General features: G+C 73.4%; 56 protein-coding genes and 1 pseudogene (1 of these 57 cut by a window edge). 30 read left to right on the top strand and 27 right to left on the bottom strand.

All coding sequences use genetic code 11. The annotated features are described in order from the left end of the window. Positions 1 to 266: the 5' portion of a CoA transferase subunit A gene (locus tag ACFWNV_RS16195; protein WP_383946602.1), read on the bottom strand. It extends 532 nt beyond the left edge of the window; 266 of the gene's 798 nt are visible here — the first part of the coding sequence; it begins with the start codon at positions 264 to 266; its stop codon lies beyond the left edge, outside the window. 278 nt (positions 267 to 544) lie between these two features. On the opposite strand from ACFWNV_RS16195, the gene ACFWNV_RS16190 reads away from it, so the two are divergent. Continuing rightward, positions 545 to 1,240: a hypothetical protein gene (locus tag ACFWNV_RS16190; protein WP_383946599.1), complete on the top strand. Its 696-nt coding sequence runs from the start codon at positions 545 to 547 to the stop codon at positions 1,238 to 1,240. Positions 1,241 to 1,291: 51 nt separating this feature from the next. Here the strand turns inward: ACFWNV_RS16190 and ACFWNV_RS16185 are convergent, their stop codons facing one another. The 3 genes from ACFWNV_RS16185 to ACFWNV_RS16175 are packed head-to-tail and all read right to left on the bottom strand — an operon-like array spanning position 1,292 to position 3,211. Then, positions 1,292 to 1,714, bottom strand: a complete 423-nt coding sequence (locus tag ACFWNV_RS16185) for an arsenate reductase ArsC (protein ID WP_383946596.1) — start codon at positions 1,712 to 1,714, stop codon at positions 1,292 to 1,294. Beyond that, entirely contained in the window at positions 1,707 to 2,825 is a 1,119-nt protein-coding gene (gene arsB, locus ACFWNV_RS16180; RefSeq protein ID WP_383946593.1) for an ACR3 family arsenite efflux transporter, read from the bottom strand. Before arsB ends, ACFWNV_RS16185 begins: the two co-directional genes overlap by 8 nt. After that, positions 2,822 to 3,211 carry an ArsR/SmtB family transcription factor gene (locus ACFWNV_RS16175; RefSeq protein ID WP_383946590.1) on the bottom strand — a complete coding sequence of 130 codons (390 nt, stop codon included), beginning with the start codon at positions 3,209 to 3,211 and terminating at the stop codon, positions 2,822 to 2,824. The genes arsB and ACFWNV_RS16175 overlap by 4 nt, the downstream gene beginning before the upstream one ends. 106 nt (positions 3,212 to 3,317) lie before the next feature. On the opposite strand from ACFWNV_RS16175, the gene arsM reads away from it, so the two are divergent. Further along, the gene (arsM, locus tag ACFWNV_RS16170) at positions 3,318 to 4,106 is read left to right on the top strand and encodes an arsenite methyltransferase (protein WP_383946587.1); all 789 of its coding nucleotides are present in this window, start codon (positions 3,318 to 3,320) and stop codon (positions 4,104 to 4,106) included. Here the strand turns inward: arsM and ACFWNV_RS16165 are convergent. Together ACFWNV_RS16165 and ACFWNV_RS16160 are read right to left on the bottom strand one after the other, a co-directional pair. Beyond that, entirely contained in the window at positions 4,103 to 4,978 is an 876-nt protein-coding gene (locus ACFWNV_RS16165) for a glycosyltransferase family 2 protein (RefSeq protein ID WP_383946585.1), read from the bottom strand. The genes arsM and ACFWNV_RS16165 overlap by 4 nt on opposite strands. 495 nt (positions 4,979 to 5,473) lie before the next feature. Next, positions 5,474 to 6,574: a LysR family transcriptional regulator gene (locus ACFWNV_RS16160; RefSeq protein ID WP_383946583.1), complete on the bottom strand. Its 1,101-nt coding sequence runs from the start codon at positions 6,572 to 6,574 to the stop codon at positions 5,474 to 5,476. 71 nt (positions 6,575 to 6,645) lie between these two features. Between ACFWNV_RS16160 and ACFWNV_RS16155 the strand changes: the two genes are divergently transcribed. Continuing rightward, the gene (locus tag ACFWNV_RS16155; RefSeq protein ID WP_383946580.1) at positions 6,646 to 7,581 is read left to right on the top strand and encodes a reductase; all 936 of its coding nucleotides are present in this window, start codon (positions 6,646 to 6,648) and stop codon (positions 7,579 to 7,581) included. On the opposite strand, the gene ACFWNV_RS16150 is transcribed toward ACFWNV_RS16155, so the two are convergent. Continuing rightward, entirely contained in the window at positions 7,523 to 8,269 is a 747-nt protein-coding gene (locus tag ACFWNV_RS16150) for a GntR family transcriptional regulator (RefSeq protein ID WP_383946577.1), read from the bottom strand. The genes ACFWNV_RS16155 and ACFWNV_RS16150 overlap by 59 nt on opposite strands. Before the next feature lie 265 nt (positions 8,270 to 8,534). Between ACFWNV_RS16150 and ACFWNV_RS16145 the strand changes: the two genes are divergently transcribed. From ACFWNV_RS16145 to ACFWNV_RS16125, 5 genes are all read left to right on the top strand, one after another. After that, complete coding sequence (locus ACFWNV_RS16145) at positions 8,535 to 9,701, top strand: ABC transporter substrate-binding protein (protein ID WP_383946573.1); 1,167 nt, start codon at positions 8,535 to 8,537, stop codon at positions 9,699 to 9,701. Then, positions 9,701 to 10,609 carry an ABC transporter permease subunit gene (locus ACFWNV_RS16140; RefSeq protein WP_250743273.1) on the top strand — a complete coding sequence of 303 codons (909 nt, stop codon included), beginning with the start codon at positions 9,701 to 9,703 and terminating at the stop codon, positions 10,607 to 10,609. The genes ACFWNV_RS16145 and ACFWNV_RS16140 overlap by 1 nt, the downstream gene beginning before the upstream one ends. Before the next feature lie 92 nt (positions 10,610 to 10,701). Continuing rightward, positions 10,702 to 11,673: an ABC transporter permease gene (locus ACFWNV_RS16135; RefSeq protein ID WP_383946629.1), complete on the top strand. Its 972-nt coding sequence runs from the start codon at positions 10,702 to 10,704 to the stop codon at positions 11,671 to 11,673. Positions 11,674 to 11,678: 5 nt separating this feature from the next. Further along, the gene (locus tag ACFWNV_RS16130) at positions 11,679 to 12,818 is read left to right on the top strand and encodes an ABC transporter ATP-binding protein (protein ID WP_383946570.1); all 1,140 of its coding nucleotides are present in this window, start codon (positions 11,679 to 11,681) and stop codon (positions 12,816 to 12,818) included. After that, positions 12,815 to 13,480: an HAD family hydrolase gene (locus ACFWNV_RS16125; RefSeq protein WP_383946567.1), complete on the top strand. Its 666-nt coding sequence runs from the start codon at positions 12,815 to 12,817 to the stop codon at positions 13,478 to 13,480. The genes ACFWNV_RS16130 and ACFWNV_RS16125 overlap by 4 nt, the downstream gene beginning before the upstream one ends. Positions 13,481 to 13,537: 57 nt before the next feature. On the opposite strand, the gene ACFWNV_RS16120 is transcribed toward ACFWNV_RS16125, so the two are convergent. Then, a complete protein-coding gene (locus ACFWNV_RS16120) occupies positions 13,538 to 14,029 on the bottom strand; it encodes a hypothetical protein (RefSeq protein ID WP_383946564.1) in 492 nt (163 codons plus the stop codon). A gap of 75 nt (positions 14,030 to 14,104) precedes the next feature. Continuing rightward, positions 14,105 to 14,491, bottom strand: coding sequence for a cupin domain-containing protein (locus ACFWNV_RS16115; RefSeq protein ID WP_383946561.1), 387 nt, complete (start codon positions 14,489 to 14,491; stop codon positions 14,105 to 14,107). Between the two features lie 172 nt (positions 14,492 to 14,663). Between ACFWNV_RS16115 and ACFWNV_RS16110 the strand changes: the two genes are divergently transcribed. Beyond that, a complete protein-coding gene (locus tag ACFWNV_RS16110; protein WP_383946558.1) occupies positions 14,664 to 15,434 on the top strand; it encodes a GntR family transcriptional regulator in 771 nt (256 codons plus the stop codon). Here the strand turns inward: ACFWNV_RS16110 and ACFWNV_RS16105 are convergent, their stop codons facing one another. After that, positions 15,435 to 16,025, bottom strand: a complete 591-nt coding sequence (locus ACFWNV_RS16105) for a phosphonate degradation HD-domain oxygenase (RefSeq protein WP_383946555.1) — start codon at positions 16,023 to 16,025, stop codon at positions 15,435 to 15,437. Beyond that, positions 16,022 to 17,131, bottom strand: coding sequence for a TauD/TfdA family dioxygenase (locus ACFWNV_RS16100; protein WP_383946552.1), 1,110 nt, complete (start codon positions 17,129 to 17,131; stop codon positions 16,022 to 16,024). Before ACFWNV_RS16100 ends, ACFWNV_RS16105 begins: the two co-directional genes overlap by 4 nt. Before the next feature lie 274 nt (positions 17,132 to 17,405). Between ACFWNV_RS16100 and ACFWNV_RS16095 the strand changes: the two genes are divergently transcribed. After that, entirely contained in the window at positions 17,406 to 18,488 is a 1,083-nt protein-coding gene (locus ACFWNV_RS16095) for a DUF2330 domain-containing protein (RefSeq protein ID WP_383946548.1), read from the top strand. Positions 18,489 to 18,530: 42 nt separating this feature from the next. Here the strand turns inward: ACFWNV_RS16095 and ACFWNV_RS16090 are convergent, their stop codons facing one another. After that, positions 18,531 to 19,259 (bottom strand): phosphatase PAP2 family protein, encoded by a 729-nt coding sequence (locus ACFWNV_RS16090; RefSeq protein WP_383946545.1) that lies wholly within the window; start codon positions 19,257 to 19,259, stop codon positions 18,531 to 18,533. A gap of 299 nt (positions 19,260 to 19,558) precedes the next feature. After that, positions 19,559 to 20,611 carry a zinc-dependent alcohol dehydrogenase family protein gene (locus ACFWNV_RS16085; protein WP_383946542.1) on the bottom strand — a complete coding sequence of 351 codons (1,053 nt, stop codon included), beginning with the start codon at positions 20,609 to 20,611 and terminating at the stop codon, positions 19,559 to 19,561. Between the two features lie 104 nt (positions 20,612 to 20,715). Between ACFWNV_RS16085 and ACFWNV_RS16080 the strand changes: the two genes are divergently transcribed. Beyond that, positions 20,716 to 20,853, top strand: coding sequence for a hypothetical protein (locus tag ACFWNV_RS16080; protein ID WP_274546649.1), 138 nt, complete (start codon positions 20,716 to 20,718; stop codon positions 20,851 to 20,853). Between the two features lie 62 nt (positions 20,854 to 20,915). Then, positions 20,916 to 21,299, top strand: a complete 384-nt coding sequence (locus tag ACFWNV_RS16075) for a VOC family protein (protein WP_383946539.1) — start codon at positions 20,916 to 20,918, stop codon at positions 21,297 to 21,299. 55 nt (positions 21,300 to 21,354) lie between these two features. Here ACFWNV_RS16075 and ACFWNV_RS16070 read toward each other — a convergent pair whose 3' ends face one another. The 3 genes from ACFWNV_RS16070 to ACFWNV_RS16060 form a co-directional block, all read right to left on the bottom strand. Then, entirely contained in the window at positions 21,355 to 22,029 is a 675-nt protein-coding gene (locus ACFWNV_RS16070; protein ID WP_383946536.1) for a DUF4232 domain-containing protein, read from the bottom strand. Positions 22,030 to 22,382: 353 nt separating this feature from the next. Next, complete coding sequence (locus tag ACFWNV_RS16065; RefSeq protein WP_383946533.1) at positions 22,383 to 23,171, bottom strand: RimK family alpha-L-glutamate ligase; 789 nt, start codon at positions 23,169 to 23,171, stop codon at positions 22,383 to 22,385. Then, entirely contained in the window at positions 23,168 to 24,157 is a 990-nt protein-coding gene (locus ACFWNV_RS16060) for a RimK family alpha-L-glutamate ligase (protein WP_383946530.1), read from the bottom strand. The genes ACFWNV_RS16065 and ACFWNV_RS16060 overlap by 4 nt, the downstream gene beginning before the upstream one ends. A gap of 478 nt (positions 24,158 to 24,635) precedes the next feature. On the opposite strand from ACFWNV_RS16060, the gene ACFWNV_RS16055 reads away from it, so the two are divergent. From ACFWNV_RS16055 to ACFWNV_RS16015, 9 genes and pseudogenes are all read left to right on the top strand, one after another. Then, complete coding sequence (locus ACFWNV_RS16055; protein WP_383946527.1) at positions 24,636 to 25,463, top strand: hypothetical protein; 828 nt, start codon at positions 24,636 to 24,638, stop codon at positions 25,461 to 25,463. 210 nt (positions 25,464 to 25,673) lie between these two features. Further along, on the top strand, positions 25,674 to 27,398 hold the full coding sequence (locus tag ACFWNV_RS16050) for a sensor histidine kinase (protein ID WP_383946524.1): 1,725 nt from the start codon (positions 25,674 to 25,676) through the stop codon (positions 27,396 to 27,398). Beyond that, the gene (locus ACFWNV_RS16045) at positions 27,395 to 27,796 is read left to right on the top strand and encodes a roadblock/LC7 domain-containing protein (protein WP_327250714.1); all 402 of its coding nucleotides are present in this window, start codon (positions 27,395 to 27,397) and stop codon (positions 27,794 to 27,796) included. The genes ACFWNV_RS16050 and ACFWNV_RS16045 overlap by 4 nt, the downstream gene beginning before the upstream one ends. After that, entirely contained in the window at positions 27,793 to 28,155 is a 363-nt protein-coding gene (locus ACFWNV_RS16040; RefSeq protein WP_383946521.1) for a DUF742 domain-containing protein, read from the top strand. The genes ACFWNV_RS16045 and ACFWNV_RS16040 overlap by 4 nt, the downstream gene beginning before the upstream one ends. Continuing rightward, on the top strand, positions 28,136 to 28,843 hold the full coding sequence (locus ACFWNV_RS16035; RefSeq protein WP_383946518.1) for an ATP/GTP-binding protein: 708 nt from the start codon (positions 28,136 to 28,138) through the stop codon (positions 28,841 to 28,843). The genes ACFWNV_RS16040 and ACFWNV_RS16035 overlap by 20 nt, the downstream gene beginning before the upstream one ends. Next, a complete protein-coding gene (locus tag ACFWNV_RS16030; protein ID WP_383946515.1) occupies positions 28,840 to 30,078 on the top strand; it encodes a cytochrome P450 in 1,239 nt (412 codons plus the stop codon). The genes ACFWNV_RS16035 and ACFWNV_RS16030 overlap by 4 nt, the downstream gene beginning before the upstream one ends. Next, positions 30,075 to 31,310, top strand: coding sequence for a cytochrome P450 (locus ACFWNV_RS16025; RefSeq protein ID WP_383946512.1), 1,236 nt, complete (start codon positions 30,075 to 30,077; stop codon positions 31,308 to 31,310). The genes ACFWNV_RS16030 and ACFWNV_RS16025 overlap by 4 nt, the downstream gene beginning before the upstream one ends. Positions 31,311 to 31,402: 92 nt before the next feature. Further along, positions 31,403 to 32,134, top strand: coding sequence for a hypothetical protein (locus tag ACFWNV_RS16020; protein ID WP_383946509.1), 732 nt, complete (start codon positions 31,403 to 31,405; stop codon positions 32,132 to 32,134). A gap of 24 nt (positions 32,135 to 32,158) precedes the next feature. After that, positions 32,159 to 32,249 (top strand): annotated as a pseudogene (locus ACFWNV_RS16015). 290 nt (positions 32,250 to 32,539) lie between these two features. On the opposite strand, the gene ACFWNV_RS16010 reads toward ACFWNV_RS16015, so the two are convergent. The 3 genes from ACFWNV_RS16010 to ACFWNV_RS16000 all read right to left on the bottom strand — a co-directional run bounded on the left by ACFWNV_RS16010 (position 32,540) and on the right by ACFWNV_RS16000 (position 34,966). Then, positions 32,540 to 33,262 (bottom strand): zf-HC2 domain-containing protein, encoded by a 723-nt coding sequence (locus ACFWNV_RS16010; protein WP_383946506.1) that lies wholly within the window; start codon positions 33,260 to 33,262, stop codon positions 32,540 to 32,542. Beyond that, positions 33,259 to 33,840, bottom strand: coding sequence for a sigma-70 family RNA polymerase sigma factor (locus ACFWNV_RS16005; protein WP_383946503.1), 582 nt, complete (start codon positions 33,838 to 33,840; stop codon positions 33,259 to 33,261). Before ACFWNV_RS16005 ends, ACFWNV_RS16010 begins: the two co-directional genes overlap by 4 nt. Before the next feature lie 109 nt (positions 33,841 to 33,949). Further along, complete coding sequence (locus tag ACFWNV_RS16000; RefSeq protein ID WP_383946500.1) at positions 33,950 to 34,966, bottom strand: DUF1996 domain-containing protein; 1,017 nt, start codon at positions 34,964 to 34,966, stop codon at positions 33,950 to 33,952. 206 nt (positions 34,967 to 35,172) lie between these two features. Here ACFWNV_RS16000 and ACFWNV_RS15995 point away from each other — a divergent pair, with 206 nt between their 5' ends. Then, complete coding sequence (locus ACFWNV_RS15995) at positions 35,173 to 36,540, top strand: tetratricopeptide repeat protein (protein WP_383946497.1); 1,368 nt, start codon at positions 35,173 to 35,175, stop codon at positions 36,538 to 36,540. A gap of 48 nt (positions 36,541 to 36,588) precedes the next feature. Here the strand turns inward: ACFWNV_RS15995 and ACFWNV_RS15990 are convergent, their stop codons facing one another. Next, positions 36,589 to 36,891, bottom strand: coding sequence for a putative quinol monooxygenase (locus tag ACFWNV_RS15990; protein WP_383946494.1), 303 nt, complete (start codon positions 36,889 to 36,891; stop codon positions 36,589 to 36,591). Positions 36,892 to 37,006: 115 nt separating this feature from the next. Between ACFWNV_RS15990 and ACFWNV_RS15985 the strand changes: the two genes are divergently transcribed. Continuing rightward, positions 37,007 to 37,759, top strand: a complete 753-nt coding sequence (locus tag ACFWNV_RS15985; RefSeq protein WP_383946491.1) for a DUF1838 family protein — start codon at positions 37,007 to 37,009, stop codon at positions 37,757 to 37,759. Positions 37,760 to 37,814: 55 nt separating this feature from the next. Here ACFWNV_RS15985 and pip read toward each other — a convergent pair whose 3' ends face one another. Continuing rightward, positions 37,815 to 38,771, bottom strand: a complete 957-nt coding sequence (pip, locus tag ACFWNV_RS15980) for a prolyl aminopeptidase (RefSeq protein ID WP_383946488.1) — start codon at positions 38,769 to 38,771, stop codon at positions 37,815 to 37,817. A 438-nt stretch (positions 38,772 to 39,209) separates the two neighbouring features. On the opposite strand from pip, the gene ACFWNV_RS15975 reads away from it, so the two are divergent. Next, a complete protein-coding gene (locus ACFWNV_RS15975; RefSeq protein WP_383946626.1) occupies positions 39,210 to 40,997 on the top strand; it encodes a S8 family serine peptidase in 1,788 nt (595 codons plus the stop codon). 235 nt (positions 40,998 to 41,232) lie between these two features. Continuing rightward, positions 41,233 to 44,025 carry an AAA family ATPase gene (locus ACFWNV_RS15970; protein WP_383946485.1) on the top strand — a complete coding sequence of 931 codons (2,793 nt, stop codon included), beginning with the start codon at positions 41,233 to 41,235 and terminating at the stop codon, positions 44,023 to 44,025. 22 nt (positions 44,026 to 44,047) lie between these two features. On the opposite strand, the gene ACFWNV_RS15965 is transcribed toward ACFWNV_RS15970, so the two are convergent. The 4 genes from ACFWNV_RS15965 to ACFWNV_RS15950 form a co-directional block, all read right to left on the bottom strand. Then, a complete protein-coding gene (locus tag ACFWNV_RS15965; protein ID WP_383946623.1) occupies positions 44,048 to 44,968 on the bottom strand; it encodes a glycoside hydrolase family 19 protein in 921 nt (306 codons plus the stop codon). Between the two features lie 180 nt (positions 44,969 to 45,148). Continuing rightward, positions 45,149 to 45,559 (bottom strand): rodlin, encoded by a 411-nt coding sequence (locus ACFWNV_RS15960; protein WP_383946482.1) that lies wholly within the window; start codon positions 45,557 to 45,559, stop codon positions 45,149 to 45,151. 375 nt (positions 45,560 to 45,934) lie between these two features. Next, positions 45,935 to 46,126, bottom strand: coding sequence for a DUF5302 domain-containing protein (locus ACFWNV_RS15955; RefSeq protein ID WP_243333056.1), 192 nt, complete (start codon positions 46,124 to 46,126; stop codon positions 45,935 to 45,937). A 92-nt stretch (positions 46,127 to 46,218) separates the two neighbouring features. Continuing rightward, the gene (locus ACFWNV_RS15950; RefSeq protein WP_266875140.1) at positions 46,219 to 46,662 is read right to left on the bottom strand and encodes a MarR family winged helix-turn-helix transcriptional regulator; all 444 of its coding nucleotides are present in this window, start codon (positions 46,660 to 46,662) and stop codon (positions 46,219 to 46,221) included. Positions 46,663 to 46,805: 143 nt separating this feature from the next. Between ACFWNV_RS15950 and ACFWNV_RS15945 the strand changes: the two genes are divergently transcribed. The 3 genes from ACFWNV_RS15945 to ACFWNV_RS15935 all read left to right on the top strand — a co-directional run bounded on the left by ACFWNV_RS15945 (position 46,806) and on the right by ACFWNV_RS15935 (position 50,997). Continuing rightward, positions 46,806 to 48,377 carry an MFS transporter gene (locus ACFWNV_RS15945; protein WP_383946478.1) on the top strand — a complete coding sequence of 524 codons (1,572 nt, stop codon included), beginning with the start codon at positions 46,806 to 46,808 and terminating at the stop codon, positions 48,375 to 48,377. A gap of 179 nt (positions 48,378 to 48,556) precedes the next feature. Next, on the top strand, positions 48,557 to 50,296 hold the full coding sequence (locus tag ACFWNV_RS15940; protein WP_383946475.1) for a glycosyl hydrolase family 18 protein: 1,740 nt from the start codon (positions 48,557 to 48,559) through the stop codon (positions 50,294 to 50,296). Between the two features lie 74 nt (positions 50,297 to 50,370). Beyond that, positions 50,371 to 50,997, top strand: coding sequence for a HutD family protein (locus ACFWNV_RS15935; RefSeq protein WP_383946472.1), 627 nt, complete (start codon positions 50,371 to 50,373; stop codon positions 50,995 to 50,997). Here the strand turns inward: ACFWNV_RS15935 and ACFWNV_RS15930 are convergent. Both ACFWNV_RS15930 and ACFWNV_RS15925 read right to left on the bottom strand, forming a co-directional pair. After that, positions 50,985 to 52,118 (bottom strand): FAD-dependent oxidoreductase, encoded by a 1,134-nt coding sequence (locus tag ACFWNV_RS15930; RefSeq protein ID WP_383946470.1) that lies wholly within the window; start codon positions 52,116 to 52,118, stop codon positions 50,985 to 50,987. The genes ACFWNV_RS15935 and ACFWNV_RS15930 overlap by 13 nt on opposite strands. A gap of 47 nt (positions 52,119 to 52,165) precedes the next feature. Then, positions 52,166 to 53,611, bottom strand: coding sequence for an MFS transporter (locus ACFWNV_RS15925; protein WP_383946467.1), 1,446 nt, complete (start codon positions 53,609 to 53,611; stop codon positions 52,166 to 52,168). A gap of 131 nt (positions 53,612 to 53,742) precedes the next feature. Between ACFWNV_RS15925 and ACFWNV_RS15920 the strand changes: the two genes are divergently transcribed. Beyond that, positions 53,743 to 54,348, top strand: a complete 606-nt coding sequence (locus ACFWNV_RS15920) for a TetR/AcrR family transcriptional regulator (protein WP_383946463.1) — start codon at positions 53,743 to 53,745, stop codon at positions 54,346 to 54,348. Positions 54,349 to 54,574: 226 nt separating this feature from the next. After that, the coding region (locus ACFWNV_RS15915; RefSeq protein WP_383946460.1) for a hypothetical protein at positions 54,575 to 54,763 on the top strand (189 nt) is incomplete at its 3' end.

Genomic DNA, 54,763 nt, shown 5'->3' with positions numbered 1-54,763 from the left:
CGGGCGAACTCCTTGTTCTCACCCACGTACGAGCTGGTCATCCGGGCGATCCTGCCCTCGCGCAGCAGCAGCCCCAGACCCCAGTCGTCCACCCCGCAGTTGTTCGACACCACCTCCAGGCCGTGCACCTCGGGGCGCTCCAGCAGCGCACCGATCAGCACGCCCGGTACCCCGCACAACCCGAAGCCGCCCACCGCGAGCGAGGCTCCGGCGGGAATGTCCGCCACCGCCCCGGCCGCGCTCGCGACCACCTTGTCCAGTCCCATCGCACGCCTCCTCCGCCCGGTCCCGGGCCGCCGCCGCCCGAACGGGCCTGCGCGCGGCCGGGCCGGCCCGACCGACCCTAGGAACCACGGGGCCGCCCCGGCCATGTCGGCCGCCCACACACCGGACGGCCCTGCCGTGTGGCCCGGGAACCGGGGAACCGGTGGAGCCGGGCGCACGTCACAGCCCTGCCGATCGGGCAACGGAGCACGAGGGGGAGCTGATGGGGCGTCGAACCAACCGGAGACACCTGCGCGTGGTGAACGCGAAGACTGCGGGGATGGAGAAGGTGAAGGGCGGCGCGGCGGCCGCCGTGGCCCTGGGGGTGGCCGCCGTGCTGCTCACCGGCTGCGGGAAGGTGCCGGCCGGGTCGGCCGGGTCCGCAGGTTCGGCCGGTTCTGCCGTGGCCGAGCCGGCCGCTCCGTCCGCGGTGGCCTCGCCACCCCGTTCGGACGGGTCCTGCCCCGTGGCCGACCCCACCGCGTCGCAGTCGCCGCCGGTGACGATCGACGGCACCCCGGCCAACACCCCCGAGGCCGAGCGGCTGTCGCAGGCCATCGGGGCTCAGGGCTACGGAGCCTTCGCCGACGTCTACTCGACCCAGATCGTCGACCACCCGGCGGGCCGGGTCGCCCTGTGCGTCACCGACCTCGCCCGCGGCCGGCTCCTGGTGGAGGCCGCACACGCGGCCGATCCCGAGGCGGACCCGGCCCGGGCCGACCTGTACCTGAGCAAGTACGCGCACCGCACCCTCCGGGCCGCGGGGAAGAAGCTCATCGACCTGAAGGCGGGGTTCCCCATCTACACCGTCTCCGGCGGTCACGGAGCGGCGGTGGAGGTCACCAGCACCGCGGAGGGCGCCGCCTCGGCGGAGTTCAAGGCGCGGCTGGAGAAGGCGACCGGGGGCATCCCCGTCACGGTCACGAAGGGGGAGCAGCCCACACCCCTGGTGGGGGCGTTGACCGCCGCTCCCTGACCGGCGGCCCCTGCTCGGCGGCTCGGGACAGCCGCTGCCGGGCAGGAGCGATCAGACGGGTTCCGGCAGCAGTTCGGCGATCAGCCCGCGGATGCGCCGCTCGATCTCGTCCCGGATCGGCCGGACCGCCTCGACGCCCTGTCCGGCGGGGTCGTCGAGCTTCCAGTCGAGGTAGCGCTTGCCGGGGAAGACGGGGCAGGTGTCGCCGCAGCCCATGGTGATCACCACGTCCGAGGCCCGCACGGCCTCGGTGGTCAGGATCTTCGGGGTCCGGGCGGACATGTCGATGCCCGTCTCCGCCATCGCGGCGACCGCGGCCGGGTTCACGGAGCCGGCCGGTGCGGACCCGGCGGAGCGGACCTCGATCCGGTCGCCTGCGAGGTGGGTGAGGAAGGCGGCGGCCATCTGCGAGCGGCCGGCGTTGTGGACGCACACGAACAGCACGGACGGCTTCGCGGCGGGAGTGTCAGACACGGGCGGAGCCTTCCGGGGCGGTGGCCGGGGCGGCCGTCGTCGTGGGCCGGGGGAAGTAGCGGCGGGCGGCGAGGGCGACGTAGACGAGGCCGATGAGGACGGGGACCTCGATCAACGGGCCGACGACTCCGGCGAGGGCCTGGCCGGAGGTGGCGCCGAAGGTGGCGATGGCGACCGCGATGGCGAGTTCGAAGTTGTTGCCCGCAGCCGTGAACGCCAGGGTCGTCGCCTTCGGATGGTCCAGTCCGACCGCCCGGCCGGTGGCCATCGACCCGGTCCACATCAGCGCGAAGTACACCAGCAGCGGCAGCGCGATCCGGGCGACGTCCAGGGGCTTGGAGGTGATGGCGTCGCCTTGGAGGGCGAACAGCACGACGATGGTGAACAGCAGTCCGTACAGGGCGAACGGCCCGATCCGGGGGATGAGCCGCGTCTCGTACCAGGTGCGGCCCTTGGCCTTCTCGCCGAGCCTGCGGGTGAGGAACCCGGCCAGCAGGGGGATGCCGAGGAAGATCAGTACGGAGCGGGCGATCTCCCCCATGGACACGTCGAGGGCGGTCTGCTCCAGGCCGAGCCAACCCGGCAGCACGTTCAGGTAGAACCAGCCGAGTCCGGCGAAGGCGACGACCTGGAACACGGAGTTCAGGGCGACGAGGACGGCGGCGGCCTCGCGGTCGCCGCAGGCCAGGTCGTTCCAGATGATCACCATGGCGATGCAGCGGGCCAGGCCCACGATGATCAGGCCGGTGCGGTACTCGGGCAGGTCCGGCAGGAAGATCCAGGCGAGCGCGAACATGAGCGCCGGGCCGACGATCCAGTTCAGGACCAGGGACGGGATCAGCAGGCGGCGGTCGCGGGTGACGGTGTCGAGCCGGTCGTAGCGGACCTTGGCCAGGACCGGGTACATCATCACGAGCAGGCCGAGCGCGATGGGGAGGGACATCCCGGTGACGGTGACCTGCGCGAGGGCGTCCCCCAGGCCGGGGACGAGGCGGCCCAGCCCCAGGCCGGCGGCCATCGCGGCGAGGATCCACACGGCGAGGAAGCGGTCCAGGAACGACAGCCGCCCGGCCACCGGCCCCGCCGCCGCGGCGGTGTCCGTGTGGCTCACGAGGCGGTTCCGGCCGGTTCGGCGCTGACGCCGGGGCGGGTGAGGACGGCGGCGAGCTGGTCCGTGGTCTCCGGCAGCAGCCGGTAGTACACCCACGTCCCTCGCCGTTCGGAGTCGATCAGCCCGGCCTGCTTCAGCAGTTTCAGGTGGTGGGAGATCGTCGGCTGCGACAGCTCGAAGGCCGGGGTGAGGTCGCAGACGCAGATCTCCCCGCCGTCCCGCGAGGCGATCATCGACAGCAGCCGCAGCCGCACCGGGTCGCCCAGGGCCTTGAACACCTTCGCCAGGCCCGTGGCGGTCTCTTCGTCCAGGGGGGCGGTCAGCAGGGTCGGGCAGCAGCCGTCGGCGGTGTCCTGGCCGAGCACCACGAGCTCTTGTTTCGACATGCTTCTATGTTGACGTTTTTCGATCCAAGACGCAAGGTTGTATCGAAGAGCGTGAATACAGCAATGTCCGGGCCCCGCCAGGCCCCACCCCTGAGGAGTGAAGGTCATGACCGAGCAGCCCACCGATCTGCGCGAGACCGTCCGCCGGCGCTACGCCGCGGCGGCGGTCCAGGTCACCGAGGGCGGCCCCGCCGCCTGCTGCGGACCGGCCGCGATCGAGATCGACGACAACTTCGGCTCCGCCCTCTACACCGGCGACGAGCGCGACGCGCTGCCCGCCGAGGCCCTCGCCGCCTCCCTCGGCTGCGGCAACCCCACCGCCGTCGCCGACCTGAACGAAGGAGACCGGGTCCTCGACCTCGGCTCCGGCGGCGGCATCGACGTCCTGCTCTCCGCCCGTCGCGTCGGCCCGACCGGCAAGGCGTACGGGCTGGACATGACCGAGGAGATGCTCGCCCTCGCGCTGGCCAACCAGAAGAAGGCGGGCGCCGCCAACGTCGAGTTCCTCAAGGGCGCCATCGAGGCCATCCCCCTCCCCGCCGCGACGATCGACGTGGTGATCTCCAACTGCGTCGTCAACCTCTCCACCGACAAGCAGGCCGTCTTCGCCGAGACCTACCGGGTCCTGGTCCCCGGCGGCCGCATCGGCATCTCCGACGTCGTCGCCGACGACACCCTCACCCCCGACCAGCGGGCCGAACGCGGCGACTACGTCGGCTGCATCGCGGGCGCCCTGTCCTTCACCGAATACCGCGCCGGGCTCGAAGCGGCCGGATTCACCGACATCGAGATCACCCCGACGCACGGCGTCGCGGACGGCATGCACTCCGCCATCGTCCGGGCCACCAAGCCCACCGGTCCGCAGCCGGTCCGGCGGGAGCCCAGTGCGGTCTAGATGACCGGGGGCCGGCCCAGCCGGGTGAGTCGCCAGACCGTGTGCCAGCGCATCGGGCGCCGGGGGCCGCCGGATGTCCGGACGCCCTCGGCGAACCCGCCGAACCAGGCCCGTAGTCCCGCCGCGGAGCGGTTGCGGGCCACGGTCAGCGCCACCCACACGCCGAGGTAGACCGGCACCAGCGGGGCGGGCAGGTGCCGCTTGGCCAGCCAGACCCGGTTCCGGGCCGTCATCCGGTAGTAGACCGCGTGCCGGGCCGGGGACGTCTTCGGATGCCGGAGCACCAGCTGCGGCTCGTACAGGATGTCCCAGCCGTGGTCGACCGCCCGCCAGGCCAGATCCGTTTCCTCGTGCGTGAAGAAGAAGGCCTCCGGCCAGGCCCCGGTCTCCTCCAGCATGGGCATCGACAGGGCGTGGCCGCCTCCCAGGAACGTCGTCACCAGGCCCCGCCGCATCGGATCACCCGCCCGCAAGCGGGGCACGTGCCGCCGCTGGGTATCTCCGGTCTCGTCCGCGATCCGGAACGAGACGATGCCCAGCCGGCGGTCCGCCTCGTACAGGTCGGCGATCCGCCGGACGACGTCCGACGCGATCAGCAGGCCGTCGTCGTCCAGATCCACCAGCACATCGACGTCCCCGAAGTCCCGCAGGCGGTGCCAGGCGACGTTCCGGCCGCCGGACACTCCCAGGTTCTCCTTCAGCTCCACCGCGGTCACGTCCTCGGGCAGGCCCGGCAGGGTGGTCCCGTTCCCGACCACCACGACCCGGACCGCTGGTTCGTCCTGCCCGGCCACCGAGGCGAGCAGGGCCAGCAGCTCGGGCATCCGGTCGCCCTGCGTCAGCACGGCGACACCCACACGCGGCCTGGTCACGACCACCACCACTTTCATCCGGGGCCAGGTGAACGGCGAGCGTACCCTCGCCGGACCCCGGCCCCGGCCCCGGACCGTACGAGAGGCCGCGGCAAGGGAACGGGCCCTCCCCGGGGCAGCCGCTCCGGGCCGCGCGTGCGAGCAGCTCTTCCATCGCCGCCCGGGGGAGGGAGGGGTTGGCCGCAGCCGCCTCGGCCGTGTCGGTGTCCGCCAACAACGCGGGCGAGGCATCCGGGTTGGCGGCCACCTGCGCGAGGACCCGTACGCCGTGCCGCGCGACCGTCGCGCGCAGCCGGTCCTCGGACAGGCCTGGGTGGGCGGCCACGCAGGCGACGACGGCCGCGTCCGGATCGACGGCCAGGGCGTCGCGCAGCGCCGCCGGAAGGTCCCGGGCGCGCCCGTCGGGATCGGAGAGGCGGCCCGCGAGGCCGGTCAGCCGGTCGAGGAGATCGGCGGGCAGGGCCGGATTGGCGGCGGGGCCGCACAGGAGCCGGATCACGGCAGCACCGCCCCGGAGGGGGCGCCGGACGCGGAGTTGCTCAAGCCGCCGGACGCGGTGTGGGTCAAGCCGCCGGACGGGGCCCGGGTGAGCGCGCCGGACAGGTCACCCGACAGGCTCCCGGTCAGGGCGACGGTCAGGGCCTCCGCGTAGGGATGCGGACGGCGGCGGCGCGGCGTCAGCACGCCGATGTGCCGTGCGGGGCAAGGCGCTTCGACCGGTACGACGGCCACGCCGCGGGCCGCCTGGTCGAGGCTTCCGCCACGCTTACCGTCCCGGTCCCGGTCCCCGTGCCCGTGGCCATCCGCGTCACCGTCGCCGCCAGCCGCCCCGTCCCCGCCCCCCGGCGGAAGCGCGATCCGGGGGATCAGTGCGACGCCGACGCCCGCCTCGACGAGGGAGCGCGCGAAGAAGTAGTCCGTCGTGGAAGCCGCCACCCGGAGGTCGAAGCCGGCGCGCTCCGCGTAGCGGCGGAGGTAGGCCTCCGTTTTGAGGCAGCCCAGCACCCAGCGTTCCGCGGCGAGTTCGGCCGGGGCGACCGAGTCGCGCCCCGCGAACCGGTGCCCCGGCGGCAGGACCAGTGCCAGCGGATCCTCGCCCAGCGGCAGCCAGTCGAGCGCGGCCCCCGGGCGGAGCGGCAGCGGCCCGTCGAAGTGGTACGTCAGCGCCAGGTCGGCGTCGCCCGAGGCCACCATGGGGACCGCCTCCTCCGGCTCGGCCTCCAGCACCGTCAGCTCCACCTGCGGATGGGCGGCCACGAACCCGGCGAGCGCGCCCGGCAGCAGCCTCCGGCCGCCGCTCACGAACGTGGCGACCGTCAGCCGCGGCCGCTCGGCGGTGACCCGGTCGATCTCGTGGCGCACCCGGTCGAGCTCGGCCGACACCGCCTCCGCCGCCTCCACCAGCAGCCGGCCCGGTTCGGTGAGGGTGATCCCGCGGGTACTGCGCACGGCGACCGGGTGACCGAGCCCGCGCTCCAGCGCCGCGATGTGCTGGGAGACGGCCGAGGGCGTCAGGAGCAGCGCCCCGGCGGCCTTGTTGAAGCTGCCGTGCTCGGCCACGGCCCGCAGGATGCGCAGCCGCTGCACATCGATCATCAGTTTCCCTTACGACGGGGACAGTATTCCGGTAGTTCCGCTGGGGACCGTACCCCGGCAGAGTCCCGGACATGAAGAAGATTCTCGTCATCGGCGGCAGCCGCTATTTCGGAAAGCACCTGGTCACCCTGGAGCGGGACGCCGGGAACGAGGTGACCGTCCTCAACCGGGGCTCCGCCCTCCCGCCCCGGGGCGTCGGCCGGCTGATCGCCGACCGGGAGGACGAAACGGGACTCCGGACCGCGCTGGGGGAGCGCACCTTCGACGTGGTCTTCGACCAGGTCTGCTACACGCCCCGGCAGGCCGAGACCGCCCGCCGCGTCTTCGCCGGCCGCACCGGGCGGTACGTGATGACCTCGACGATGGAGGTCCACGACCCCGCGGCGCCCACCCCCGAGGCGCGTGCCTACGCCGAGGGCAAGAGGCGGGCCGAGGCCGTCCTGGGGGCGGAGTCCGCCTTCGGCCACGTGGCGGTGCGCGCCGCGCACGTACTCGGCGGCGGCCGGGCGGAGTTCACCGGCCGCCTGGCGCACTACGTGGAGCGGATCGGCGCCGGGATCCCGGTGGCGGTGCACGCAGCCCCGTACCCCACCTCCTTCGTCCACCACCACGAGATCGCCCGGTTCCTCCACTGGGCCGGGCAGCAGGAGTTCACCGGACCGGTGAACGCCGCCTCGCACGGGGAACTGGACGTGCTCGGGCTGTCCGGGGCCGTCGCGGAGCACGTTGGGCGGGCGCCGCGCCTGCGGACCGTCCCGGACGGGTCCGAGGCCTCGCCGTTCTCCTTCGACCGCGCCTACGCGATGGACAACGGCCGGGCCGCGGCGCTCGGCTTCCGCTTCGAGCGGCTCGCGGACTGGCTCCCGGAGGCCATCGGCGAAAGCGCCGCCGCGCTCCGGGGGGAGCCGGGGCGGGCCGCCCCCGGGGCCGGTCGTCGCACGGCGGGCCCTACCGGTCCCCGGCCCGGCGCTCCAAGGGAGTTGCTACTGCCGAGTTGTTCACACTGAAGGTGACGCTGCCCGCCCGGTAGCGGTCGTCGGACCACTCGATCGGGCGGCCCGTGCGGGTCGCGGAGACGTGCCGCTGGCGCAAAAGCGGGCTGCCGCGGCGGATTTCCAGCAGCCGGGCGTCCTCGCTGCCGGCGGGAAGCGCGTCGATGAGGTGCTCGCCGTAGTGGGCGACGATCCCGGAGCCCTCCGCCAGCCCGTCCATCACCGAGCGGCAGTCCTCGGGCATCGCCTCGACGGCCGCCGCCACCCAGTCGGCATAGGCCGTCCGTTCGACCATCGTCGGCTCCCCGTCGAGCAGCCGGAGCCGCAGGACGGCGAGGATCTCCGTACCGGGCGGCAGGGCCAGCCGCTCCGCCTCCTCGGCGGTGGCCGGGCGGCGGGTGCGCGACAGGAAGTGGCTCGCGGCCTGGTGGCCGACCCCCTCGGCCCACTGGGCGAAGCTGTTGAGCTCGCCGAAACTGTGCTTGCGCTCATGGCGCAGGACGATGCGGCGGGCCCCCTGCCGGGAACCGATCAGCCCCTCGGCGGCGAGCGTGGCCACGGCCTGGCGGACGGTCCCGCGGGAGGCCGACCAGCGTGCCGCCAGATCGCTCTCCGAGGGCAGTTGGGCGCCCACGGGGTACTGGCCGGAGAGGATCGACCGGCGCAGCGCCTCGGCGATCTCCAGATACCGCACCGCAGCCATGGTGTCCCGTTCCCCCTCGTGTGGACGTGCCGTGGACGGGCGCGCCGTGCCTGGGGCGCCCGCTCCCAGCCTAGGCCGCACCGGGCGTGAAGATCATCATGAGGGGTCGTACGTCACGTGCACATCCGGCCATTCCCGGTCTTCGTCGAGACGTGCACCGTGCGACAGCCGCCGTTCACCGGCCGTACAGGGACCCAGGGCGAACTGGAGCCAACTTGTTCAGACAAGTTAGCCCCTGCCTTGGACCCAGTCTCCGGGAGAGACCGTGCTCAGTTCCACCGCCCGTCGCGGTACGGCCGCCGTCCTGCTCAGCGCCGCCGTTCTCACCGTGCTCAGCGCGTGCGGCGCCGCACCCGACACGACCGCCGCCGGCGCAGACGGCAAGAACAAGACCCAGCCCGGCGCAGCCACCTCGGTCGCCGACTTCGGCGGCCTGGAGGGCCTCGTGGCGGCCGCCGAGAAGGAGGGCGAGCTCAACGTCATCGCGCTGCCCGCCGACTGGGCGAACTACGGCGAGATCCAGAAGGCCTTCGCGGCCAAGTACCCGAAGATCAAGATCAACGCCGAGAACCCCGACGCCTCCAGCGCCGACGAGATCGCCGCCGTCAAGTCCCGCAAGGGCCAGACCCGCGCCCCCGACGTCCTGGACCTGGGCATCGCCTTCGCCCGCAGCGGCGCCACCGAGAACCTCTTCGCCCCGTACAAGGTCACCGCCTGGGACCAGATCCCCGCCGCCCAGAAGGACGCGGACGCCCGCTGGTACAACGACTACGGCGGTTACGTCTCCATCGGCTGCGACGCCGCCCGCATCCCGAACTGCCCGAAGTCCTTCGCCGACCTGGAGAAGCCCGAGTACAAGGGCAAGGTCGCCCTCAACGGCAACCCGACCAAGTCCGGCTCCGCCTTCGGCGGCGTCTACGCGGCGGCCCTCGCCAACAAGGGCTCCTTCGCGGACGTCCAGCCCGGCATCGACTTCTTCGGCCGGCTGAAGAAGAGCGGGAACTTCATCCCCGTCGAGTCCACCCCGGCCACCGTCGAGAAGGGCGAGACCCCCATCTCGATCGACTGGGACTACCTGAACGCCGGCTACGCCGAGCAGTTCAAGGGCAAGGGCGTCGACTGGAAGGTGGCCATCCCCACCGACGGCGTCTACGCCCAGTACTACTCGCAGGCCATCAACAAGGACGCCCCCCACCCGGCGGCCTCCCGCCTGTGGATGGAGTTCCTCTACAGCACCGAGGGCCAGAACCTGTGGCTGAAGGGCTTCGCCCGTCCCGTGCTGCTGCCCGCCATGACCCAGGCCGGCACCGTCGACAAGGAAGCCGTCACCAAGCTCCCGCAGGTCCAGGGCACCCCGACCTTCCCGGCCTCCACCGAGCTGGACAAGGCCAAGGCCACCCTCGCCGAGAAGTGGGACAAGGCCCTCAGCTGATGTCCGCCTCCACCACCACCCCCCACCCGACGGGGACCGCCGGCGGCCGTGCCACCCGCCGCCGGCGGCGCGGCCCGCGCACCTGGCTCGCCGCCCTCCCCCTCCTCGTCTTCACCGGACTGTGCTTCGGCGTCCCGCTGGGCGCCATCGCCTTCGGCGCGGTCACCCGTACGGACCCGGTCAGCGGGGCCACCGAAGCGACCGGCGAGCACCTGGCCCGCTCCCTCCAGGGGCCCTACCTCGGCTCCCTCATCGGCAGCGTCCAGCTCTCCGGCCTCACCGCACTCGTGGCCGGGGTGCTCGGCGTCCTCATCGCGCAGGCCGTCGTCACCTCACCCTCCCGCGCCCTGCGCGGAGCGACGCTGACCGCCTCGGGCGTCCTCGCCAACTTCGGCGGGGTCCCGCTCGCCTTCGCGTTCATCGCCACCGTAGGGATCTCCGGAGTGGTCACCCAGCTCGCCGACCTGACCGGCCTCGGCTGGAACCTCTACTCCTTCACCGGCCTCACCGTGGTCTACCTCTACTTCCTGACCCCGCTCATGGTGCTGGTGACCGTCCCCGCACTGGACGGACTGCGCCCGCAATGGCGCGAGGCCGCCCAGAACAACGGGGCGAGCGGATGGCAGTTCTGGCGCCACGTCGGCCTGCCCGTCCTCGCACCCTCCCTGCTCGGCGGGTTCGTGCTGCTCTTCGGCACGGCCTTCGCCGCGCACGCCACGGCCGCCGCCCTCGTCGGCGGCTCCGTCCCGCTGGTCACGCTCAAGATCGCGGACGCCCTGTCCGGGAACGTGCTGACCGGCCAGGAGAACGTGGCCCTGGCCCTCGGCCTCGACATGATCGTGATCGCCGGCCTGGTCATGGCGGTCTACCTGCCCCTCCAGCGACGGAGCGCCCGATGGCTGCGATGACCCCGACGCCCGCCCCGAACGGCAAGGCGGCCGTCCCGAACGGCGAGGCCGTCCCGAGCAGCGCGGCAGTCCCGGCGGCCGGTCCGGCTGCCATGGCTGCCCCGGCCGGTCCGGCCGCTTCGGCCAGCGCGAGCCGGGACGGGCAGCCCGACCGGCAGGAAGCCCGGGCCGCCCGATCCCGCACGGCCGGGCGCGGCTCCGGCCCCCGGTTCCGGCCCCGCGTCTGGCGCGGAGCCGTGCTCGCGCTCGCCGGCGCGTACTTCCTCCTCCCGCTCCTCGCCTCCTTCGTGTTCACCGTGCACGTCCCCGGCCAGGGCATCAGCTTCGAGGCGTACACCCAGCTGCTCGGGGCCGAGGGGTTCACCAGGAGCCTGCTGCTCTCGCTCGGGCTCGCCGCCGCGACCATCACGGCCTCGCTGCTCCTCGCCGTGCCCGCACTGGTCGCCGTGCGCATCGGCTCGCCGCGGCTGCGCCCGGTCGTGGAGGTGATGTGCATGATGCCGCTGGTGGTACCGCCGATCGCGCTGGTCACCGGCATCAGCACGGTGCTGCGCTGGGGTCCCGAACACCTCTCCAGGACCCCGCTCTACCAGACCTTCCTCGCCGTCCAGAACCCGGACTTCCCCCTCGTCCTGGTCCTCGCGTACACCGTGCTCGCACTGCCCTTCGTCTACCGCTCCCTCGACGCGGGACTGCGCGCCGTCGACGTGCCGACCCTGGTCGAAGCCGCCCGCAGCTGTGGCGCGAGCTGGCCCTACGTGGTCCTGCGCGTGATCCTGCCGAACCTGCGGACCGCCCTCGCCGGAGCCGCCTTCCTCACGCTGGCCCTGGTCCTCGGCGAGTTCACCATCGCCTCGCTGCTCGGCTTCCAGCCGTTCGCCGTGTGGATCGTGTCGATCTCCGGAGCACACGCCCGGATGTCGGTGGCCGTCTCCGTCCTCAGCCTCCTCATCACCTGGTTGTTGCTGCTCCTCCTCTCCCGGGCGGGCACCGCCCCCGCTACCGTGTCTTCCGGGACCACGCGTCACTCCCGTACCTCCCGCACCTCCGGCAAGGAGTCCTGACCCGCATGTCCCTCACCCTTCCCGAGGCCAGGAAGTCCGTGGAAAGCGAACCGTCCCCCGGCGGAGCGCGCGTCGAATTCCGCGGCCTGCGCCGGGCGTTCGGCTCCACCGTCGCCCTCGACGGACTCGACCTCACCATCGAGCCCGGCGAACTCGTCGCCCTGCTCGGCCCGTCGGGCTGCGGCAAGACCACCGCGCTGCGCGTCGTCGCCGGCTTCGAACAGCCCGACTCCGGCGAAGTCCTCCTCGACGGACAGGACATCACGCGGATCCCGGCCAACCGCCGCGACGCCGGCATGGTGTTCCAGTCGTACAGCCTCTTCCCGAACCTCAGCGCCCGCGACAACGTGGCCTTCGGGCTGCGCGTCCGCAAGGTCGGCGCGGCCGCGCGCCGCGAGCGCGCCGCCGAACTCCTCGACCTGGTCGGCCTGCCCGACCACGGCGACCGCTACCCGCACCAGATGTCCGGCGGGCAGCAGCAGCGCGTCGCGCTCGCCCGCGCCCTCGCCCTGCGCCCCCGCGTCCTGCTGCTGGACGAGCCGCTCTCCGCGCTCGACGCGAAGGTGCGGGCCGGCCTGCGCGAGGAGATCCGCCGGCTCCAGCTCTCCCTGGGCATCACCACCGTGTTCGTCACGCACGACCAGGAGGAGGCCCTGTCCATGGCCGACCGGGTCGCCGTGCTCAACGCGGGCCGCCTGGAGCAGTGCGCCGCCCCGGCCGAGCTGTACGAGCGGCCCGCGACCCCCTTCGTCGCCGAGTTCGTCGGCACCATGAACCGGCTCCCCGGACGGCTGTCCGGCTCCGGGACGGTGGAAGTGGCCGGCTCCCGGCTGCCGGTGGACGGCCCGGCGCCCTCGACCCCCGAGGTCGAGGTCCTCGTACGCCCCGAGAACATCACGGTGACGGCGGACGCGCAGGGCGCGGCCACCGTCGTATCGGCCTCGTTCTTCGGATCGGTGACCCGGCTCCACCTGGACCTGCCCGACGGCATCCGCATCAAGGCAGACCTGCCCTCCCGCGATGCCGGAGCCCTGGGACCGGGCGCACGGGCCGCCGTGGGACTCGCCGAGCGCCCCGTCCTCGTCGTCGCCGCCGCGACCGCCTCGATTTCACCATCAGCCACAGCTTCAGGGGATGCCCCATGACCGCACTCGCCGCCGTCCTCTTCGACATGGACGGCACCCTCGTCGACACCGAGGTCCTGTGGTGGCAGACCACCGTGGAGATCGCCGCGGACCTGGGGTACGCACTGACCGACGCCGACGCCCCCGAGGTGGTCGGCCGGGCGGTGGAGGACACCGCCGCGCACCTCGTACGGGTCGCCCGTGCGGGAGAGGTCCAGGAAGTGGCGCGGGCCCTGACCGACAGCTTCTTCGGCCGGGTCGACGAGGGCGCGCCGATCCGGCCCGGCGCGCAGCGGCTGTTGACCGCCCTGGAGGCGGAAGGCATACCGTTCGCGCTGGTCAGCGCCTCGCCGCGGGTGGTCGTGGACTCGGTGGTGGGCGGTTCACTGGCCCACGTCCCCTTCGCCTTCACCCTGTCCGCCGACGACACGTCCCTGACGAAGCCGCACCCGGACCCCTACCGGGCCGCCGCCGCGCGCCTCGGCGCGGAGCCGCACAGCTGCGTGGCGGTCGAGGACTCCCCGGACGGCGCGGCCTCGGCGGAGGCGGCCGGCTGCGCCGTCCTGGTGGTCCCGTCCCTGCTGGAGGTCCCCACCACGCCGGTACGCACCTTCGCGCCCTCCCTCTCGGAGGTCACCCCGGCCACCCTGCGGGCCTGCCTGGCCGCACCGCTGGGGGTCTGACGCGGCCGGGCCCCGGCCTGACGTGGCCGGGGCCCGGCAAGATCCGAAAGGGACGGCCTAGACCCCCAGGTCGAGCAGGCTCAGGATCCCCTCCGCGTAGGCGGCCGACTCGGAGCCCGGGCACCGGGTCGCCGCATCGCGCAGCCCGGGCGCGCAGGCGCGGATGTGCGCGGCGCACTGGCCGTACAGACCCGCCTCGTGCGAGGAGCCGTCGTCCTCGGCGCCGAGGAGGCGCAGCAGGGCCCACAGCAGGCCCTCGCGCGTCGCCTGCCGGGGCGGGCCGGCGGCCCAGACGGCCATCAGGACCCCGCACACCGCCGGGGCGGGAGCCCGTAGCACGCCGGCCTGGAAGGCGTGGCCCTCCAGGGCACGGAACGCGGCCGGGTGTCCCTCGGCCGCGTCCCACAAGGTGTCCGGCAGATGACCGAGATGCCCCGCCGGACGGCCGCAGCCGCATTCGATGGAGTCCCAGTCGTGCCGGGCGATCTCCCGGGCCACCGCGTCGGGCACCAGCGGACTGGTGCGGGGCTGCTTATCCGTCGTTCTCACGGGAGAAGTATGGGATCAGGCCGGTGGCCAGTCCATACCGGCCCGCCCGAACGGAGCCGGTGGGAGCCGGTGGGATCAGCCGCCGTGTCCCTGGCAGCCGCAGCCCTTCGCCGCGGCCCGCGGCAGGCCCTCCGTGAACTCGCTCTGCGAGAACACCGCCAGGACGGTCGCCGGCTCCGTACCGTGGTTGGCCAGGGTGATCTCCTTGCCGGCCGGCAGCATCGCGAAGGTGCCCGCCGTCACCGTCTTGGCGCCGCACCCGCACGAGGCCTCCACCGTTCCGGCGACACCCGTGAGCAGCAGCTCGGACGTCCCGTGCGCGTGGGCCGGGATCGTCCCGCCGGCCGGCACCTGGATCCGGACGGCGGCGAGCGCGCGGAACGGACCGCCCGCGGGGTCGAGACGCAGTACCGGGCTGCCCGCGGCGGTGTCGGGGGTGGTGTCGATGGTCATGCCGAACATGGGTGGTTCCTCTGCACGTTGGTGCGCGGCTCCCGCCGCGCGGGCCGGGCCACGGCCACCGGTCCTTCCGGTCACGCTTCGAATTTAGACGACGGACATCATCTCAATGCCGGGTGGAACGTCCCGACCTCCCGGGCCTTTCGCCCCGCCCGGGCCGTGACAGGCTGACCCGGTGAACGAGGCACCGCGCGAACCAGCACCCAGGACACCGCTCTACCTCAAGGTCGCCGCGGACCTGCGGACCGCCATCACCGCGGGGGAGTACGGATCCGGTGCGCGACTGCCCGCCGAGGACGAACTCGCCCGCCGCTACGGAGTCTCCAGGGGTACGGTGCGCCAGGCCCTCGCCGCCTTGCGGACCGACGGGCTGATCACCTCGCGGCGCGGCACCCGCCGGGTCGTCCTCGGCGGCGGCGCGGGGGAGGCCGGCCGGGTCGCGGAACTCCGCAGCTTCACCCGGTGGGCCCGCTCCCTCGGCGAGGACCCCGGAGGCCGGACCGTCACCGTGGACCGGGGCGAAGCCGGCGCCGAGGAGGCGGAGCAGCTGCGGATCGCCGCCGGCGCCCCCGTGTACCGAGTCCTGCGGCTGCGCACCCTGTCCGGTACCCCCGTGATGGTGGAGCGCACGACGTACCCGGAGCCGGTCGGCGCCCTGGTCGCCGCCATGCCCCCGGACACGGTCTCGTACTCCGAGCAACTCGCCCGGCACGGAGTCCTGTTCGCCGACGCCCACCACACCATCGACATCACCGCCGCCGACGCGGACGACGCCCGGCTGCTGGGCTGTCCGCGGGGCGAGGCCCTCCTGCGCGAACGACGCCGCTCCACCGACCCGGCCGGAACCCCGCTGGAATGGTCCCAGGACCGCTACCTCCCGGGAACGGTGGCCTTCACCGTCCACACCACCGCCGCCGGCGCACTGGGCCGACTGCTCACCCCCTGATCAGGCGTTCTCGATCAGCAGGGCCTCCAGCAGGGGCCGGAAGTGGGCGAAGTCGGGGGTGGGCAGGTCGGGGTCCTTGGCCCGTTCGTCCCAGCGCCGGACGGCCACCGCGTCGGCCGAGCCCGGGAGCGCCTCGAAGGCGCGCGCCTGTTCGGCGGTCATGGGGCCGCCCTGGACGCGCAGGGTGTGTACGGAGGCCTCGGAGAGCAGGGCGAAGTAGCCCGGCTCGACCGTGCAGAGGTAGCGCTTGGCGGCCACGTGCAGCCGGACCGGGTCGGTCACCTCCGGCCCGAACCACCGGGCCAGCCAGTCGGCGCCGGTGTGGCTGTGCCGGTTGTCCCGGCCGCCCTCCATCAGGTCGCGGCCGGTCACGGTTCCGTGGAAGTGCCCGATGTCGTGCAGCAGCGCGGCCGCCACCAGGTGCGCGGGGGCCCCGGCGGCCTCGGCGAGGGCCCCGGCCTGCAGCATGTGCCCGGCCTGGGTGACGGCCTCGCCGAAGTACTCGGCGCTGCCCTCGCCCTCGAAGAGGCGGGCGAGCGCATCGACGGGGCCGGAGGAGCCGGAGGAGCCGGCGGTGTCGTGGGCGTTCATGCGGAGGCTCCTTCGCGGCGCAGGACGGCGAGGGTGGAGAGCAGCCCGTCGAGATCGGCGTACGTGCCCTGGAGGTGGCGTCCCCCCGATTCGGCGAAGGCGGTACGGGCGTGCAGCAGACGGGTGTTGTCGAAGACCACGCAGTCCCCGGGCGCGAGCCGGAAGCCGAGCCGGAGCGCGGGCCGTTCCAGCAGCTCGCCGAAGAGGCGGTAGGCCGCGTAGAACTCCTCCAGTACGGCGGCCGGTTGGTGCAGCGTGGAGATGGAACGGTTGTTGAAGCGGACCTCGCGGATCCGCCCGAGCGGGTCCACCCCGATCAGCGGCCGGTGGGCCCGCAGTTCGCAGCGCGCGTCGGCGAAGGCGAACTCCACCGGGACACGGGTCAGCACCTCGAAGGCCTCCGGTTCCCGCTCGCGCAGCAGCGCGGCGGCGTGGAACCCGTCGACCAGTCCGGAGTCGCCCCCGCGGGCCTCGTTGCGCAGGCAGTGCAGCAGTTGGATGGTCGGTACGGGATCCCGGTAGGGATTGTCGGTGTGCGGGGTGATCAACGCACCGGTGAACGCGAGGTTGTTGGGGTCGGCCTCCACGCGGACCTCGAAGAGCTCCCCGTAGTTGGTCTCGCGCACGAAGCCGAAGGTGCGGGCCACGTCCAGCACCATCCGGTCCCGGCACGGAACCTCCCGCAGGAGGGCGAAGCCCAGCCGGGCCACGCTGTCGAGGACCTGCTCGCGGACCTCGCGGGAGCCGGTGTACGCGTCCCAGCCGGCCTGCGGGATCCGCCCGTCCAGGTCTCCCGCGGCCCACAGCTCCTTGTCCGCCTCGGTCCGTCCGTCCCCGGCCGCGCGGTACGCCGGTCCGTCCGGGGCGTGGTCGTCGAGCCACCGGGCCGGGTACAGGGAGCGGTGGCCGTCCGGCCGCCACTCCACTTCCCAGCCGGGCCCGCCGTCGGGGGCGGGCGCTTCGCGCACGGCGGCGACGGCCAGTCCGGCGGGCAGCTCGGTGATCTGGAACAGCTTCTGACCGGTGCGCGGGTCACGGCACTCGGCGCAGGGGCAGTTGTCGCGCAGCCAGGGCGCGGGCGGGCGGGTGATCGCCGGTACGGACATCGTGGCTCCTGTGTCAGGCTCCGGGAAGTTGTATATACAACTTCGGCATGCCTCGCAGGGTGGCAGGACCAGGTGACCGGAAGATGGCGCACGGGTGACCGGAACCGGATCGCGGCGCCGTCCGTCCGAGACCGCAGGTGACGGAGCGAGAAGTGTGGGGGAGACGGTGCGAGCGACACGGGCGCGGACGACGAGGGTGCGGACCGCGAGGGTGCGGTGGAGGACCGCGAGGTGGAGGCGGAGGACGCGGGTGGTCCTGTGGCTCAGGCGAAGGATGGGACTCCTGCTGCTCGCGGTACTCGCGACCCAGCTGGGATCCCTCGTGGGCCCGGCCTACGCCTGCGGCTGCGGGGCCATGGTCCCCGACGGCACCTCGCGGATCGGAGTCTCCCGGGAAGCCTCGGTGGTCCGCTGGGACGGCAGGACCGAACAGGTGGCGATGCGGTTCACCGTCGGCGGCGACGCCAAGCGGGCCGCCTGGGTCATGCCGGTACCGGGGCGGGCCACGGTCCGCCTCGGCGACGCCGCGCTGTTCTCGAACCTGGTGGACCTGACCGGACCCGAGTACCGCACCCGCACCCACTTCTGGCCCCGCCGCGGGGACTGGCCCCTCGACTCCGGCCGGGGCGACGCGGCCGGCGCGGCCCCGCCCGGCAGCGCCGAGGCGCAGGTCGGCGTCATCGGGCGGGAACGGCTCGGCGACTTCGACGTGGCCCGCCTGACCGCGACCGACCCCGAGGCGCTGGGCGACTGGCTCGAAGCCAACGGGTTCCTGCTCCCGGACCGGCTCTCCGCCGAGCTGGAGCCGTACGTGGCCCAGCACTGGGAGTACGTCGCCGTACGCCTGGCCCCCCGCGAGCCGGGAGCCGTCCTGCGCGGTACCCTGGACCCGCTCCTGATCCGCTTCGAGAGCGACCGGCTCGTCTACCCGATGCGGCTGTCGCGCCTGGCCGCCACCGCCCAGTCCCTGGGCCTGTACGTCCTGGCGGAGCACCGCATGGAACCCGTCTCCGCGATCGGCGGCAACGCGCCCGAGGTGACCTTCGCCGGGCGGATCACCCCGACGGGGCCGGTCGCCGAATTCGCGGGCGCGGAGCCGGTGTTCCTGACGGCGATCGACCAGAGCTTCCCGGTCCCGTCCCGGATCGACGGCGACCACGAACTGCGCGCCGCCGCCGGGGACGCCCCGTACCGCCGGGTCGAGTACACCGACGAGCTGCTCACGGCCGGCGGCGTCCCGGCCTGGATCCTCGCGCTCGGCGGCGTGCTCGCGGCGGCGTCGCTGGTGGCCGTCCTGACCGCGCTGCGGCTGAGCCGCGGCCGGGCGTCCGCCGGGCCGGGACGCTCCCAGGCGTAACCGCCTAGCCGCGGCCGGAAACCGGCGGGCGGGGGACCGGCCTTACGCGGCCCGCCGGCGGGTGCGCGCACGGCCCGCGGTCCGGCCGGCCTCCCGGGCCAGTGCCGGGGCACAGAGCCACCAGGCGACCAGCCCGGCTCCGACACCGGCCACCGCTCCGGCGGCGGTGTCGCTGAGCCAGTGCGCGTGCAGCCAGGTGCGGCTCCACATCATGGCCACCGTGAACACCGCGCCGCCGATCCACCACGCCCGGCGCCGGGCGGCCGGGACGAGGAGCGCGCCGACGATGACGACCAGGAGCGCCGCACCGGCCGCGTGTCCGGAGGGGAAGGAGCCGTGGTCGACCCGGACCAGCGGGTTCTCCGGGCGCGGCCGGTCCACCAGGTGCTTGAGGCCCTGTACGACGAGCATGTTCCCGGCCATGTAGACCACGAAGAGGAACCCCGCCGACACCCAGCGCCGCCGGACGAGCAGGAAGACGAGGAGGGCGAGCGGGACGACGGAGCCCAGCGGTCCCCCGAACCAGTTCAGCAGCGCGGCGACCACGGAGGGCAGCCCCTCGTGCGGTCCGCCCATCCAGGACAGCCAGCGGTCGTCGAGGGCCTGGAAGGGCGGCCGGTCGACGTCGCTCCGCACGACGAGCCCGAGCGCGGCGGCGGCTCCGAGCAGGGCGGTTCCGAGGGTGAGGGTGCCGGTGCTCCGGCTGCCCCGGTCCGTCGCGGACGCGGGTGCGCCGGCTTCGAGGAGTGGGTCGACGGGGATCGTGGACATGGCTGTGCTGCCTCTCGCGGCGGGTGGAGAAAGCGGGGGAGGTGAGGGGAACGAGGGGAGGGGCGGGGAGGGGTGGGGCAGGGAGGAGGGAATTGCCGGCGCAGGGGATGTGGCGGGTTTCGTGTGGCCACATCGCGTGCTTACACGTGTAATCAAGGAATGTAGCCATGCCCACCGCGCACCACAAGCCCTCGCGACCGGCGGCCCGACGGTTTCCGCAGGCCGGTGGTCCGGCTGCCCGTCGGCTCGGCTGCCCCGCAGCCCCGCAGCCCCGCTGCCCCGTAGCCCCGTAGCCCCGCTCAGGTCCGCGCGTCGGCCCCCGGCCGGATGATCGTGATCCCGGGTCCCCGCGCGGTCCCCATCGCCGCCAGTGCGGCCGGTGCCCCGTCCAGCGGGATGGTGGAGGTGACCAGCAGATCGGGTCGCAGCGCTCCGGAGCGGACCAGTTCCATCATCGGCGGGTACGCGTGCGCCGCCATGCCGTGGCTGCCGAGGACCTCCAGCTCCCAGCCGATGATCCGCTCCATCGGCAGCGCCACGGCCCCCTGCGCCGTGGGAAGCAGCCCGACCTGTACGTGCCGTCCGCGCCGGCGCAGCCCGGACACCGACGCCGCGGCCGTGGCCGGGGAACCCAGCGCGTCGAGGGACAGGTGCGCACCGCCGCGCGTCACCTCCCGTACGGCGTCGGCCGCGTCGGCCCGCCCGGGATCCACGCAGTGCGCGGCCCCGAAGGCGCGCGCCAGCTCCAGCGCCGCCGGTGCGGTGTCCACGGCCACCACCCGGGCTCCCGCCGCCACGGCGATCATCACGGCCGACAGCCCCACACCGCCGCAGCCGTGCACGGCGACCCACTCGCCCGGCGCCACCCGCCCCTGCGCGACGACGGCCCGGAAGGCCGTCGCGAACCGGCAGCCCAACCCGGCCGCGGTGGCGTACGAGAGCTCCTCGGGCACCGCCACCAGGTTGACGTCCGCGTGCTGCAGGGCCACGTACTCGGCGAAGGACCCCCAGTGCGTGAATCCGGGCTGCGTCTGCCGCACGCACACCTGGTGCTGCCCCGCGGCGCACTCGGCGCAGCTTCCGCACGCGCAGACGAACGGCACCGTCACCCGGTCACCGGTACGCCAGTTGGCGACTCCCCGCCCCACCGCCTCGACCACACCGGCCAGTTCGTGGCCCGGCACGTGCGGGAGCGTGATGTCCGGATCGTGCCCCATCCACCCGTGCCAGTCGCTGCGGCACAGCCCCGTCGCCTCGACCCGTACGACCACCCCGCCGTCGGCCGGCACCGGATCGGGCACGTTCCGCACCTCGCCGGGCTCCCCGTACCGCTCGAACACCACCGCGCGCACACCGACCGCCTCCACTCGCCTGATCCGTCCGACAGGCCCTTGTCGGCCCCGGGCCCGGATGCAAAGCTGCCGGGACGACCACCACACACCATCAGGGGGACCCCATGACCCGCAAGACGACCCGCAAGCGCGCCACGGCGGTTGCCGTGTCCGTCCTGCTCGCCCTCACCGTCACCGCCCTCGGCGCGAGCGCTTCGGCGTACGCGGCCGCGGGCGACAAGAAGGTCGAGGTCATCAAGTAGCGGACCCGGGAGCCGGACCGGCTCCAGGGCCGGCTCCCGGTGTTCTCCGTACACTGGCGGGCATGGTAAGCCGCATCAGTGAGCTGGTCATCGACTGTGCCGACCCCGAGCGCCTCGCCGCGTTCTGGAGCGAGGCCCTCGGCTACGTGGAACTCGGCCGGGAGGACGACGGGAGCATCGAGATCGGGCCGCCCGTCGCCGGCTTCGGAGGTCCGCAGCCCACGCTCATCCTCAGCCCGAGCAGCGACCCGCGCAGCGGGAAGCTCCGCCTGCACATCGACGTCAGCCCCGTCGACCGCGACCAGGACGCCGAGCTGGAGCGCCTGCTCGCGCTCGGCGCCCGCCCGGCCGACGTCGGCCAGACCGGCGCCGAGAGCTGGCACACCCTGGCCGACCCGGAAGGCAACGAGTTCTGCCTCCTGCGCACCCGGCTGCAACCCCTCTGACCGTCCTCGACCCGGGGCCTGCCCACGGAGGCCCCGCGGGCAGGGCGTGTCTGCCCTAGGACGGCTTGGCAGAGGACCAGGCGGTGACGGTCACCTTGCTGTCGCAGAAGGCGAACACGCCGTCGTCCATGGAGATCTGGTGCTTCCCGGCGCCGAGTACGCCGATGACCGCCGTCGGGTAGGTGGCCGGGGTCGCGCCGGACTCGCAGTAGCCGTCCGCCTCGCCCTGGACCTGGACGAAGGTGAGCTTCGTCCAGGCGCGGGCGCCCGGGGCCAGCACCGGGTCGGTGGCGGCGGGGCCGGTGTGGGTGGTGGCCAGCGGCTTGTTCTTGTCCGGCGAGCCGTTGCCCGCCGCCGCGACCGTGGGGTACCCGTACACCTTGCAGGGGGACGCGGAGGTGTTGGTGACGGAGACGACGGCGGCCCCGGTCCCCGTGCCCGGCGGGCGGACGTCGGCCTGGTGGCCCTCGGAGACCTTGATGTCGTCCACCGTGCAGGGCTTCTTCGTCTCGCCCCCGGCACCGCCGGTCGTGCCGCCCTTGTCGCCGCCGGTGGGCGTGGCCTCGGCCGGTTGCGAGGGCGCGGACGAGGCGGACGGAGCGGACGGTGCCGACGGAGCGGCGGCCCCGCCGCCGTCGCCGGTCGGCGTACAGCCCGTCATCAGGGCCGCGGCCGCCAGCACCGTCGCCAGAGCCGCCGCGGTCCGGCCGAAGCCTGCTGTGTACTGCATTGGGTGCTCCCCGAGGTTCACGACCGGTCCGGCACCGGCACTCGCGTGCAGGAACACGGCTCCTTGTCCCGAGCAGGTTCCCGCCGCGCCCCGCTGTGGCGGTTCCGTGACGCGCCCATGACGCACGACGGTCACCCCGGCGCCGTACACGGGGCCCTGCATCGAGGCGCTGCGGACCACGACGGTCGGATGACCATCCCGCGCCCGGTGCGCCTGCGCCTCAGCGGCAGCCCACTGCCACCACGAACACGACCGTCACACCGGTCAGCCCGCCCTGGCGCCATGCCACACGCACGGCGCCGGGGTCGGCACCCCGATGATCCAATCGAAACGGCCCGGCCCGCGCCCGCGTCCTAGCCCTTCGCGCGGCTCAGGGCCAGGTCGGCCAGGGCCTCGGGGGCGCCGGGCTGGTCGCGGACGCCGGGGAAGGCGTTGACGTCCACGATCAGCGGGGAGCCGTCGGCCGTGGCGATGATGTCCACGCCGTAGACGTCCAGGGAGTAGAGCGCGCCGACCCGGCGGGTCAGCTCGGCCCAGCCCTGCGGGAGCCGGGGCAGCGGCAGGGTGGGGCCGCGGCCCTCCGGGGAGAGTTCCGAGCGGCGCACCGCCGCGAAGACGCGGTCGCCGATGGCCCAGAGCTTGTGGTCCCAGCCGCTGTTCGGGGCGAAGTCCTGCACCACGACCGGCTCGTCGGGCCAGGTGGCCGCCAACTCCCCGAGTTCCGAGGCGTCGTCGACCCTGGCCACGAGGTCCTGGCGGCGGCTGTGGCGGCTCTTGACGACGACGGGGGAGTCCAGCGAGACCCCGGCCGCCCACCGCGCGAGCGTGCCGACGGTACGGGTTCCCGCGAACGGCAGCCCGGCCCCGACCGCCAGCTCCGCCATCAGGGTGCGGTCCTGGCAGAGCGTGGTCGCCGCGCCGGAGTTCACCACCGGCGCCCCGAGCCGCTCCAGGTGCCGGGCCAGTTCCAGCCCGGGCGGGGTGTGCGCCTTGAGGAGGTACACGTCGGCCGGGGTGTCCACGGCCGCGTCCGGTGAGCCGGGATCCAGCAGTTCCACCCCGTGCCCGTCGGCCCGCAGGAGACCGGCCGCCGCAGAGAGCAGCGGGTGCCCGGGATTGTCCGTGATCAGGCCGATCCTCATACGGGCTCTCCCGTCGGGGCCGTCGGGGCCGTGGGGGAGGTAGGGGCGGCCGGGGCCACGGAGGCAGTGGCGGCGGCGGTGGCGACCGTGGCGGCCGTGGACTGGAGGGGGATCGACACCTCCTGTCCGGACCGGCGCAGGAGGGCGGACCCGATGCCGGGGCAGGGCCGGGCCCCGGTACCCCGCGCGAGGTCCAGTACCGCGCGGGCCACCCGGGCCGCCGCGTCGGGGACCTGACGGAAGCTCGGGAAGTCGTTCACGTCCACGACCACCGGCCCGTCGGGCCCCAGCAGCACGTCCACCCCGTACAGGTCGAGCCCGTACACCTCCCCGACCCGCGCGCCGATCTCGGCGATCTCCGCGGACAGCGGGACGAGGCGCTCCGGGACGGAGGTGTCCGGGTGCAGGGGGGAGCGGCGCTCGGTGGCGAAGAGTTCCCCGCCGACCGCGTACACCTTGAGGTCGGTGCCCGAGTTCGGGACGTACGGCTGGGCGACGAGCATGCCCTCGCCGGCCAGTTCGGGGAGCATCGCGGCCAGCCGCTCCGGCGAGGAGACCAGGTGCACGGCCCGCCCCGAGCTGCCGTCGGCGGGCTTGACGACCAGCGGGTACTCCGACGCCGGTATCTGCGCGAGCAGTTCCGGCCGGGCAGCGGCGTAGGTCGGCGGCAGCGGGAGTCCCCGGCCGCGTCCGATGGCGGCGGCCAGCGCCTTGTCCCGTACGCCCCGGATCGCGCGGGCGTCGTTGACGGTGGTCGCCCCGGCCGCGGCGGCGGCTTCGAGCAGGGTCAGCCCCGGCCCGCCGGACACCGTCTTCAGGACCCAGGCGTCATGGGCGCCGGCGTCGACCGCCTCGCTCATCCGCAGCAGCGACCCGCCCGGCCTGAGCACGTCCACGTGGTGGCCCCAGGACTTCAATTGCCGGACCACCTCGTTCGGCATGCCGTCGTGGCGGTAGTGCTCCTCCACCAGGAAGCAGAGCCTCATGGATCTTCCTCATATTCCCCGGACGTCCGCCGATCCCGTCCGGCGAGTTGTGACGTCACAGGATGTCATGGGCCGCAATGTGCCGATCGGTCCGTGCGGGGAGGAGCTGACACCGGCCCCGGGCCGTCGGTTACGACTCCTCTCGTGACTCACCGTCAACCGCGTGAGGGGCCCCGGTGGCAAACCGTGCCACCGCCGGCGCGTAGTCTGCCCGGGGTCCGTCGTGCGGCCGCCGACCGGCGAGCCCAACGGCTGTGGGTGGAGGGGCAGAAGACTGCCCGGGCCCCGACTACGGCGCAACCCCCGCAGCTCTTGTCCGGACGACCCCGGCCGGGCAGTGAGCAGCCGATTCCGCAACGCGGCCCACCCGTGGGCCGCCCCACCCGTGGACTGCGGGCTCCCACCCTCGCCACCCCCACCCTCGCCACCCCTGCCCCGGCCATGCCCGTGTCCGGGCATGCACCCCAGGAGCACTCCCATGTCCCACCCTCCCTACAACTCCCATGAGCAGCCGCCTCCGGGCCCTGCCTACGGCTACCCCGGCCCCCTGCCGCCCCCGCCGGAGGGGCCGCCTCCCCGCCGGCCCCTCAGTCCTGGTCAGCGCGTCGGCCTGAGCGGCTGCGGCATTCTCGTCGCCGGCTTCGTGGTCCTCGTCGTCGCGGGCATGGCGTGGGGGCCGGAGACGGTGACCAAGGTCAAGGAGAAGCCGGTTCCCGGGCCGACCGTCACGGTCACCGCCGCCGCGGCCCCCGCGGTCACCGTGACCGCGTCGCCGCCGCTCCTGCCGCCGGGGATCCCGCAGCTCACCGGCGGGACGTGGAAGGACGCACTGACCCGGACGGTCAAACTGGAGGCCCGCAGCGCCTATGTGGACGTGCAGCTCCCCGCCGATCCCGCGGCGTGGAAGGTGTGCGGGCAGGAGGGTGCGCCCGTCGACGGCGCTGCCGCCGCCGTCGTCCTGCACCTCGCCGAGACGACCTGTCCGGCCAAGATCGGCGACCGGCTCACCCCGGAACCCGCCCCCACACCGCCGCCGGCGCAGGCTCCGGACGACAAGCCCGCCACCAACGACAGCACCGGTGGTTCGGCAACCGGCGGCAGCGGATCGACGGGCGGCGCATCCTCCAGCGGCGGATCCTCCGGCAGCGGCGGCACCACGGGCGGCTCCACCGGCGGCAGTTCCTCCCGGGTCGTCCACCCCGGATCGTTCTGCTCGCCCGCCGGCGCGGCCGGTGTGACCGAGGCGGGCACACCGATGGTGTGCGGCCCGGGGTCCGACGGCCGCAACCGCTGGAAGAGGTCCTGAGTGCCTCCGCGCGTACCGCGGCCGTGGGCCGCATGCCGAGACGCTCGCGAACTCCCTTCCGTTCAAAAGGTCACAGAAGAACCCTTACTGGTCGCGGTTGACTGGAAAACTTGTCAGAGGCTGCCCAAAACGATCAACAACTCTCCTATAGTGATGCCTCGTTGCCAGGAACCTTCTCCTCCATTTACGCCCGGTATGAGGCTTTGATTGATGACGGCGTCGCCCTCCCCCCTTCGCCCCTCCGCGCTGGCCCTGCTGATCACCGCAGTCGCCGGTGGCGCGCTCACCACGGCGGCGGTGGCCGCGGCCCCGGCGTCCATCGCCACCGCACTCGGCTGGTTCGCCGGCGCGGGCGTCCTGCTGCTCTCGGTCGCGGCCTTCGCCGTCACCTGGGGCGCGCGCACCTCACGGATCCAGCGCGGCCGGATCACCGGCCTGAGCACCGAACTGATGGCCCGTGACGCGCACATCGCCCGGCTGATCGCCGACGCGACCCGTGACGCGGCCGCGCACACCGCCGAACGCTCCCGTCTCACCGGCGAACACACCGCCGAACTGGCGCACCTGACCGCTGAGCACGCCGCCGCGCTCGATCACCTGGCGGGCGTGCACGCCGCCGAACTCGACAGCCTGGCCGCCGCCCAGAACGCCTCCCGCGAGCGGCTCGGCGGAGAGCTGCGCCGCGCCGAGTCCGGCCGGGCCGCCGCCATGGCCGCCGCCGCCAACGCCGCCGGGCGGATGCAGGCCCTGGCCACGGGGATGCTCGCGGACCTGCGCGACATGGAGCACCGGCACGCCGACGAGGACGTCCTCGGCGACCTGCTCCACCTCGATCACCGCACCGCCCAGGCCGGCCGCCTCGCCGACTCCATCGCCGTCCTCACCGGGGCCCGTTCGGGCCGCCGCTGGGCGAAGCCGATCGTCATGGAGTCGATCCTGCGCGGCGCGATGGGCCGCATCGGCAGCTACCAGCGGGTCAGGCTCCACTCCACCAGTGACGCCGCCGTCGCCGGGCACGCGGCCGAGGGCGTCATGCACGCGCTCGCCGAACTCCTCGACAACGCCGCCAACTTCTCCCCGCCGACCGCCGAGGTCCACGTCTACGTGGAGGAGGTGCCGTCCGGGATCGTCATCACCGTCGAGGACAGCGGCCTCGTCATGAGCGAGGTCCAGCTGCGCCGCGCCGAACAGGCCGTGACCGCCGCCTCCCTGGACCTGGCCGGACTCTCCGGGACCCGGCTCGGCCTCGCCGTCGTCGGCCGGCTCGCCCGCAAGCACGGACTGACCGTCTCCTTCCGGCCCTCCGCCCGCGGCGGTACGGGCGCCCTGATGATGCTCCCGCAGGAGCTCATCAGCCGGACGCCCGCGGACGCCCCCGCCGCGCCGCTCGCCGTGCCGGCGCAGCCGTCCGCCCGGGTCGCGCCGAAGGCACCCGCCGTGCCCGCAGCGCCCGCCGCGCCCGAGCCCGAGCCCGAGGCCGTGCACGACACCGCCGTCGGCCGGGAAGACGCCGTCCGCGCGCAGGACCGTACGGCAACGGACGCCGGGGCCGCGGACACCGGCGCAGCCGGCACCGGTGGTGCCTCCGAATCCACCGGCGAGCACCCGCACTTCGGCGACAGCGGCCTGCCCCAGCGCCGCCGCGGCCGGACCATGGCGGCGGCCCACCCCGAGGGCGCCGACGGCGCGGGCACCGATCCCCGTACGGCCCCGGCCACCGCGACCGGCGGGGCCTCCCGGTCGGCCGCGCGGTTCGGCAGCTTCCGCCAGGCCGTCCGCGGCGCGGCAGCACCGGGCGCGGGTCCGGACGGGGTTCCGGACGCGGCGGCACCGGGCGCGGCAGCCGCCGGAACCGCGGCCGGAGCCCCGGGCGGCCCCGGCGAAGAGCAGCAGCCCGCGCACACCCCAGACCCGGAAGGCAACACGCGATCATGACCGGCTTCACCACCGACGAGACGCTCAACTGGCTCCTGGAAGGCCTCCTGGAGCGCACACCGGGCGCCCGCCACGCCCTCGTGCTCTCCCGCGACGGCCTCAAGCTGTGCCGCACGCCCGAGCTCTCCGTCGACCAGGCCGACCAGCTCGCCGCGATCGCCGCCGGCATCCAGAGCCTGTCCCACGGGGCGTCCATCGAGTTCGGCGACGGCACCGGCGGAGTCCGCTCCGCCATGGCCGAGTTCTACGGCGGGATCCTCTTCATCGTCGAGGCCGGCGAGGGAGCGCACCTCGCGCTCGTCGCGGGCGAGGACGCCGACGCGGGACTCGTCGGCCACAACATGTCCGAACTGGTCGAGCAGCTCGGCGAACACCTCATCGCCAGGCCCCGGGGATGAGCCGGACCCGGCCGGGCCGGGACGATTCGCCGGACCGGCTCTACACCCTCACCGGTGGCCGCAGCCGCTCCGGCTCGGACGTCTTCGACCTGGTCACCCTGGTCGTCGCCGAAAGCGATCCGGCGCCCGGCATGCAGTCCGAGCACGCGGCGATCCTGCGGATGTGCCAATTCCCGACGGCCGTCGTGGAGATCGCCGCCGAGCTCGCCCTGCCGGTGTCGATCGTACGGATCCTGCTGGCCGACCTGCTCGCCACCGGACGGATCCGCGCCCGGCACCCGCGTACGGCGAACTCGGCGTACAGCCATACCGACCCCGACATCCTGGAGCAGGTGCTCGTTGGACTCCGCAATCTCTGACGCGACGATCCCCGAAGCCGCGTCGCCGGCGGGCGCAGCGCCCGCCGCGGTCGAACCGCTCCGGCCCCGACAGGCCCTGCGCAGCACGGCCGACAACGGACTGAAGATCGTCATCGTGGGCGGTTTCGGCGTGGGCAAGACCACGATGGTCCGCTCGGTCAGCGAGATCCGCCCGCTGAACACCGAAGAGACCATGACCAAGGCCGGCGAGGCCGTGGACGACACCGACGGGATCGCCGGGAAGAGCGCCACCACCGTGGCCTTCGACTTCGGGCGCATCACCCTCGACGCCCGCAACGTGCTCTACCTGTTCGGCGCCCCCGGCCAGGAGCGGTTCTGGTTCCTGTGGGACCGGCTCTTCTCCGGCACCCTCGGCGCCGTCGTCCTCGTCGACACCCGGCGCCTGGCGGACTCCTGGTACGCCATCGACCGGCTCGAACACCACGGCACGCCCTTCGTCGTGGCCTGCAACGACTTCGGCGGCCCCGAGCACACCCCGGAACAGATCCGGGCCGCCCTCGACCTGCCGGACACCATCCCGCTGGTGTTCTGCGACGCACGCTCCCGGGAGTCCAGCAAGCAGGTCCTGATCTCCCTCGTCCAGCACCTCCAGACGGCCGCGCTGTCGCACGCCCGGCCGAGCCGCCAGCCGAGCCCCCTGTCCCAGACCCCGGAGCCCACCCCGTGACCTGCCCCGCCGCCCCCGAGCACCAGCCCGTCTACCTCGGCGGCCCCCGGTTCCAGACCGACCCCGCCGAGCTGTATCGGGAGATGCGCCGCGACCACGGGGCCGTCGCCCCGGTCGTCCTCGACGGAGACGTCCCGGCCTGGCTGGTCCTCGGCTACCGCGAACTGCACCAGGTCACCAGCGACCCCGTGCTCTTCTCCCGGGACTCCGAGCTGTGGAACCAGTGGGACCGCATCCCCGCCGACTGGCCGCTGCTCCCCATGATCGGCCGGCGCCAGCCGTCGATCCTCTACACCGTCGGCGAACGCCACCGCGACCGGGCCGCCGTCATCTCCGAAGCCCTCGAAGCCGTCGACCCCTTCGAACTCAAGGGCCACGCCGAGCGGTTCGCCGACGAGCTCATCGACGAGCTGTGCGGCAAGGGCTCCTGCGACATCGTCGGCGAGTACGCCATGCTGCTCCCGCTGCGCGTCCTCGCCCGCCTCTACGGGTTCTCCGACGCCCAGGGCCCCGGCCTCGTCCACGCCATGAACGAGATGATCAACGGGCGGGAGGGCGCCCTGGAAGGCCAGCGCCACCTCGCCGAGTCGATGTTCGCGCTGCTCTCCGCCAAACTCTCCGAGCCCGGACCCGACGTGGTCTCCCGGATGCTCGCCAACCGGTCCGGCTTCACCGTCGAAGAGGTCGCCCAGGACCTCATGGTCATGATGGCCGCGGGCCACCAGCCCACCGCCGACTGGATCGGCAACTCCCTGCGCCTCATGCTCACCGACGACCGCTTCGCCGCCTCCCTCGCGGGCGGCCGGCACAGCGTCGGCGAAGCCATGAACGAGGTGCTGTGGGAGGACACCCCCACCCAGAACGTGGCCGGCCGCTGGACCTCCCGCGACACCCACCTGGGCGGACAGCGCATCGGCAGCGGCGACCTCGTCCTGCTCGGCATCGGCGCCGCCAACGCCGACCCGCACGTACGCACCGACGCCGGAGAACTGACCGGCGGCAACAACGCCTTCTTCTCCTTCGGGCACGGCGAACACCGCTGCCCCTTCCCCGCCCAGGAGGTCGCCGAGGTCATCGCGCGCACCGGCATCGAGGTGCTCCTCGACCGGCTGCCCGACGTGGACCTCGCCGTGCCCGCCGGGGACCTGGCCCGCCGCCCCTCGCCCTGGCTGCGCGGCCTCACCGCCCTTCCCGTGACCTACACCCCGACCCCCGCCCTTGGAGCCACCCGATGACGTGCCCGATCGACCACACCGGCCCCGCGGCCATCGTCCTGGACCCCTTCGTCGCCGACCTCGACGCCGAGAGCGCCGCGCTGCGCGCCGCGGGGCCCCTGGTCCAGGTGGTCCTCCCCGGTGACGTGTCGGTGTACGCCGTCACGCACCACGCCGAGGCGCGCAAGCTGCTCACCGATCCCCGGATCGTCAAGGACATCGACGTGTGGGGCGCCTGGCAGCGCGGCGAGATCCCGCTGGACTGGCCGCTGATCGGCCTCGCCAACCCCGGCCGCTCGATGCTCACCGTGGACGGCGAGGACCACCGCCGGCTGCGCACCCTGGTCGCGCAGGCCCTGACCGTACGCCGGGTCGAGAAGCTGCGCGCCGGCATCGAGGCGCTCACCACCGGCATGCTCGACAAGCTGGCCGGCCTGCCGGCCGGCGAGACCGTCGACCTCAAGGCGCAGTTCGCGTACCCGCTGCCGATGAACGTCATCAGCGACCTGATGGGCGTCGACGCCGAGGAACACCCGCGCCTGAAGGCCCTGTTCGAGAAGTTCTTCTCCACGCAGACGCTGCCCGAGGATGTTCCGCAGATGATGGCGGACCTCGGTGCGCTGTTCTCGCGCATCGTCGAGTCCAAGCGGGAGAACCCGGGCGACGACCTCACCAGCGCCCTCATCGAAGCCTCGGAGGACGGCGACCACCTCACCACCGAGGAGATCACCAACACCCTCCAGCTGATCGTCGCCGCCGGCCACGAGACCACCATCAGCCTGATCGTCAACGCGGTCGTCGCCCTGGAGACCCACCCGGCCCAGCGCGACCTCGTCCTCAAGGGCGAGGTCTCCTGGGAGAACGTCATCGAGGAGACCCTGCGCTGGTCCAGCCCCACCTCGCACGTCCTGATCCGGTTCGCCACCGAGGACGTGGAGGTCGGTGACCGGATCCTGCCCAAGGGCGAGGGCCTGATCGTCTCCTTCGGCGCGCTCGGCCGCGACGAGGCCCAGTTCGGGGAGACGGCGGGCGAGTTCGACGCCACCCGCACCCCGAACCGGCACATCTCCTTCGGCCACGGCCCCCACGTCTGCCCCGGCGCGGCCCTCTCCCGCCTGGAAGCCCTGGTCGCCCTCCCGGCCCTGTACGCCCGCTTCCCGGACCTCACCCTGGCCGTCCCCCCGACGGAGCTCCGCAACAAGCCGATCCTCACCCAGAACGACCTCTTCGACCTCCCGGTCCGCCTGGCCTGACGGACGGAGCCCCGCCCCTCCTCGGTGCAGGAGGGGCGGGGCCGCCCTTTTAATCGGATGTGCTTACGGGGCAGGGTTGTTAGGTTCACCGTGTGCCGAAGCTGAATCAGATCATCGCAGTCGAAAAGGGCGTCAAGTCCAAGGCCCTCCAGGAGCTCACCCAGGCTCACCAGGACGTGCAGAAGCCCGCTCTGCTGGCCGGCATCTCCCGGACCTACCAGCCCAAGGACGAGGAGGGCGAGCAGCTCCCGCCCGAGTCCACCCGGGTCCAGATCAAGGCCGAGGACGCCCTGCGGGCGACCGCCTCGACCCTGACCCGGCTCTTCGACGTGACCGCGACGAAGGACTGGGCGAACCTGTCCGCGGCCGCGGACGTGGTGGTCGACGGCAGGGTCCTGCTCCCGCAGGTACCCGTCCCGTACCTGCTGTTCCTGGAGAAGCAGCTCACCGACCTGCACACCTTCGTGCGCAAGCTGCCGGTGCTCGACGCCTCCGAGTCGTGGAACCTGGACCCCTCGACCGATGCGTGGAAGACGGACGCGGTACGGACCATCCGGACGAAGAAGGTCCCGCGCAACCACGTGAAGGCCGAGGCCACGGAGAAGCACCCGGCGCAGGTCGAGGTGTACTACGAGGACGTGGCCGTCGGCTACTGGACCACCGTGAAGTTCTCCGGAGCGCTGCCCGCCCGGCGGGTCAACGAGCTCCTCGACCGGGTCGAGAAGCTCCAGCAGTCCGTCAAGTTCGCCCGCGAGGAGGCGAACAACACCGAGGTCACCGACCAGCGGACCGGCGACGCGGTATTCGGCTACCTCTTCGGGTAGCCCCACATTCGCCCCCCGTCGCGAGCGGGGGGTGCGCGATGAGCGCAAGCTGAAACTGATGTTGAAGCTGATCAAGGGGTGTCAGTTGGGGGTTCGAATCCCTCTCCCCGCACCACGTGCGGGGGTGGCCCAAGCCCGGCAGAGGCGGCCCCGTCAAACTCAGATTCTCGCTCCAGTCTCAGTATTCGCCGCCGAACACCGGATCGACCGAGCGCGGGCGAACATCGACGGATAGGGGTTCAAGTCCCTTCGGCGCCTCTCTCGTGGCGCTGTAGTTCAAAGGCAGAACACGTCGATCTCAAGATGACCCGCGGTTCTTAAACGCCGCCGGTGTGCGCAAATGGGTGGCAAGCTGGAGCCCGGGAGCTGGACATGCTCCCGGGCTCCGTCACGTTCGCCCCGCCGTTACGCGGGTACCGGTACCGACACGAAGGCCGTACCCGACTCGTTCTCCACCAGGACCGCGCGGACGTCCGCCGGGTCCACCGCCGCCGAGCCGTCCAGGGCCGCGCCCTTGCCCTCGCCGTGTTCCGCGGTGCCCACCACCCAGCCGCCCGCCGTGGTGCGCGTACCGTCCCGGGAGACCACCACGATCCGGCAGCGCTCGCCCGCCGGGATCCCCGTCACCGCCGCGTGCACCCGCACCCACTTGGCCGCCGGCGTCACCTGTACGGTCATCCGCGCGCCCGTGCCCGCATCCGTCGCGGACGCCACCCTGGTCCCCGCCGCCGGCGGTGAGGGCTGGGCCGAGACCGTCGGCAGCGGCCGGGCCTCGACCTCGGCGCTCCCGCCGCCCAGCTGGGTACCGGCCCAGAAGACGGCGGTCAGCGAGGCCGCCACGGCCAGTCCCGTGAACGCGGTCCGGCGCCGCCGCGCCCCGTCGACCTCCTGCCGCATCTGGCGCAGGGTGCGCTGGAGCAGCAGGTCACCGCCCTGCGGCGGGCCGTCGAGGAAGGCCTCGGGGGGCACCTCGCCCAGAGCCGTCTCCATCTCGCGCAAAGCCGTCACCTCCTGACGGCACTGCACGCAGCCGTCCACGTGTTCCTCGACCCGGCGGACCTCCGCGTCGTCCAGGACGCCGAGAACGTACGGGCCGAGCAGTTCCTCCTCGTGCCGCTGCCCGTTCATGCCACCACCTCCTGCAGACCGCCGGGCCGCGGAGACGGGCCGCCCGTGCGTGTGCTTTCCCTGAAGACTTCTCTGAGCGCCTTGAGCGCGTAGTGCGAGCGCGATTTCACCGTGCCGGCCGGGATCCCGAGGGTGTCGGCCGCCTCGGCGACGCTCCGCTGGCGGTAGTACAACTCCGTCAGCACGTCCCGGTGTTCCGGTGACAGCTGGTCCAGGGCGCCCAGCACGGCCATCGTGTCCACGACCGCGTCGGCGTGGTCCGCCTCCACCGGCGGATGCGCCGGCGATCCGGACACCTCCGGCGGCCGGGCCGCCTTGGCCCGGTAGCGGTCGGTGATGATGTTGCGGGCCACCGTGAGCAGCCAGCCGCGTACGGAACCCTTCCCGTTCACCAGGGCCTCGGAGTGGCGCCAGGCCCTGATCAGGGTCTCCTGGACGATGTCCTCGGCCGCGGCCCGGTCCCCGGTCAGCCGGGTCGCGTACGCGAGCAGGGCGTGACCGTGCTCCTCGTACACGGACTTGATCAGTGCCTCGTCGGTCGAGCCCCGCCGAGTGCGGGGCCACAGTGGTCCGGCCATCTCACCCTCTCCGTCTTCCTTGCTTACCTGGTGCGGTCACAACACGCCACGGGCGGGCGGCGGGTTCACGTGACCTGCGTCACCCGAGGGGGTGGGTGGGCGGCGCCACTCAGGTCCGGCAGCTTCGGCCCTGGTTGAGGCAGTCCACGACCTCGTCCATCCGCGGGCCGGTCATCACGTTCACGAACATCGCGTGGTCCGTCCTGGGACTGTGCCGCTGCTCGGGGAAGGAGTCGAGGGCGATGGGCGCCCCCGCGGGAACCTCGTAGGCGAGGGAGATCCGCAGGCGCGGTACGGGGAAGGTGTCCGGCGGGCAGACGCCGTTCGCCGCCGGGAAGCGCAGGTGCGAGCGGTGCCCGGGGGAGGCGGTGTCCAGGCCGTTCCAGCAGCTGGGGAAGGTGAGCGTACGGGTGAGGCGCTCGCCCTGCGGACAGCGCGGGTAGCGGGTGGTGGACCGGTCGGGGGAGCCCGAACAGCCCCAGCGGGCCCGGACGTCCTCGTCGGAGCCGCTGGTGAGGGCCACCGCGTCGCCGGTCATCGCGCGCAGGAACCGGGGCATGGCCACCACTTTGCTCACGGGACTGCCGAGGAACTCCACCGACACCGCCGCCTCGGGGAGGATCGTGCCCGCGTTCCCGTGGCCGGCGGAGCCCTCGTGCGGGTGGCCGCCCGGCCGGTCGGTGCGGCGGAGCACCGGCCAGTAGTACGTGGAACGGTCACCGCCCGCGCAGCTGGTGGCGGCCGCGTCCAGGGAGGCGTCGGTGGAGAAGGCGTCCGTGGACAGGTTCCCGACGTAGCCGTGCGTGTGGTGGGCGCCGGAGCGCAGCCCCGGGGAGACGACGAGGTTGTCCTCGTTGTAGTGGCCCCCTGCATTGCGGCCGCAATCCACCGAGACCCGGCCCGTGGAGGCCTGGGGCCCGGCCGCGGCGGGCTCGGCCGGTCCGGGCGGGACCTCCCGGAAGTCGACGAAGTCGGCGGGCACGGGACCGGCGCCGGCCACGGCACCCGCACCGGCCGCCGGAGCGCCGGGCCCGCCCGCGCGCGCGGCCCCCAGCACGGCGGCGGTCAGCCCGGCGCCCAGCACCAGGCAGATCAGCAGCGTGAGCAGTCGGCGTTCGTTCCCCATGCGGGTCACGGTTGCCGCCCACCCCCGCCTCCGTCAACGGGGCGTCCGCAGGGCGGTCACGGGCCGGCCGGGGCGCCGCCATCCGTTGAAGGTGTTGCATGCTCGGGCCCCGCGGCCCCGGGCCCGCAACCTTTGCCCCCGTTTGGCTGTTCATACGGCAAAGCAACCTTCTCGAGCGACCCGCATCGCAAGGAAGGACCACCGCCGTGCCCGCTGCCAACCACCTCCTGCACCGCCTGATCAGGGAAACCGGCTGGACCTACGAGGCCCTGGCCCGGCGGCTCAACACGAGCGCGCAGGCGGCCGGCCTCACCACCGGCTACGACCGCACCTCGGTCGCCCACTGGCTGCGCGGCAGCACCCCGCGCGACCCCGTCCCGGGCCTCCTCTGCGAGATCCTCGCCGCCCGGCTGGACCGGCCCGTGGGCCCGGCCGACATCGGCATGCACCAGGCCGGCCTGCACCACGCCGGCGCGCACCACGGCACCGCCTCGGGCCGCACCGCCTCGGACCGGGCGGCCCCGGACCGTCCGGACACCGGCCCGTCCGGCCGCGATCAGGCCCCCGGACCCCACGCCCTGGCGGCGGAGCTCCTCGCCACCGTGCCCGGCCTGCACCCGCACCGCAGGCCCCGCGGCGGCGGCGAGGGGCACCGGGTCCCCGAGCAGCGCGAGCGCGCCGGGGCCGGGGCCGAGGTCGAGACCGGGCCGGGGGCCGGGCCGGAGCCCGGCCAGGTGCCCGCCCTGTCGCACACCGCACTGCGCCGGGCCGCCGAGAGCTTCTTCACCGGCCAGGTCGACGCCCTCGGCGGGGACGCCACCGCGCCCGTACTCCTCGCGTACCTCCAGAGCACCTTCCGTACGGCCCTCACCGCCACCGGGGACCAAGGCTCCCTGTCCGCCCTGGAGATCGGCCACGCGGCGCGCACGGTGCTGCTCCTGGCCCGCAGTTACGCCGACCAGTGCTCCTTCGCCGAGGCGCGGCGGACCCTGAGCCGGGCCGCCTCCCTCGCGGAGCTGGCGGGGGAGCCGTCCACCCGGGCCATCGCCCTGCGCATGCTCAGCCAGGACGCCCTCGACCAGAACCAGCCGGCCGTCGCGCTCTCCTACGTGCGCCAGGCGCTGGAGATCGCCCCGCGCGCCCCCGACGCCGTACGGGCCTTCGTCGCCGCCCAGGCGGCCCAGGTGCACGCCGCCCTGGGGGACAGGGCGCAGGCCCTCGCCTGGCTCGACGCCGCCGACGGGGCGCAGGGGGCCGCCGCGGGCGAACCGGATCCCTTCCACACCTACCGTCCGGCGGCCCTGGAGTTCAAGCGCGCGGTGGTCCTCGGGCTGCTCGGGGACCATGCGGCGGCCCACGCCGCCCTGGACGCCTCGCTGGCCTCCCGGCCCGCCCAGCAGGAACGCGCGATCATGCTCACGCACGTGGAACGGGCCCGGCTGTACCGGATGGGCGGCCGGGAGCGGGAGGCCGCCGCCGAACTGCGGTACGCCGAAGCCCTCAACCGGGGCGTGAACTCCCCGCGCGCCGCCCGCGAGATCGAACTCCTCCGCCCGGGCGCGCGCCCCCGGTGACGACGGCGCGGCCCCGGCTCCGGCTCCGGCCCCGGCTCCGGCCGCGGTTCAGGCCAGCGGCGCCGCGTCGAGCACGATCACTTCCGCGGGTCCCGCGCGGAACGCGGGGCTCGCCGCGTCGGCTTCGATCATGTGCGGGGTGGCGTCGTGCGCGGCGAGGGCCTCCCGCGAGGACCACTCCTCGATGAGGGCGAACCGGTCCGGATCGCCGCTGACCCGGTGCATGTCGTAGCGGATGCAGCCCTCCTCGGCCCGTACGGCCGGCGCGAGGCGCTCGTAGGCCTCGATCTGCTCCCGGCCGCGGCCGGGGAGGGTGGTGATGAGGATCAGGAGTCGAACCGTCGATGGCATGGCCGCATGCTAGATCGACCGCACCGGTGGCGGGAAAGCCATTTCCACCAGCTGATACGGGCATGGCCGGTCCGGTCCTTGCCCGGTCGGGGCGGAGCGCGCAGAGTGGCCCGGTATGACACCCGAAGACCTGCTGTCGGCCCTCGCCCGTACCCGCGCCTCCCTCGACGGATCCGAGGTCACCTTCTGGTGGACGGGCGACGTCCACGCCTGGGCCCCCGGTGAGCCGTACCGCCGCCTCTTCGGCTTCGAGGGCCTCAACGTGGCCCGGCTGGTGGCGGACGAGGCGCCGGGTACCTACCAGCTCCTCACCCGTGAGGCCGCGTTCTACCTGGACCCGCTGACCCGGGAGATCCTGGAGACCTGGGAGGACAAGCCCGTGGTCCACGTCTGGAACGACCCCGCGAACCAGAAGTGGCGTCCCTTCCCCGTCCCCCTGACCGAACTCGGCGACCAGGTCTGCTTCAGCCTGGAGATCCCGCTCGCCTACCCCTCGCCGCTGCCCGTCGCGCAGTACCCCGAGAACTCGGCCGACGACACCTACCGGGCCCTGGAGCTCTTCCAGTTCTTCGCCCCCGCCTCGGTCCTCACCACCGACGAGCCCAGCGTCCCGTCCACCATGTCCTGGACCCGGATGTCGCCCTGGCTGCCCTGGATGGAACAGGGCCCGCGCCCCGGCGGGCTCACCTTCCACTGCCGGGGCCGCAAACTCGCCTCCTACGCGGAGGTCCCGGAGCGGACCCGCGCCTACATCGCCGCCCGCCACCCCGAGTTCGCCCACGCCCCCGAGAAGTGGACGGAGCCGAACGAGACCAGCTGGACGTACTTCCGCAAGCTCAACCCGCCGGCGGACCGGCCCGGAGCCTGAGCGCGGCGGATCCGGACCGGCCCCGTCGCGGGCCTGGGCCCCCTTGGCGGCGGCTCTAGGCCGCGAACCGGTCGAGGGCGCCGAGGACATGGCCGAGGGTGGCCGCTCCGCCCATGTGGCCCGCCTCCTCCACCACGGTCAGTTCCGCGCCGGGCCAGGCGCGGGACAGTTCCCAGGCCGTGCCGAGGGGGCCGGCCATGTCGAGCCGACCGTGGATCAGGACGCCGGGGATCCCGGCCAGCCGGTGCGCCCCGCGCAGCAGCTCGCCCTCCTCCAGCCACGCGCCGTGCGAGAAGTAGTGCGAGCAGATGCGGACGAGGGCGACCCGGGCCGCCGGCGGCCGGTCGGTGTACGGCTGGGAGGCGCCCTTGGTCTCCCCGGACAGCACCGCGTCCTCCCATGCGCACCAGTCGGCCGTGGCCTTCGCCCGCACCGCCTCGTCGGGATCGGCCGCCAGGCGGGCGTAGGCCCCGACGAGGTCCCCGTCGCGGCCGGCGCCGCCCGCCCCGGCGACGAAGCGCTCCCACTGCTCGGGGAAGAACCGGCCGGCGCCGCGGTACAGCCAGTCGATCTCCGAGCGCCGGGTGGTGGTGACGGCCGCGATGACGATCTCGGAGACCGTCTCCGGGTGCCGCTCGGCGTAGGCCAGGATCAGGGTGGATCCCCAGGAGCCGCCGTACAGCAGCCAGCGGCCGATCCCCAGGTGCTCGCGCAGCCGCTCCATGTCGGCGACCAGGTGCCCGGTGGTGTTGTGCCGCATGTCGGTCGCCGGATCGCTCGCGTGCGGGGTGCTGCGGCCGCAGCCGCGCTGGTCGAAGAGGACGACCCGGTAGCGTGCCGGATCGAAGAGCCGGCGGGCGCTCTCGGTGCACCCCGACCCGGGACCGCCGTGGACCACGAGGGCGGGCTTTCCGGCCGGATTGCCGCACACCTCCCAGTAGATGACGTTTCCGTCGCCGACGTCGAGCATCCCTTTGTCGTAGGGCTCGACCGGCGGGTAGAGCTCTGCCACGTCCGGACCTCCTCATCTCCCCGTCCCGCACGGTCGTTTGCCGACAGCCCATCGCGGGGTCCGACCACCCTAAGGGGGGCCCGGCAGGGTGCGGACAAGGGTTTTCCCCGTATCGCGTTCATCCCCGATTTGCCTACTGTCTGCCCACCGGCGATCCTCCCCGCCCGAACAGGCCCCGCGCCCACCCCACATGGCGCGGAGCCATAAGGTCGGTTTTTCGCCGGTGCCACCGTTGCCCAGCCCCGACGCTGCGGCGGGCGACGAAGTGGTGTGCAGCAGCGGTGGCCGGGCGGGCTTGACCAGCCCGTTCCGGTCCCGCGGCCGCCGGTTAACCTCCCACACTGCACCAACCGGCCGCCCCGGCGCGTTCTGTGGCGGCCCGCGAAAGGGAACACCGTGCACGCATCCAGACGACGCAGGCTCATATCCGTGGTGGCGATGTCCGTCACGCTGCTCGCCGGCACCGCCACCACCTCCATGGCGCTGTCCGCCACGGATCCCGCCCCCGCCGCGCGGACCCTCCCCGCCGCAGGCGCCCCCGCCGCCGCGGCCCCCGCCGCCGCGGCCCCCGCCGAGAACCTCATCGTCGGCTACAAGACTTCGGCCGCCGAGGCCGGATCCAACTCCGCCGCCGCCGCCGACGTCGCGGCCAAGGGCAAGAAGGCCTCGAAGAAGGCCACCTTCGAGCGCCGCCTCGGCACCGGAGCCGCCCTCGTCACCCTCGGCGCCCCGGCCGACGCGGCCGCCGTCATGGCCCAGTTCCGCGCCGACCCCGACGTCGCCTACGTCGAGCCCGACTCCCGCGCCTACGCCCTCGCCGTCACCCCCAACGACACCGAGTACGCCAAGCAGTGGGACCTCTTCGAGCCCACCGCCGGCATGAACGTTCCGGCAGCCTGGGACAAGACCACCGGCTCCGGCGTGACCGTGGCCGTGATCGACACCGGCTACGTCGCCCACTCCGACGTGGCGCCGAACATCGTGGCCGGCTACGACTTCATCTCCAGCTCCACCGCCGCCCGCGACGGCAACGGCCGTGACAACAACCCGGCCGACCAGGGCGACTGGAGCGCCGCCGGCGAATGCGGCACCGGCTCCACGGCCAGCGGCTCCTCCTGGCACGGCACCCACGTGGCCGGCACCATCGCCGCCGCCACCGGGAACTCCAAGGGCGTCGCGGGCATCGCGTACGGCGCGAAGATCCAGCCCGTCCGCGTGCTCGGCAAGTGCGGCGGCGCCACCTCGGACATCGTCGACGCCATCACCTGGGCCTCCGGCGGCTCCGTCGCGGGCATCCCGGCGAACGCCACCCCCGCCAAGGTGATCAACATGTCGCTCGGCGGCTCGGGCGCCTGCACCGCCACCTACCAGAACGCGATCAACGCCGCCGTCGGCCGCGGCACCACCGTCGTCGTCGCCGCGGGCAACAGCAACGCGAACGCCTCCGGCTTCTCGCCCGCCAGCTGCAACAACGTGATCAACGTGGCCTCCACCAACCGCACCGGGGACCGCTCCTTCTACTCCAACTTCGGCACGATCATCGACGTGTCCGCCCCGGGCGGTGAGACCCGCCGCGCCACCGACACGCCCGGCACCGTCACCACCCCCGAGAACGGCATCCTCTCCACCCTGAACAACGGCGCCACCACCCCCGGCGCCGAGATCTACAAGCCGTACCAGGGCACCAGCATGGCCGCCCCGCACATCGCGGGCCTCGCCGCGCTCCTCGTCTCCGCCAAGCCCTCGCTGACCCCGGCGCAGGTCGAGTCGGCCATCAAGGCGAACGCCCGCCCGCTGGCCGGCACCTGCACCGGCGGCTGCGGCGCCGGTCTCGCCGACGCGGCCAAGACGGTCGACGCCGTCGCCTCCACCCCCGTCACGCCGGTCTTCACCAACGCCGCCGACGTGACCATCACGGACAACGGCCCCGCCGTCGCCTCCTCGATCACCGTCACCGGTGTCGCGGGCAACGCCCCGGCGGCCCTGAAGGTCTCGGTCGACATCAAGCACACCTACCGCGGTGACCTGATCATCGACCTGGTCGGCCCCGGCGGCGCCGTGGTCAAGCGCCTCCAGAACTCCTCCAGCGACGGCACCGACAACCTCTTCACCACCTACACCGTCGACGCCTCCGGCCAGCCCGCCAACGGCACCTGGCAGCTCCGCGTCCAGGACGTGGCCTCCGCCGACACCGGCTACATCGACTCCTGGAGCCTCGGCTTCTGAGCCGGATCCTTACCCCGCACCACCCAGCCCCAACTCGCTCTGACGGAGCGATAGTACGGACCAGACGAGCCCGCCGGACCCGCCGATACCCCACGTATCGGCAGGTCCGGCGGGTTTTCCTGTCACCTGACTGGAATCTGCGTCACAATCCGGGCCCGCCGGGCATCCGACCTCGTATTGTCGCGTCTCACAGGAAGGGCACAGGAGCGGGCAAGCGAAAGGCTGGTGGCTGTGCGTGGCGGAGGCGACGGGGCACGCTGACACGGCGGGCGGACACCCGCCCGTCGGACACGGCGAACTGATCAAGGCGGTCGACCGCGCGCTGACCACGCACGGACGCGCCCTGCTCACCGGACCCGCAGGCTCCGGCAAGACCGAGGTGCTGCGCGCCCTCACCGAAGCCGCCGCCCTGCGCCACGAAACCGTGCTGCGCCTCGCCCCCGGAGCCGCCGACCGGTGGATACCCGAAGCCTCCGCCGCCGCCCTCCTCGCCTCCGTGCCCGCCACCGCGCTGGACAGCCTCTCCGGACCACAGCGCACCGCCATCGCCCTCCTGCGGCGCGAAACCGACGCACCACGGGCCGGGCGGGACCACGTCGCCCTGCGCCTCGCCGTCGTCGAGGTCCTGCGGACCCTCGCCGCCCGCGGACCCGTCCTGCTCGCGCTCGACAACGCCCAGTGGCTCGACGCGGAGAGCATCGACCTGCTCCGCTTCGCCCTGCGCCTGACCCCGCCGCGGGTACGGGTCCTCGCCGCCGAGTGCGTCCAGGGCGGAGCCCCGCTCTGCGAGCCCCTCTGCGGACCGGACACCCCCCAGATACGGGTCCCCCCGCTCGGCACCGACGAGGTCGCCGAACTGCTGGTGCGCCGCGGGCTCCCGGCCCGCCTGGCCGGCCGCATCCACCAGGCCAGCGGAGGCAACCCGCGCCTCGCCCTGGCCCTGGGCCACTCCCTCGCCGAAGCCGCCGACTCCCGCGCGGGCGGCGCCCACCACGCCGATCCGCTGCCCGTCTCCGGCCAGGCCCGCGAGGTGGCCCGCCGACTGCTCGGCGTCGTCCCCGCCCAGGCCCGGCGCACCCTGCTGTTCGCCGCCCTCGCCGCACGCCCCACCACCGCCCTCCTGCGCCGGGCGGGGCGCCCCGACGCGGAGGCCGAACTCGCCGTGGCCGAAAAGGCCGCACTGCTCACCGTGGAGGAGGACGGCACCATCCGGTTCACCGCCGGAGCCCTGCCGACCGCGCTGGCCGCCGACGCCGGCTGGCCCGAACGCGCCGCCGGGCACGCCGCCCTGGCCGCCGCCGTCGACGACCCGGTCCAGGCCGTACGCCACCGCGCGCTGGCCGTGGACGCCCCCGACGAGGAGCTCGCAGCCGAGGTCACCGAGGCCGCCGTGTCCTGCCGCCGCCGAGGCCAGCGGGCCCTGGCCGCCGAACTCGGCCTGCTCGCAGCCGACCGCACCCCCAGCCACCTGCCCGGCGAGGAACTCGCCCGGCTCGTCGCCGCCGCCGAGGACGCGGGCTGGGCCGGCCGCGCCGACCTCGCCCGCCGCGCCACCCGCGCCGTACTCGCCCGCGACGCCTCGCCCGCCGACCGGGTGCGGGCCCGCCTCGCCGTGATCGACGCCGAGGGCCAGGCCCTCGGATCCCTCGACGAGACCTTCGCGCACGCCGCCGCCGACGCCGAGGGCGACCCCGCCCTGGAGGCCGCCATCCGGCTGCGGCTCGCCTGGAAGCACAACCTCAGCGACGGGGACCCCGTCCGCTCCCGCGACGCCGCCGCGCAGGCCGGGGTACTGGCCCGCAGCGGCGGCGACCAGGTCGCCGAGGCCATGGCCCTGACCGTAAGGGCCCGGATGGGCCGCATCCTCGGCGACCCGGACGCCGAGGAGATCCTCGCCGAAGCACTCGCCCTGCCCGCACCCGAGGTACCGCTCGGCATGCGCAACGCCCCGCAGTACCTCGCCGTCCGCCACGCCCTCTTCGACGACCGCCTCGTCGACGCCGGACGCCAGCTCCTGGTCCTGCTGCCCGCGGTGCGGCGCACCGGATCCGCCGAGGACGTCTTCGAAGTCCTGCGCAGCCTCACCGAGGTGGAACTGCGCCGCGGCAGGTGCGCGGCGGCCACCGCGCACGCCCGCGACGCCCTGCGGCTGACCGTGGAGGCGGGCCTCTCGCCCGGCCCCGCCTGGTACGTCGCCGCGATGGCCGAGGCCATGGGCGGCGGCTTCCCGCGCGCCGCCGGATACGCCCGGCGCGGCATCCAGGCCTCCGAGGAGGAACACGACCAGATCTTCCTCTCCCGCGGCCTGTACGTGCTCGGCCTGGTCGAGCTGGCCACGGGCGAAGCCGCGAAGGCCGTCGCCACCCTGCGCCGCGTGGCCGAACTGGAGGCCGCCCAGCAGGTGGTCGACCCCTCGATCCTGCGCTGGCACGGAGAGCTCGCCGAAGCCCTGGTCGCCGCCGACGCACCCGACGAAGCCGCCGAACTGCAGGCCCGGGTCCGTACGACGGCCCTGCGCCTCGGCCGCACCAGCGTGATCGCCGCCCTCGACCGGGCCCGGGGACTGTGCCTGTCCGCGCACGGCGAGGCCGAGGCCGCCGTGGCCCTGCTGGAGGACACCGCCGAGCGCTTCGCACGCCTCGAACTGCCCCTGGAACGGGCCCGTACGCTGCTCGCCCTCGCCCGGGTGGAACGCCGACGCCGCCGGCGCGCACCCGCCCGCGCCGCACTGACGGCCGCCGCCGAGGCCTTCGCCCGGGCCGGCGCCGCCCCGTGGGCCGAGCTCGCGCGGGAGACCTCCCCGTCGGCGCCGGGGAGCGAGGGCGGCGGAGGGGCCCGGCCCCTGGCCGCCCTCACGGAGGCGGAGACCCGCCTCGCGGTGCTGGTGGCCCAGGGCGCCAGCAACCAGGAGGCGGCCGCGAAGCTCTTCGTCAGCGTGAAGACCGTGGAGGCCCGGCTGACCCGGATCTACCAGAAGCTCGACGTCCGGTCCCGGGCCCAGCTGGCCACCACGCTGCGGCCGCGCTGAAGAGGCGGCCTGCGGACACGCCCTAGCAGCTCAGGTTGTTCCCTGCGGTCGTGCCGAGGATCTGGACGAAGTTCTGGTACGAGTTGATCCGGCTCTGCACCTGCGCCGGGTTTCCGCCGTTGCACTCCAGGGCGCCGTTGATGGAGCGGATCGTCTCGCCGAAGCCGGCGCCGTTGACCATGGCGGCGTGGGCGGTCATCGTGCCCGGGCCGTTCTGTGTGTTCCAGTACCAGAGCGCCGTCTTCATCGCGACGGCCGGGTCCTGCTCCACCAGGTAGGGGTTGGCCAGGAGGTTGATGCCCAGGGCGTCGCCGGCCGCCTTGTAGTTGAAGTTCCAGCTCAGCTGGATGGGCCCGCGCCCGTAGTAGGCGGCCTGCCCGGCGGGACAGCCGTAGGACTGGCTCGCGTCGCAGTAGTGCGGGTAGTTGGCGGTGTTCTGCTCGACTATGTACACCAGCCCGCCGGTCTCGTGCGAGACGTTGGCGAGGAAGGCCGCCGCTTCGCGCCGCTTGACGGTGTCGTCACCGGTGGTGGCGAAGGCGGGGTACGCGGACAGGGCAGCGACCAGGCCGTTGTAGGTGTAGAAGGAGTTCCGGTTCGGGAACATCTGGTTGAACTGGGCCTCGCTGACCACGAATCCGGACGGGTTGGGGGTGGTCGGGTCCGGGTTCGGGGTGCCACCGCCTCCGCAGACGCCCTGGTCGGACCAGACGCCCCACTGGCCGGTGGTGCCGGGGGTCTCGCCCTGGGTCCACCACTTGGCCAGCCAGTTGTGGCCGCCGTACGAGGCGGTCGCGCCGCCGGTGTACACGGCGGACGTGGCCCACGCGCCGGCGCAGGCGGGAGCAGCGGCGGCGGGGGAGGAGGGGAGGGCGATCGCGAGGCCGAGGGTGACGGCCGCGGTGGCGGCCAGTGAGAGGGCGCGGCGGCGCAGGGTGCGCATCACGGAAGTTCTCCTTCGGTGGGGGGAGTTGCCGGGTTGCCGTGGGGGGCAACGGGGATCCGGCAACGGACAGCTGTGCCCACTGAAGCGAGGATGGTCTGGACCTGTCAAGGTCTAGACCAAAACGAAAGCGCCGGTGCACCGCCCCGAAGGGCAGTGCACCGGCGCTCCGTTGTGGGGTCAGCTACCGGCGGAGAGGTTGCCGGAGAGGACCGGGATGTTGTCCAGGATGTGCGAGGCGGTCTCGTCACCCTTGGCCTGGGTGGAGTTCTCGGCGCACTGCTGGTTCTGCGGGTTGGACGCGATCGGGATGTCCTGGACGCCGACGTTGACCAGCGCCAGGATCGACTGGGCGTTGACCTTCGCCGGCAGGCCGACACAGAGCTTGTTCACGGAGCCCTGGATGGCGGAGAGCTGCGGGCTCATGGCGCCGTCGGTCTCCTGGTTGCCGAAGGCCTGCGTGGAGCCGTTGCCGTTGACGGTGTTGACGCCGTTGTCGTTGCCGATCGCCATCGCCGGGGAGGCTACGGCGGCACCGGCACCCAGAACGGCGGCGGTGGCGGCTGCGGTGGCCATGAACTTCTTGAGCATGTGGGAGATCCTTCTTCTGTCGCACTGTCGCATGAGATAGCTGCCCTCGGCGGGACGAGCTGCTCAACTGCCGTGGACACCGGGGGTTATCACCCATCACCCGAGTGGCCCAACCTTGCACTCCACCAGTGCGGTCCTGCGTCGGCCGATTGACCCAACGCCGACGGGAGTGGCGGGCGGGCGGATCCCCGGCCCGGAGTGCGTACGTGCGCGTGCGCCCCGGCTTCGTGGGCGTGCGCCCCGGCTTCGTGCCCGTGCGCCGGGCCGTCCTCGTGCGCCGGGAGTGCCGTCCCCGACCGGATCCGGACCGTCTGTGGTCCCGGACCCCGCCGGGGCCGGCGGGGGCGGTGTCGCGACAGTGCGACGCCGCCGGGGTCAGCCGGTCTTGCGGCGGACCTTCTTGTTCTTGCCCCCGGGGTTTCCGCCGGCGCCCTGGATCTTCGCCCGGCTCTGGTGTGCCTGCTGCGACTGGGCATTGGCGGCGTTCCGCTCCAGGGCCTCCTTGAACTTGCGCTTGGCCTCCTCGGCCGGCGACTCGTTCTGCGGGGTGTCTGATTCTTCTGACATGCGTCCTCCTGGAATGTTCTGAAGCCGTAGCAGTCTGTCAGGTGGTGTTTCCCCTGGCCAACGCGTTCGCGCGAGGAGGCTTCGGACCGGCCTCAGGCGTCCTTCTCCAGGGTCGGCCGCAGCCGCTCCAGCAGGGCGTGGAGCGTCGCGCGCTCGGTGTCGTCCAGGACGTCGAGGGCGCCGTGCGTGGCCTGCATCTCCTCGCGGACCCGGCGGATCACCTCGCGGCCCGCGTCCGTGGCCACGACGTTCTTGACGCGCCGGTCCGCGGGATCGGGCTCGCGGCGCACCAGCTCACGGGCCTCCAGCCGGTCCACGATGCCGGTCACGTTCGAGGCGTCGCACACCAGCAGGGTGGCCAGGCCGCGCATCGGGAGCGGGCCGTTCAGCTGGGCGAGGACCTTCGCCTGGGTGGAGGTGAGGCCGTGGTGGGCGGCGGCGCCGGCGAAATCGCGCCACTGGGCGGTGCCGATCGCGGCGAGCAGCTCCAGCAGCTCCAGCTTGGTCGGGACGGCGTGGGGGGTGGTGGCGCTCATGCTCGGAGCGTACTCAAGGTGTTTCACATTATCAACCTTTTACTTGACCACCTTAACTATTGAGGTCTACCGTCTGCTGGAGTCGAAGTACTTGATGACGTCAAACATCTGCGATCTGAAGCACTGAGAAGGTCTTCCCTGCCATGAGCACCACTCCCTCCGCCACCACCCGGGCCGGCGGCCACCGGAACGAGACGGTCATCGTCTTCGCCCTGAGCCTGGCCGCCATGGTCGTGTCGATGATGCAGACGCTGCCGGTCCCGATCCTCGGGCTGATCCGCAGCGATCTCGGCACCACCACCGCCAACGTCAGCTGGGTGACCACCGCCACCCTGCTGTCCGCCGCCGTCTTCACCCCGCTGCTCGGCCGCTTCGGCGACCAGCACGGCAAGAAGCCGACGCTGGTGGCCGTACTGGGCGTCATGGTCGCGGGCTCCGTCATCGCGGCGCTGGCGTCCTCGCTCCCCCTGCTCCTCCTGGGCCGGGTCCTCCAGGGCGCCGCGACGGCGATCTTCCCGCTCGCCCTCTCCGTGCTGCGCGAAGAGGTCCGCCCGCAGAAGCTCCCCGGAGCGATGGCCCTGGTCAGTGGCACCCTCGCATTCGGCAGCGGCCTCGCGCTCGTCGCCACCGGCCTGCTGACCTCCGGCAGCGACGCCGACTACCGCAACGCCTTCTGGATGGCCACCGGCTTCGCCGTGCTCGCCCTGCTCGCCGTCGTCTTCCTGGTTCCGGCGACGAAGCACAAGACCGGCGGCCGCACCGACTTCCTCGGCGCGCTCACCCTGGGCATCGCCCTGCTGCTGCTCCTGCTGCCGATCTCCCAGGGCCACGAGTGGGGCTGGGCCTCCGGCCGCACGCTGGGCAGCTTCGCCGGAGCCGTCGTCATGACCGCCGTCTGGGTGTTCACCGAGCTGAAGGTCCGCGAGCCCCTCGTCGACATGCGGATGTTCGTCCACCGTCCGGTCCTGATGGCCAACCTGGCCGGCATCCTCGTCGGCTTCGGCATGTTCGCGAACTTCCTGGGCGTCTCCTACCTCGTCCAGATGCCCAAGGCCCTGACCGGCTACGGCTTCGACGCATCCATCCTGCGCGCCTCCGTGGAGTTCCTGCTGCCCGGCGCGATCGTCTCGCTGCTCGCCTCCCCGATCGGCGGCCAGCTGGTCCGCCACCGCGGACCGCGCGCCGCACTGGCCGTGGCCGCCGCCCTCGGCGCCGCAGGCTTCGGCTGGCTGGCCCTGGACCACGGCCACACCGCATCCGTGATCGGCGCGGGCCTCATCGTCGGCGCGGCCGTCAGCTTCGGCTACGCGGCCATGCCGGCCGTGATCATGGCGAGCGTCCCGCACCACCAGAGCGGCATCGCCAACGGCATCAACTCGATCTCCCGCTCCACGGGCAGCGCGATCGGCAGCGCGATCGTGACCACGATCCTGGCCTCGAAGACGATCGAGCACCTCCCGGCGGGAGTCCCCGCCCTGCCGGCCGAATCCGGCTTCACCCTCACCTTCGCCATCGGCGCGGTGGCCTTCGCCCTGGTCGCGGTGATCAGCGGAATCGGCCTGCGCGGGGCGCACGGGCCGCGGACGGCGGACACGGACGCCGCCGCACCGGTGGCCGGCTCGCCCGCGACCGCTCCTGCGGGATCCAGTACGGGATCCAGTGCCGGATCCAGTGCGGACGCCGCCGCGGTCTCCGCCGCGAAGGCCGACGCCTGACCGCTCCTTCCACGCCGGAGTGTCCTCGCTCCACCCCGAGCCGTCCCCGGGTCCCGCCGCACACGCGGCAGGGCCCGGGGACGGCTTTACCCGTTCTAGGGACCGCACCCTTGACCGGTGGTTGGTCCAGACCAATCATGAGGCGTCCGTCATTCGCTTTCGCCCCACCGGGAGCCCAGTTGAGACGTCCCAGGCACCTCCATGCCCTTTTCGCCGCCTTCACCACGGCCGTGGCCTCCGCCGGCCTCGTCATCGGTTCCGGCGCAGCCGCCCACGCCGCCACCCCGTTACCCGCACACGTCTTCGCCCCCTACTTCGAGGCCTACTCCTCCGACAGCCCGGCCGAGCTGGCCCAGGCCTCCGGAGCCAAGTACCTGACCATGGCCTTCGTACAGACCGAGGCCAAGGGCTCCTGCACCCCGTACTGGAACGGCTCCACCGCCCAGCCGGTCGACGCCTCCGTGTTCGGCGCCGACTTCACCACCATCCGCGCGCGCGGCGGCGACGTCATCCCCTCCTTCGGCGGCTACGCGGCCGACCACGGCGGCACCGAGATCGCCGACAGCTGCACCAGCGTGGACGCGATCGCCGCCGCCTACCAGAAGGTCGTCACGACCTACGACGTCAGCCGCCTCGACATGGACATCGAGGACAAGTCCCTGACCAACAAGGCGGCGGTCGACCGCCGCAACCAGGCCATCAAGAAGCTCCAGGACTGGGCCGCCGCCAACGGCCGCCCGCTCCAGGTCTCGTACACCCTGCCCACCACCACGAGCGGGCTCGCGAGCAGCGGACTCAACGTGCTCAAGAGCGCGAAGACGGCGGGCGCCCGCGTCGACGTCGTCAACCTGATGACCTTCGACTATTACGACAACGCCGCCCACGACATGGCCGCCGACACCCAGACCGCGGCGACCGGGCTCTACGGCCAGCTCGCCACGCTCTACCCGGCCAAGACCCCCGCCCAGCTCTGGGGCATGATCGGCGTCACCGAGATGCCCGGCATCGACGACTTCGGCGCCGCCGAGACCTTCACCACGGCCGACGCCACCACCGTCTACAACTGGGCCACGGCCAAGGGCATCAACACCCTCTCCATCTGGGCCCTGCAGCGGGACAACGGCGGCTGCCCCGGCACCGGCGGCTCCGACACCTGCTCCGGCATCGCCCAGGACCCCTGGCACTTCACCCACACCTTCGCCCCCTTCACCAGTGGCGCACCCGCCGCCGACGACTTCTCCCTCTCGGTCGCACCCGGGTCCGCCGTGGTGGTCCCCGGCACCTCCACCACCGCCACCGTCACCACGGCGGTCACCTCGGGCAGCGCCCAGGCCGTCGCCCTCACCGTGACCGGCGCCCCCGCGGGAGTGAGCGCCACCGTCAGCCCCGGTACGGTCACCGCGGGAGGCTCCGCGCAGCTCACGGTCACCGCCGCCGCCTCGGCCGGTCCCGGAACCTACCCGCTCACCGTCACCGGAGCCGCCGGCGCGCTGAGCCGCTCCGCGACCTTCAGCGTCACCGTCCCCGGACCCGGCGGGACCGGCCTGTCCAACGGCGGCCTGGAGAGCGGCGCGCTCGGGCCGTGGACCTGCGAGAGCGGCGCCTCGGTGGTCTCCACCCCGGTGCACGGGGGCTCGTACGCCCTGAAGACCTCGCCCACCTCCGGCCAGACGGGCGAGTGCACCCAGACCGTCACCCTCGCCCCGAACACCAAGTACGCGCTGAGCGGCTGGGTCCAGGGCAGCTACGCCTACCTCGGCGTCCGCGGCGGTGCGACCGGCAGCGCCTGGACCAGCTCCACCGGCTGGACCAAGCTCACGGTCCCGTTCACCACCGGCCCCTCCGGCACCGCCACCGTCTACCTGCACGGCTGGTACGGCCAGGGCCCGGTCTACGGCGACGACCTCACGGTGGGCTGACCGCTCCGGCCGGGCATCGCCCGGATACGCTCGACCGGGCCCGGAAAGGATCTTCCCGGGCCCGGAAGGGTGCCATGAGCAGCGAAGAAGCGATCCGGATCCTGCGGGCGGCCGGGCGGCCGGCCGCCCGGTGGAAGAACGGCGGGGGAGTCACCCGGGAGATCGCCGCCGGGCCCGAGGGCTCCGGGATGGAGGATTTCGGCTGGCGGGTCAGCCTCGCCGAGGTCACCGCCGACGGGGCCTTCTCGGTGTTTCCCGGCGTCGACCGCACGCTCACCCTCGCGGAGGGCGCCGGCATGGACCTCGAGATCGGCGGCGTACGACGCCTCGTGGACCGGCGGTACGCGCCCCAGCGGTTTCCCGGGGACGAGCCCACCGACTGCCGGCTGCTGGCCGGTCCGGTGGTGAACTTCAACGTGATGTACCGCCGGGACGCGGTGAGCGCCGACACCGCCGTCGTACGGGGCGACCTCGCGCTCACCGTCCGGCCCGGGGAGAACCTGCTGGTCGTCGCCCTGGAGGGGACGGCCGAGATCGACGGCGCCGCCGAACTGGGCCCGTACGACGCCGCCTTGGTGACCGGCGCGCGGGAGGTCGTGCTACGGAGCTCCGGGCGCGCGGCGGTGGTCCGCCTGGCACCGGCTCCGGCATCGGCTCCGGCTCCGGCTCGGGCGGACCACGGCCGCGCTCAGCCGGTGTAGGAGGCCATCCGCTCCACCAGGGTCTTCGGCGCCCCGGCTCCGAAGCACAGGTCGAGGTTGTCCTCGGACTCGGCCGCGGCGGCCTCGGAGCGGGGGAACATGGCCTCCTCGTACGAGGCGAGGGCCCCCTCCGGGTCCCCGGGGCGGGCCAGCAGGGCCGCGGCGAGCTCGGCGCCGTCGAGCATGGCCAGGTTGGCGCCCTCCCCGGCGAAGGGGGACATCAGGTGCGCGGCGTCGCCGAGCAGGGTCACCCCCGGGGAGCGGTCCCAGCGGTGGCCCACCGGCAGTGCGTGAATCGGCCGGCCCACCAGCGGGACGTCGCTGTCGGCGACGAGCGCGCGCAGCCGCGGGTCCCATCCGGCGAACCGTTCCAGGACGGCCTCCACCGCCGGTGCGGAACCGGCGGCCCACTCCTCGGCCGTCCGCAGGGCGGCGTACACGTGCACGGTGCCCCCCGGCTCCCGGTGGGCGAGCAGGCCCAGGCCCTCGTCGAGCGCGAACATCATCCCGCCGCCGACCAGGGCCGCGCTCGCGGGATGGCGGAGGTCCGCGTCGTACAGGTGCGCCTCGGCGAAGGACAGGCCGCAGTACCGCGGGAGCGCGGACGAGACCAGCGGACGGACCTTCGACCAGGCGCCGTCCGCGCCGACGAGCAGGCCGGTGGTGAAGGCGGACCCGTCGGCCAGGGTCACCTCGTGGACGCCGTCACCGAGGGCCCGTACGCCGGTGGCCTTCGCGCCCCAGCGGACCGTACCCGTGGGAAGCGAGTCGAGGAGCAGGTCGCGCAGCGCGGAACGGTGCACCTCGGGACGGCCGCGGTCCCCGCCGTCCTGCTCATCGGCGTGTTCGAGGTGGACGGCCGCGCCGCGGTCGAGGATCCGCATGGCCTGGCCGCCGGGGAGCACGAGCGTGCGGAAGTCCTCGTGGAGTCCGGCGGTGCGCAGGGCGGCCTGGCCGGACTCCTCGTGCAGATCGAGCATGCCGCCCTGGTCGCGGGCGGTGCGTGAGGCGTCGAGGTCGAAGACGGCCGCCTCGATCCCGTGCAGGTGCAGGACGCGGGCCAGGGTGAGGCCGCCGAGTCCGGCGCCGATGATCGCGAGGGGGTGGTGGGTGGTCGTCATGGTGGCGCTCCTTGGGCAGTGGGCGGGGCGGGGCGGTGGCGTGTGGGTCAGGCGCCGTGGCCGGCGGTCTCGGCGTGTGCGGCGCGGGGCAGCAGCCGCAGGGCCGGGAGGCAGGCGGCCGTGACGGCCAGGACGGTGACTAGGCTGACGGCCATGGCGTGGGCCGGGGCGCCGGAGTGGAAGTAGACGGTGGTGACGACGGCCGAGCCGATGCCGTTGGCGATCTGCTGGACGGCGGTGAGGGAGCCGCCCGCGCTGCCGGCCTCCTCGGCGGACACGTCGCCGAGGGTGATGTCGAAGAGGGTGCCGAAGCAGGCGCCCATGCCGAGGCCGGTGACGAAGACGGCCGGGGCCATCGCCCACAGGGTGAGGTCCGTGCCGCGGGAGAGGACGAGCGCGAGGAGCCAGCCGGCGCCCGCGAAGGTGAGCAGCATGCCGGCCAGGATGAGCGTGCGTCCGAGCTTGCGGGTGAGGCCGGACATGCCGGCGACGGCCGAGGCGATGATGCCGAGGGTCAGCGGCAGCAGTCCGAGGGCGGTGTCGCCCGGGCTGGAGTGCAGGGCCTGCTGCATGAAGAGGGAGGTCACGTAGAGCAGGCCGCTGGTGACCGCGAAGTACAGCATTCCGACGAACAGGCCCGAGGTGAAGCCCTTGTTGCGGAAGAGGGAGGGCTTGATGAGGGGTTCGGCGGCGGTGCGCTGACGGCGTGCGTACAGGACGAGGAAGAGCACCCCGGCGGCCAGGGAGCCGAGCGCCGTCGCGCCCCAGCCGTGGGTGGAACCCTCGATCAGGCCGAACATCAGGGCGAACATCGTCAGGCCGAGGAGCGCCGCGCCCACGCCGTCCACGCTCAGGGAGCGGTCGCCGGGGTCGCGGGGGAGCAGGCGGGCGGCGGCGAAGGTGCCGAAGACGCCGAGGATCAGATTGATCAGGAAGACCGGGCGCCAGGACAGGCCGGCCAGGTCGGCGTCGATGAGGAACCCCGCCAGGATCGGGCCGCCGACGGTGGCCGCGCCGAGCAGCGGGCCGAAGAGGTTGAAGGCCTTGCCCAGCTGCTCGCGGGAGAACGACCGCGTCATGATCGCCATGCCCTGCGGGATGAGCAGGGCGCCGAAGGCGCCCTGGAGCACCCGGGCCGCGATGAGGAGCGCGGGGTCCGGGGAGAGCCCGCAGGCGGCCGAGGCCGCGGTGAAGCCGGCCATGCCGATGAGGAACAGCCTGCGCTGTCCGAACTTGTCGCCCAGCCGGCCGCCGACGACCAGGAGCACGCCCATGGCCAGGGTGTAGGAGGAGCCCAGCCACTTGACGAGGCTCTCGCCGCCGCCTATCTCCCGGACGATCGTCGGCGCGGCGATGTTGGTCACCGTGGAGTCGATCATGTCGAGGGCGTCGGCGAGCAGGACCAGCCCGAGGATCAGCCAGAAGGCCGTGGTGGAGAGGGAGGCGGCCCCTCGAGGAGGCCGAGGGGGCCGGAGTTCGGCTACGGAGGACATGACGGCTCCTGGATCGAGGGGGAGGGGGAGCGAGGCGCGGCGGCGACCTCCCCTCCAGAAGAACACAATGACTATGAAAGTGCAATCGCTCCACTTTCGGAGTGACTGTGATCCGGCTCTATGCTGGTTCCATGACACGCATCGACAAGGCAGAGGCGGAACCGGACGGCTCCGGGCGACGCGAACGCAAAAAGGCCGCAACCCGGCAGGCGCTCGCCGACGCCGCCCTGCGGCTCTTCCTGGAGAAGGGCTTCGACCAGGTCAAGGTCGCCGAGGTCGCCGAGGCGGCCGACACGGCGCTGACGACCCTGTTCGCGCACTTCCCCGGCGGGAAGGAGGCGCTGATCCTGGAGGACGGCGCCGAGCGCGAGGAGTCCCTGGCCCTGGCGGTACGCGGCCGGGCCGACGGGGTGTCCGTCCTGGCGGCCCTGCGCGCGTTCTTCGCCGGCCGCGGCCCCTTCGATCCGGACCCGGCGCCGGAGTTCCTGCTCAAGACGCGGCTCGTCGTCGCCACGCCGGCACTGCGCGCCTACGCCCGCCGCATGTGGACCGGCTGCGAGGAGTCCCTGGCCACGGTGATCGCCGAGGCGTGCGGACGCCCGGCCGAGGACGACTCCCTGCGGATCCTGGCCCGCTACGTCCTGGAGATCCCCGACCTCGCGGGCATGCGGCCGGACCCGCGACAGGCCCTGGACACGGCCTTCGACCACCTGGAACGGGGCTGGCCCGGGGTGTGATCCGAATCCTGTGCATTCGGTGATATCCGAAGCCGGCCGGTACGGGGCGGCGTCTTCGAATCGAAGCAGCCCCGCCTCGGCCGCCACCCTGAACGTGGCGTGCACCCAGGCCGCCCTGCAGGCCGCCATCAACTCGGACGGGCGGTGCTCCGTCGGTCCCTGGGCCCGTCTTCGCAGGTCAGATCGGTATCGCCGCGTGGGACGGGTGAGGATCGAACTTCCCTCCGTGCGCGAAGCGTTGACAAAGTCGTCATCTGCTAGAAACCTGTGGCGCCATGGCCGCATAACTGCGATCAGATCACTCAAAAAATTAATAACGATGCGCAAGATTGCGGCAGGCGCGGTTGCGCCGGGCCGGGTCCCCTCATGGAACAGAGGACAGCATGAGATGGAAGCAAAGCGGCCGGTTGATGGT

Origin of the sequence: Streptomyces sp. NPDC058401 (assembly GCF_042722885.1) — a bacterium.
Taxonomy (GTDB): domain Bacteria; phylum Actinomycetota; class Actinomycetes; order Streptomycetales; family Streptomycetaceae; genus Streptomyces.
Note: the sequence above shows the minus strand (reverse complement) of the source record. Positions and strands in the feature narration are given on the sequence as shown.

Coding starts and splice junctions, on each gene's coding strand:
- arsM (WP_383946587.1), top strand. CDS start 3,318: ATGACCGAGCAGCCCACCGATCTGCGCGAGACCGTCCGCCGGCGCTAC.
- ACFWNV_RS16125 (WP_383946567.1), top strand. CDS start 12,815: ATGACCGCACTCGCCGCCGTCCTCTTCGACATGGACGGCACCCTCGTC.
- ACFWNV_RS16100 (WP_383946552.1), bottom strand. CDS start 17,131: ATGTCCGTACCGGCGATCACCCGCCCGCCCGCGCCCTGGCTGCGCGAC.
- ACFWNV_RS15990 (WP_383946494.1), bottom strand. CDS start 36,891: ATGCCATCGACGGTTCGACTCCTGATCCTCATCACCACCCTCCCCGGC.
- ACFWNV_RS16190 (WP_383946599.1), top strand. CDS start 545: ATGGAGAAGGTGAAGGGCGGCGCGGCGGCCGCCGTGGCCCTGGGGGTG.
- ACFWNV_RS16130 (WP_383946570.1), top strand. CDS start 11,679: ATGTCCCTCACCCTTCCCGAGGCCAGGAAGTCCGTGGAAAGCGAACCG.
- ACFWNV_RS15935 (WP_383946472.1), top strand. CDS start 50,371: ATGAGCAGCGAAGAAGCGATCCGGATCCTGCGGGCGGCCGGGCGGCCG.
- ACFWNV_RS16040 (WP_383946521.1), top strand. CDS start 27,793: ATGAGCCGGACCCGGCCGGGCCGGGACGATTCGCCGGACCGGCTCTAC.
- ACFWNV_RS16155 (WP_383946580.1), top strand. CDS start 6,646: ATGAAGAAGATTCTCGTCATCGGCGGCAGCCGCTATTTCGGAAAGCAC.
- ACFWNV_RS16150 (WP_383946577.1), bottom strand. CDS start 8,269: ATGGCTGCGGTGCGGTATCTGGAGATCGCCGAGGCGCTGCGCCGGTCG.
- ACFWNV_RS16135 (WP_383946629.1), top strand. CDS start 10,702: ATGGCTGCCCCGGCCGGTCCGGCCGCTTCGGCCAGCGCGAGCCGGGAC.
- ACFWNV_RS16025 (WP_383946512.1), top strand. CDS start 30,075: ATGACGTGCCCGATCGACCACACCGGCCCCGCGGCCATCGTCCTGGAC.
- ACFWNV_RS16010 (WP_383946506.1), bottom strand. CDS start 33,262: ATGAACGGGCAGCGGCACGAGGAGGAACTGCTCGGCCCGTACGTTCTC.
- ACFWNV_RS16005 (WP_383946503.1), bottom strand. CDS start 33,840: ATGGCCGGACCACTGTGGCCCCGCACTCGGCGGGGCTCGACCGACGAG.
- ACFWNV_RS16095 (WP_383946548.1), top strand. CDS start 17,406: ATGGGACTCCTGCTGCTCGCGGTACTCGCGACCCAGCTGGGATCCCTC.
- ACFWNV_RS15945 (WP_383946478.1), top strand. CDS start 46,806: ATGAGCACCACTCCCTCCGCCACCACCCGGGCCGGCGGCCACCGGAAC.
- ACFWNV_RS15965 (WP_383946623.1), bottom strand. CDS start 44,968: ATGCGCACCCTGCGCCGCCGCGCCCTCTCACTGGCCGCCACCGCGGCC.
- ACFWNV_RS16115 (WP_383946561.1), bottom strand. CDS start 14,491: ATGTTCGGCATGACCATCGACACCACCCCCGACACCGCCGCGGGCAGC.
- ACFWNV_RS15955 (WP_243333056.1), bottom strand. CDS start 46,126: ATGTCAGAAGAATCAGACACCCCGCAGAACGAGTCGCCGGCCGAGGAG.
- ACFWNV_RS15960 (WP_383946482.1), bottom strand. CDS start 45,559: ATGCTCAAGAAGTTCATGGCCACCGCAGCCGCCACCGCCGCCGTTCTG.
- ACFWNV_RS16045 (WP_327250714.1), top strand. CDS start 27,395: ATGACCGGCTTCACCACCGACGAGACGCTCAACTGGCTCCTGGAAGGC.
- ACFWNV_RS16060 (WP_383946530.1), bottom strand. CDS start 24,157: ATGAGGCTCTGCTTCCTGGTGGAGGAGCACTACCGCCACGACGGCATG.
- ACFWNV_RS16090 (WP_383946545.1), bottom strand. CDS start 19,259: ATGTCCACGATCCCCGTCGACCCACTCCTCGAAGCCGGCGCACCCGCG.
- ACFWNV_RS16105 (WP_383946555.1), bottom strand. CDS start 16,025: ATGAACGCCCACGACACCGCCGGCTCCTCCGGCTCCTCCGGCCCCGTC.
- ACFWNV_RS16065 (WP_383946533.1), bottom strand. CDS start 23,171: ATGAGGATCGGCCTGATCACGGACAATCCCGGGCACCCGCTGCTCTCT.
- ACFWNV_RS15920 (WP_383946463.1), top strand. CDS start 53,743: ATGACACGCATCGACAAGGCAGAGGCGGAACCGGACGGCTCCGGGCGA.
- ACFWNV_RS16000 (WP_383946500.1), bottom strand. CDS start 34,966: ATGGGGAACGAACGCCGACTGCTCACGCTGCTGATCTGCCTGGTGCTG.
- ACFWNV_RS16055 (WP_383946527.1), top strand. CDS start 24,636: ATGTCCCACCCTCCCTACAACTCCCATGAGCAGCCGCCTCCGGGCCCT.
- ACFWNV_RS15950 (WP_266875140.1), bottom strand. CDS start 46,662: ATGAGCGCCACCACCCCCCACGCCGTCCCGACCAAGCTGGAGCTGCTG.
- ACFWNV_RS16160 (WP_383946583.1), bottom strand. CDS start 6,574: ATGATCGATGTGCAGCGGCTGCGCATCCTGCGGGCCGTGGCCGAGCAC.
- ACFWNV_RS16175 (WP_383946590.1), bottom strand. CDS start 3,211: ATGTCGAAACAAGAGCTCGTGGTGCTCGGCCAGGACACCGCCGACGGC.
- ACFWNV_RS15975 (WP_383946626.1), top strand. CDS start 39,210: ATGTCCGTCACGCTGCTCGCCGGCACCGCCACCACCTCCATGGCGCTG.
- ACFWNV_RS16050 (WP_383946524.1), top strand. CDS start 25,674: ATGACGGCGTCGCCCTCCCCCCTTCGCCCCTCCGCGCTGGCCCTGCTG.
- ACFWNV_RS16070 (WP_383946536.1), bottom strand. CDS start 22,029: ATGCAGTACACAGCAGGCTTCGGCCGGACCGCGGCGGCTCTGGCGACG.
- ACFWNV_RS15925 (WP_383946467.1), bottom strand. CDS start 53,611: ATGTCCTCCGTAGCCGAACTCCGGCCCCCTCGGCCTCCTCGAGGGGCC.
- ACFWNV_RS15930 (WP_383946470.1), bottom strand. CDS start 52,118: ATGACGACCACCCACCACCCCCTCGCGATCATCGGCGCCGGACTCGGC.
- ACFWNV_RS16140 (WP_250743273.1), top strand. CDS start 9,701: ATGTCCGCCTCCACCACCACCCCCCACCCGACGGGGACCGCCGGCGGC.
- ACFWNV_RS15985 (WP_383946491.1), top strand. CDS start 37,007: ATGACACCCGAAGACCTGCTGTCGGCCCTCGCCCGTACCCGCGCCTCC.
- ACFWNV_RS16080 (WP_274546649.1), top strand. CDS start 20,716: ATGACCCGCAAGACGACCCGCAAGCGCGCCACGGCGGTTGCCGTGTCC.
- ACFWNV_RS16075 (WP_383946539.1), top strand. CDS start 20,916: ATGGTAAGCCGCATCAGTGAGCTGGTCATCGACTGTGCCGACCCCGAG.